33 protein-coding genes and 4 pseudogenes are annotated in these 40,673 nt (G+C 60.7%); 23 read left to right on the top strand and 14 right to left on the bottom strand.

All coding sequences use genetic code 11. The features are described from left to right. The 4 genes and pseudogenes from FEV16_RS16985 to FEV16_RS14605 all read left to right on the top strand — a co-directional run. Positions 1-823 (top strand): annotated as a pseudogene (locus FEV16_RS16985) (DNA-binding protein); the annotation flags it as partial. Positions 824-904: 81 nt separating this feature from the next. Continuing rightward, positions 905-1,249 (top strand): hypothetical protein, encoded by a 345-nt coding sequence (locus FEV16_RS14615; RefSeq protein WP_210234900.1) that lies wholly within the window; start codon positions 905-907, stop codon positions 1,247-1,249. Between the two features lie 254 nt (positions 1,250-1,503). After that, positions 1,504-5,868, top strand: coding sequence for a strawberry notch-like NTP hydrolase domain-containing protein (locus FEV16_RS14610; RefSeq protein ID WP_246657355.1), 4,365 nt, complete (start codon positions 1,504-1,506; stop codon positions 5,866-5,868). Positions 5,869-5,882: 14 nt separating this feature from the next. Further along, positions 5,883-6,881 carry a toprim domain-containing protein gene (locus tag FEV16_RS14605; protein ID WP_171015245.1) on the top strand — a complete coding sequence of 333 codons (999 nt, stop codon included), beginning with the start codon at positions 5,883-5,885 and terminating at the stop codon, positions 6,879-6,881. A gap of 169 nt (positions 6,882-7,050) precedes the next feature. Here FEV16_RS14605 and FEV16_RS14600 read toward each other — a convergent pair whose 3' ends face one another. From FEV16_RS14600 to merT, 4 genes are all read right to left on the bottom strand, one after another. Then, a complete protein-coding gene (locus FEV16_RS14600) occupies positions 7,051-7,296 on the bottom strand; it encodes a hypothetical protein (RefSeq protein WP_138168348.1) in 246 nt (81 codons plus the stop codon). Beyond that, on the bottom strand, positions 7,297-8,973 hold the full coding sequence (gene merA, locus FEV16_RS14595; RefSeq protein WP_281404862.1) for a mercury(II) reductase: 1,677 nt from the start codon (positions 8,971-8,973) through the stop codon (positions 7,297-7,299). Positions 8,974-9,135: 162 nt separating this feature from the next. Next, positions 9,136-9,414 (bottom strand): mercury resistance system periplasmic binding protein MerP, encoded by a 279-nt coding sequence (gene merP, locus FEV16_RS14590; RefSeq protein WP_138168346.1) that lies wholly within the window; start codon positions 9,412-9,414, stop codon positions 9,136-9,138. A gap of 16 nt (positions 9,415-9,430) precedes the next feature. After that, positions 9,431-9,781 carry a mercuric ion transporter MerT gene (gene merT, locus FEV16_RS14585; protein WP_138168345.1) on the bottom strand — a complete coding sequence of 117 codons (351 nt, stop codon included), beginning with the start codon at positions 9,779-9,781 and terminating at the stop codon, positions 9,431-9,433. Between the two features lie 276 nt (positions 9,782-10,057). Here merT and FEV16_RS14580 point away from each other — a divergent pair, with 276 nt between their 5' ends. Continuing rightward, positions 10,058-10,531 (top strand): helix-turn-helix domain-containing protein, encoded by a 474-nt coding sequence (locus FEV16_RS14580; RefSeq protein ID WP_138168344.1) that lies wholly within the window; start codon positions 10,058-10,060, stop codon positions 10,529-10,531. Between the two features lie 70 nt (positions 10,532-10,601). On the opposite strand, the pseudogene FEV16_RS14575 reads toward FEV16_RS14580, so the two are convergent. Beyond that, positions 10,602-11,328 (bottom strand): annotated as a pseudogene (locus FEV16_RS14575) (sulfite exporter TauE/SafE family protein). A 606-nt stretch (positions 11,329-11,934) separates the two neighbouring features. Here FEV16_RS14575 and FEV16_RS14570 point away from each other — a divergent pair. From FEV16_RS14570 to FEV16_RS14550, 5 genes are all read left to right on the top strand, one after another. Continuing rightward, positions 11,935-12,870 (top strand): DUF2493 domain-containing protein, encoded by a 936-nt coding sequence (locus FEV16_RS14570; RefSeq protein ID WP_138168343.1) that lies wholly within the window; start codon positions 11,935-11,937, stop codon positions 12,868-12,870. A gap of 152 nt (positions 12,871-13,022) precedes the next feature. Next, positions 13,023-14,240 carry a plasmid partitioning protein RepA gene (gene repA / locus FEV16_RS14565; protein WP_138168342.1) on the top strand — a complete coding sequence of 406 codons (1,218 nt, stop codon included), beginning with the start codon at positions 13,023-13,025 and terminating at the stop codon, positions 14,238-14,240. Continuing rightward, a complete protein-coding gene (gene repB, locus FEV16_RS14560; RefSeq protein WP_171015244.1) occupies positions 14,237-15,253 on the top strand; it encodes a plasmid partitioning protein RepB in 1,017 nt (338 codons plus the stop codon). Before repA ends, repB begins: the two co-directional genes overlap by 4 nt. Positions 15,254-15,423: 170 nt before the next feature. Beyond that, a complete protein-coding gene (gene repC / locus FEV16_RS14555; RefSeq protein ID WP_138168340.1) occupies positions 15,424-16,794 on the top strand; it encodes a plasmid replication protein RepC in 1,371 nt (456 codons plus the stop codon). 74 nt (positions 16,795-16,868) lie between these two features. Continuing rightward, a complete protein-coding gene (locus FEV16_RS14550; protein WP_138168339.1) occupies positions 16,869-17,093 on the top strand; it encodes a hypothetical protein in 225 nt (74 codons plus the stop codon). A gap of 108 nt (positions 17,094-17,201) precedes the next feature. Here FEV16_RS14550 and FEV16_RS16980 read toward each other — a convergent pair whose 3' ends face one another. From FEV16_RS16980 to FEV16_RS14530, 4 genes are all read right to left on the bottom strand, one after another. Then, a complete protein-coding gene (locus FEV16_RS16980; protein WP_171015243.1) occupies positions 17,202-17,408 on the bottom strand; it encodes a DUF433 domain-containing protein in 207 nt (68 codons plus the stop codon). A 65-nt stretch (positions 17,409-17,473) separates the two neighbouring features. Beyond that, positions 17,474-17,821 carry a helix-turn-helix domain-containing protein gene (locus FEV16_RS14540; protein WP_138168337.1) on the bottom strand — a complete coding sequence of 116 codons (348 nt, stop codon included), beginning with the start codon at positions 17,819-17,821 and terminating at the stop codon, positions 17,474-17,476. A 4-nt stretch (positions 17,822-17,825) separates the two neighbouring features. Beyond that, the gene (locus FEV16_RS14535; RefSeq protein ID WP_138168336.1) at positions 17,826-18,173 is read right to left on the bottom strand and encodes a type II toxin-antitoxin system RelE/ParE family toxin; all 348 of its coding nucleotides are present in this window, start codon (positions 18,171-18,173) and stop codon (positions 17,826-17,828) included. Between the two features lie 98 nt (positions 18,174-18,271). After that, entirely contained in the window at positions 18,272-19,405 is a 1,134-nt protein-coding gene (locus FEV16_RS14530; RefSeq protein WP_138168335.1) for a tyrosine-type recombinase/integrase, read from the bottom strand. Between the two features lie 254 nt (positions 19,406-19,659). Here FEV16_RS14530 and FEV16_RS14525 point away from each other — a divergent pair, with 254 nt between their 5' ends. From FEV16_RS14525 to FEV16_RS14495, 7 genes and pseudogenes are all read left to right on the top strand, one after another. Continuing rightward, entirely contained in the window at positions 19,660-20,805 is a 1,146-nt protein-coding gene (locus FEV16_RS14525) for a DUF1403 family protein (RefSeq protein WP_138168334.1), read from the top strand. Positions 20,806-20,821: 16 nt separating this feature from the next. Continuing rightward, on the top strand, positions 20,822-21,553 hold the full coding sequence (locus FEV16_RS14520; RefSeq protein ID WP_138168333.1) for an SMC-Scp complex subunit ScpB: 732 nt from the start codon (positions 20,822-20,824) through the stop codon (positions 21,551-21,553). Between the two features lie 496 nt (positions 21,554-22,049). Next, the gene (locus FEV16_RS14515; RefSeq protein ID WP_138168332.1) at positions 22,050-26,216 is read left to right on the top strand and encodes a chemotaxis protein CheB; all 4,167 of its coding nucleotides are present in this window, start codon (positions 22,050-22,052) and stop codon (positions 26,214-26,216) included. Positions 26,217-26,223: 7 nt separating this feature from the next. Then, on the top strand, positions 26,224-26,562 hold the full coding sequence (locus tag FEV16_RS14510; RefSeq protein ID WP_138168331.1) for a response regulator: 339 nt from the start codon (positions 26,224-26,226) through the stop codon (positions 26,560-26,562). A gap of 124 nt (positions 26,563-26,686) precedes the next feature. Continuing rightward, positions 26,687-27,727 (top strand): IS110 family transposase, encoded by a 1,041-nt coding sequence (locus FEV16_RS14505; RefSeq protein WP_138168330.1) that lies wholly within the window; start codon positions 26,687-26,689, stop codon positions 27,725-27,727. Between the two features lie 265 nt (positions 27,728-27,992). Continuing rightward, positions 27,993-28,124, top strand: a pseudogene (locus FEV16_RS17315) (IS6 family transposase); the annotation flags it as partial. A 104-nt stretch (positions 28,125-28,228) separates the two neighbouring features. After that, entirely contained in the window at positions 28,229-29,419 is a 1,191-nt protein-coding gene (locus FEV16_RS14495; RefSeq protein WP_138168329.1) for a catalase family protein, read from the top strand. Between the two features lie 354 nt (positions 29,420-29,773). Here FEV16_RS14495 and FEV16_RS17480 read toward each other — a convergent pair. After that, positions 29,774-30,763, bottom strand: a pseudogene (locus FEV16_RS17480) (IS110 family transposase); the annotation flags it as partial. Positions 30,764-31,547: 784 nt separating this feature from the next. On the opposite strand from FEV16_RS17480, the gene FEV16_RS14485 reads away from it, so the two are divergent. The 3 genes from FEV16_RS14485 (at position 31,548) to FEV16_RS16975 (ending at position 33,727) form a co-directional block, all read left to right on the top strand. Further along, positions 31,548-31,799, top strand: coding sequence for a hypothetical protein (locus FEV16_RS14485; RefSeq protein WP_246657353.1), 252 nt, complete (start codon positions 31,548-31,550; stop codon positions 31,797-31,799). 315 nt (positions 31,800-32,114) lie between these two features. Continuing rightward, positions 32,115-32,510 (top strand): cupin domain-containing protein, encoded by a 396-nt coding sequence (locus FEV16_RS14480; RefSeq protein ID WP_138168326.1) that lies wholly within the window; start codon positions 32,115-32,117, stop codon positions 32,508-32,510. A gap of 563 nt (positions 32,511-33,073) precedes the next feature. Next, a complete protein-coding gene (locus FEV16_RS16975) occupies positions 33,074-33,727 on the top strand; it encodes a hypothetical protein (protein ID WP_171015242.1) in 654 nt (217 codons plus the stop codon). An 85-nt stretch (positions 33,728-33,812) separates the two neighbouring features. Here the strand turns inward: FEV16_RS16975 and FEV16_RS14470 are convergent, their stop codons facing one another. After that, positions 33,813-34,712: a transglutaminase family protein gene (locus tag FEV16_RS14470; protein ID WP_138168325.1), complete on the bottom strand. Its 900-nt coding sequence runs from the start codon at positions 34,710-34,712 to the stop codon at positions 33,813-33,815. A 277-nt stretch (positions 34,713-34,989) separates the two neighbouring features. Here FEV16_RS14470 and FEV16_RS14465 point away from each other — a divergent pair, with 277 nt between their 5' ends. Next, the gene (locus FEV16_RS14465) at positions 34,990-35,181 is read left to right on the top strand and encodes a CsbD family protein (protein WP_138168324.1); all 192 of its coding nucleotides are present in this window, start codon (positions 34,990-34,992) and stop codon (positions 35,179-35,181) included. Between the two features lie 372 nt (positions 35,182-35,553). Beyond that, a complete protein-coding gene (locus FEV16_RS14460) occupies positions 35,554-35,853 on the top strand; it encodes a hypothetical protein (RefSeq protein ID WP_138168323.1) in 300 nt (99 codons plus the stop codon). Between the two features lie 69 nt (positions 35,854-35,922). On the opposite strand, the gene FEV16_RS14455 is transcribed toward FEV16_RS14460, so the two are convergent. The 3 genes from FEV16_RS14455 to FEV16_RS14445 form a co-directional block, all read right to left on the bottom strand. Then, the gene (locus FEV16_RS14455; protein ID WP_138168322.1) at positions 35,923-36,624 is read right to left on the bottom strand and encodes a VIT family protein; all 702 of its coding nucleotides are present in this window, start codon (positions 36,622-36,624) and stop codon (positions 35,923-35,925) included. 20 nt (positions 36,625-36,644) lie between these two features. After that, positions 36,645-36,809 (bottom strand): DUF3309 family protein, encoded by a 165-nt coding sequence (locus FEV16_RS14450; protein ID WP_083909734.1) that lies wholly within the window; start codon positions 36,807-36,809, stop codon positions 36,645-36,647. Positions 36,810-36,960: 151 nt separating this feature from the next. After that, a complete protein-coding gene (locus FEV16_RS14445; protein ID WP_138168321.1) occupies positions 36,961-38,673 on the bottom strand; it encodes an ABC transporter ATP-binding protein/permease in 1,713 nt (570 codons plus the stop codon). A 226-nt stretch (positions 38,674-38,899) separates the two neighbouring features. Between FEV16_RS14445 and FEV16_RS14440 the strand changes: the two genes are divergently transcribed. Next, on the top strand, positions 38,900-40,673 hold a 1,774-nt coding region (locus tag FEV16_RS14440), incomplete at its 3' end, for an HAD-IC family P-type ATPase (RefSeq protein WP_246657352.1).

Here is a 40,673-nt window from a genome sequence, read left to right as displayed (position 1 = left end):
GTCGACAGAGGGCGTTTCGCCCGGCGACGGGGACATTGAGGGAGAAGCCTCTCCCAAACTGTCCGATCGTCTGCGTACGGAACTCTCCGCGTATCGGACGATGGCGCTACGATTGAGGCTGTCGGCTGATCCGGAAGCGGCGTTTCTGGCGGCGACCCACGCGCTGGCGCTCAATATCTTCTACGGATCGGCGCATCATTCCTGCCTCGACATCGCGTTTCGTAGCGCGCCGATTGGGTCTCACGCGCCTGGCGTCGGCGACGCGCCAGTGGCGAGCGCCCTTCAGGAAAGTTTCGGGCAATGGCAATTGCGTCTGCCACAAAATCCCGCCGAGCTCTGGGGTTGGTTCATTGCGCAAAGCGCGGAGAGTTGCGCCGAGCTCTTCGCCTTCTGCGTCGGCTTCGGCGTCAACGCGCTCTATCTTCCACATGAGCGGCGCGCCGCCGCATTCGATCATGCCGATCAGCTCGCCGAGCATCTTGCGCTCGACATGCGCGACCATTGGAGGGCGACGGTCGAGAACTATTTCGGGAAGGTGACGAAGACGCAGATTCTCACCGCCGTTCGCGAAGCGAAAGGCGAGGCGACGGCGCAAATGATCGACCACCTGAAGAAAGCCGACATGGCGGCGGAAGCCGAGCGCCTGCTCGAAGGCAGCGGCTGGCTGCCCGAAGTCTTGCGAACGCAAAACTTCGACTCCCCGGCGATTGACGCGACGCCCGCACAAATCGGTGACGAAGCGCCGGCGGGAAGTGAAGACGGCCTTCCCGCCTTTCTTTCCGAGGGCGAGGCGGAACCGATGGTCCCGGAGGCCGCCGAATAGTCCGGCGCCTGTTCGAAACATTCCGCGCTCACCAAGAGCCCGCCCTACCTGGCGGGCTCTTCTCGTTTTTAGGAGATGAAGATGTTCGATTGGCGCCAGCATTGCGCCTATGACGGCGCGCAGAAGAAACTGTTTCATGCGAAAGGACGCGCCGCCTTGCGGGCGCTCGCAAAGGAGCTGTGGCTGCCGCCAAATTCTTTCGACGTCCGCAATTGCCATGGCGGCGTCGCCGCCTCCGGCGAAATCATTTTGCATGGCGAGAGCATCTACATCCAGATCTCCCAGCCCGCGACCGGCGCCGACAGCGGCGTGCCGATCCGCAGCTGCAACGGCAGGTGCGACTATGAGGGCGGCAGAAATCATTTCGCGCACCGCTGTCGGTGCTCGATGAGCCGGCGGCGCTTGCCGGCGATGTTCGAGCGGTGATGAGCGGAGATATGTCGCGGATCAGCGCGATGTTTGGGCCGCTCGCCGTCAAACGGCAGGCGCGCGGGAGAGGCTGAGGGAGAGAATAGGAAGAGAGCTTTTCGGGGAGGGCGAGCCCGGGAAGCGCAAAGAGAGAGCGTCCCGGGCCGTTACCCCGGAGACAATCGATGAGCCCGATCCTTGCCGTCGCTGAAACACCCCGCGACCAATCCGAACTTTCCTTCATTTCGACCGATAAGCCCCATGCGCTGGTCATGGCGGCGCAGACGCTCGTCGCTCATCTCGCCAAGGGGCGTGTGATCGACTCCCCTGCCCTGCGATCCGCCATGGAAAGCGCCTTCGGCGCGAGCGACGCGCAGGGGGCCTGGAGCTGGAAGGACGCCTATGAAGCGGTGGAGGCGGCGCAGGTGTTATTTTTGCGCCGTTATGGGCCGGCGATGTTCGCGCTCGCTGAAAATAATCCGGCGCGTGTTCTCGCTATGCTTTCAAAAATCGGGGCGCTGCTGCCGAGCGAGACGCGGCGCTCGGAAGAAAGCCATGCGCTGCAGCAGTTCTCAACGCCGCTGGAATTCGCCTATGTCGCGAGTCTCGCGGCGGGAATTGCTCCTAGTGACGTCGTGCTCGAACCCTCGGCCGGCACGGGCATGCTGGCGATCTTCGCCGAGCTCTCGGGCGCGAAGCTCATCCTGAATGAATGGGCGGAGACGCGCCAGCGGCTTCTCGGGCGACTGTTCCCGGCGGCGGCGCTCTCGCATTACGACGGCGCGCAGACCAACGACCGGCTCGACGGAAATCTCGCGCCGAGCGTCGTGCTGATGAACCCTCCTTTCTCGGCTTCGCCCTTGATCGAAGGGCGTCACGCGCCGGCGACCTTCGAACATATCCGTTCCGCGCTTTTGCGTCTTCGCGCTGGCGGCCGGCTCGTCGCCATTACCGGCGAAAGTTTTGCGCCGACGTCGAACGCTTGGCGCGGAAGTTTCGAGCGTTTGCAGGAGCATGGCAGGCTTATCTTCACCGCCTCGCTGGCGCGCGGATTTTTTGCGCGGCATGGAACGACCGTCGAAAGCCGGCTGACGATTTTCGACCGGACGCCAGCAAAGAATCCGAAAGTCTTCCCCGCGGGTTTCGGACCCGTTGAATCGCTCGAAGAGCTGCTCGCGCTTGTTCTGCGAGAGGTTCCGCCGCGCGCGGCGCTCAGTGCTTCGTCGGCGCAGTCGACGGCGTTCACTGCGTCATCGACAAGCCCCCTCCCCTTCTCGGCAGTCAAACGTCCGGCGTCTTTGCAAATCAAGGCGTCAGAGTCGGGCGTGGCGCGCGCAGCGGCGCCAACGTCAGCTCCTGCAGGCAATATTCCAGCGGCGGCGGTCGTCGAAGTCGCTTATGAAGCTCGCGACTGGAAGGCGCCCGAGGGCGGCGCGCTCAGCGCTGGGCTCTATGAGCGTTATTCGGTCCAATCGATTGCGATCAACGGCGCCCGCCCGCATCCGACGACGCTCGTCCAATCCGCCGCCATGGCGTCGGTCGCGCCCCCAAAACCCTCCTATCGGCCGCATCTTCCAAAAAGCGTCATCGAGCCCGGGCTTCTCTCCGACGCGCAGCTCGAGAGCGTCATCTATGCCGGCGAAGCCCACAGCGATCACCTCGCCGGCGCTTTCCTTGTCAATGAAAGCTTCGATACGGTCGCCGCCGCGCCGGATGACGCTGAGAAGGCGGTGCGGTTTCGCCGCGGCTATTATCTCGGCGACGGAACAGGCGCCGGTAAAGGTCGTCAGGTCGCTGGCGTCCTTCTCGACAATTGGCTGAAAGGTCGCCGCAAGGCGCTCTGGATCTCGAAATCCGACAAGCTCATCGAGGACGCGCAGCGCGACTGGGCGGCGTTGGCGCAGGAAAAGCTCCAGACTGTTCCGCTGTCGCGCTTCAAGCAGGGAACGCCGATCCGTCTTGCCGAAGGCATTCTCTTTACGACCTACGCCATGCTGCGTTCCGACGAACGTCAGGGCCGCGACGGCGCGCTCAAAGCCTCGCGTCTGACGCAAATTATCGACTGGCTGGGATCGGAATTTGATGGCGTGATCGTCTTCGACGAGGCGCACGCCCTCGCCAACGCCGTCGGCGACAAGGGCGAACGCGGCGAAAAAACCGCCTCGCAGCAGGGCCGTGCAGGATTGAGATTACAGAACGCCCTGCCCGATGCGCGTGTCCTCTATGTCTCGGCGACCGGGGCGACGACAGTCGCCAATCTTGCCTATGCCACGCGTCTCGGGCTTTGGGGCTCGACCGACATGCCCTTCGCGACGCGTCAGGACTTTGTCGCGGCGATGGAGGCGGGCGGCATCGCGGCGATGGAAGTGCTGGCGCGCGATCTCAAGGCCCTCGGCCTCTATGCGTCGCGCGCCCTGTCCTACGCCGGGGTCGAGGTCGAGATGCTGGAGCACCAGCTCTCCCCGGAGCAAATCCGCATCTATGACGCCTATGCCGGCGCCTTCGAGATCATCCACAATAATCTGACCGCTGCCTTGGAGGCTGCCAACATCAATGGCCAAGGCGGCAAGGCCTATAATCGCAACGCCAAGAGCGCCGCGCGCTCGGCCTTCGAATCGAACAAGCAGCGCTTCTTCAATCATTTGATCACGGCGATGAAGGTTCCGAGCCTGATCGCCTCGATCGAACGCGATCTCGAGGCCGGCCACGCCGCCGTCATTCAAATCGTCTCGACGAGCGAAGCGCTGATGGAGCGCCGCCTTTCAGAAATCCCGACGAGTGAATGGGCGGACCTCTCGCTCGACATCACCCCGCGCGAATATGTCCTCGACTATCTCGCCCATTCATTCCCGACGCAGCTCTACGAAGTCTATTCCGACGAGAATGGCGATCTGCACTCGCGCCCCGTGATCGACGACAATGGCAATCCCGTTCAATCGCGCGAGGCGACGGAGCGGCGTGACCGGTTGATCGAACATCTCGCCGCCCTTCCCGCCGTTCAGGGCGCGCTCGATCAGATCGTGCAGCGTTTTAGAACCGACATGGTCGCCGAGGTCACGGGCCGTTCGCGTCGGATCGTCCGCAAGACCAACGCCGACGGAACGGATCACCTTTGCGTCGAAAACCGGCCGGCTTCCGCCAATCTTGGCGAGACGCAGGCCTTCATGGATGATGAGAAGCGCATTCTCGTCTTTTCCGACGCCGGCGGCACGGGCCGCTCCTATCACGCCGAACGCAGCGCCATGAATCAGCGGCTGCGTGTCCATTATCTCCTGGAGCCCGGCTGGAAGGCGGATAACGCCATACAGGGCCTTGGCCGCACCAATCGCACCAATCAGGCGCAGCCGCCGCTCTTCCGCCCTGTCGCGACCAATGTGAAGGGCGAGAAGCGCTTTCTCTCGACGATCGCGCGCCGTCTGGACACGCTCGGCGCGATCACACGCGGGCAGCGTCAGACTGGCGGTCAGGGCCTGTTCCGGCCCGAGGACAATCTCGAATCCCCATACGGGCGCAGCGCGTTGCGCCAGCTCTATCAGCTCGTCTTCGCCGGCAAGGTCGAGGGCTGTTCGCTGACGCGCTTCGAGGAGGCGACCGGTCTCGATCTCACCGACCAGGACGGCACTTTCAAAGAGGAGCTGCCGCCGATCTCGACCTTCCTCAACCGCATCCTCGCTTTGCCGATCGCCTTGCAAAACCGCCTGTTCGAGGTTTTCGAGGGGCTGATGGAGGCGCAGATTGAAGCCGCCGTACAAGCCGGGATTTTCGATGTCGGCGTCGAGACGGTCACGGCCGAAAGTCTCGTCGTGACCAATTGCCAGACGATTTCCTCTCACGCCAAGAGTGGCGCGCAAACGCAATTGCTGACGATTGCCCGCAAGGACAGGACGCGGATCACGACGCTGGCCGAGGCGCTCGACCTTGCAGCCGCCTCCTTCAAATCCCGCCTCATGATCAACGAACAGTCGGGCCGCGCCGCGGTCAAACTGCCAGCGACGGGCCTCATGCTGGACGACGGTTCGGTTCAGCCGCGCGCGCGTCTGCTGCGTCCGGCGCATCGCGACGTGATTTCCGTTGAGGCCCTGGAGCGTTCGCATTGGCGGGAAGTTGGCGCGAGCGAGTTTCAGGCGGCCTGGGAGGCGGAGGTCACCGATATTCCAGAATTCTACGAGAGCACGTTTCATATGGTCGCTGGCTTGCTGCTGCCGGTCTGGAATCGGCTCCCCGATGAAACAGCGCGGGTCTATCGGCTGCAAACAGATGAGGGCGAGCGTATTATCGGCCGGCTCGTCTCCCCCGCGAGTACCGCGGCGCTGGTCGAATCCTCCGGCGCCGACGCCCCTGCCCTCTCGCCAGCGACGGCCATCGCCGCCGTCATTCAAGACGGCGCAAGCCTCATCCTCGCCGACGGTCTCGTTCTGAAGCGGTCTCTGGTCATGAACCGCCAGCGGCTCGAGCTTACCGGCTTTGCTGATACAGGCGTCGATCGGTTGAAGGCGTTGGGCCTCATGTCAGAAATCATCGCTTGGAAACTGCGGCTCTTCGTGCCGCTCGGCGACACTGCGGCGTCGATCGCTGAGAAGCTCCTCGAGCTGCATCCGTTGCTGCGCGTCGCGCCGGCAACGCGCGCCGCCATTTGAGAAAGGAGGCGACGATGCAGAGCCCAGCACGGGAATTGTCGCGCGGACTTGCCGAAAATGTCGAGGCTGTGTGCAAGCACTATCTCTCCAATGGCCGACGAACTGGAAACTACTGGATCGTCGGCGACGTCAACAATCATGCGGGCCGCAGCCTATTCGTTCGCCTCAAGGGTCCGCTCTCTGGCAAAGGCGCGCGCGGGAAATGGATGGACGCCGCAAGCGGCGAGCGCGGCGATCTTCTTGACCTAATCGCGGCGCGCGAGGGTTATGACTCGATCGGGCGCGCGCTCGACGAGGCGCGGCGCTTTTTGCGGGCGCCGCGCGCGACGCCGACAGAGCGTCGTAATGAGAATTCGAGGGAATGCAACACGATCGCGCTCGCGCGCAAAATCTGGGCGGCGTCGGCGCCGATCGCAGGCACAAAGGCCGAGGCCTATCTGCGTGCGCGAAAAATCTCAGCCGATCTTCATGACACGCGGCTACGCCATCATCCGGCGCTGATCTATCGCGAAAGTCCCAATTCGCCGCCGCGTAAGCTCCCGGCGCTCGTCGCCGCCGTCACCAATCATCGCGGCGAGATCACAGGCATCCATCGCACGTTTCTGGATCCGACGCGCAACGCCAAAGCGAGTGTCGCTTCGCCTCGTCGCGCGCTTGGCGTAATTCTCGGTAACGGCGTGCGCTTCGGCGTCATCGACGATTTCGCGATCATCGGCGAAGGGATCGAAACCGTTCTCTCGCTTAAAAGCGTCGCGCCGCATTTGTCGATGGTCGCGGCGCTCTCGGCGGCCCATCTCGCGGCGTGGCGCCCGCCGTTGAATTTGCGACGGCTTATCATCGCCGCTGACAACGATCGCACTGGTCGAAACGCCGCGCGCAAACTCGCGGACCGCGCCGAGGCGACGGGCATTGATGTTGAAACGATTGTCTCGCGAGGCGAGGATTTTAATTGCGATCTGCGAGACAGCTCGCTTGAACGCCTTCGGCGTCAGCTTGCTTCCTCAATCCCTTGAGCGCTTACCGCTGAAGACGCCGTTCGTGCCATGTTCCAGGATCGGTACGGCGAAAGCCGATCAGAGATGTTCTGCTTCCGCAGCTCATTGTTCCATTGTAAGGCCCAACTTCGCATCCAACCACCGCCACGGCGTGCAGCCGACCTTGACCCAGCGACCAAGCAGAAGACTAGGGCACCACCCCAAGTTCCGGGCAGCCGGGATAGGCCATTGCGGCGGCGAGAACATGGGTCGCGCCGAACCAGGCTATGACAATGGCGAGCGTGATCCATCCGGCGGACGTCGATGGAAGCGCGAACGCTAGCAACAATAGAGCGGCACCTGCGATCAGCCTCGCTCGACGCTGGCCGCCATTAAGCGGACGCCAGTTGGCGGGATCGTCATTACAGCAGGGCGTCATGCGTTCTTTCATCATTTAGCCCGCGCAACACGAAAGTTGCTTCACGTCCTTGGAGAATGTCTGCGCCGCGAGCTTTAGCCCTTCTACCATTGTCAGATAAGGGAATAACTGGTCCGCCAGTTCTTGCGTCGTCATTCGTGCTCGAATGGCGAGCGCCGCCGTTTGGATCAGTTCGCCCGCATCCGGCGCGACAGCCTGCACGCCAATGAGTCGGCCGGAGCCGGCTTCTGTGACAAGCTTGATGAACCCGCGCGTGTCGAAATTTGCGAGCGCACGCGGCACATTGTCGAGCGAAAGGGTGCGACTGTCCGTCTCTATGCCTTCGTGGTGCGCTTCCGCTTCGCTGTAGCCTACAGTCGCGACTTGCGGATCAGTGAACACCACGGTCGGCATCGCCGTAAGATCCAGGACGGCGGTCCCGCCAGTCATGTTGATCGCCGCGCGTGTGCCGGCCGCCGCCGCGACGTAAACGAATTGCGGCTGGTTGGTGCAGTCGCCGGCGGCGTAAATGTTGGGTGCGCTGGCGTGCATGCCCGTGTCAACAATGATTGCGCCCTGTGGACTGACAGCGACGCCGGCGGCTTCGAGCGCCAGCCCGCGCGTGTTCGGCGTGCGGCCGGTGGCGACCAGTAACTTGTCGGCGCGTAATTCCATGCTACCGATCGCGAGCACGAATTCACCATCCGTGAACGCCACGCGGCTTGCTTGCGTGTGTTCCAGCACCTCAACGCCCTCAGCGCGAAACGCCGCCGTGACCGCCTCGCCGATCGCAGGGTCTTCGCGGAAGAACAGCGTGCTGCGTGCGAGGATTGTCACCTTGCTGCCGAGCCGGGCGAAGGCTTGCGCCAGTTCAACAGCCACGACTGACGAACCGATTACAGCCAGGCGCTGAGGGATCGTGTCGCTTTCAAGCGACTCGGTCGACGTCCAATAAGGCGTCTCTTTCAATCCGGGGATGGGCGGAACGGCCGGACTCGCTCCCGTGGCGATCAGGCAGCGGTCGAATCTGACTTCGCTTTCGCCGCCTTCGTTCAACTGAACAATCAACCCGCGATCGTCTTTGAACCTTGCTGCGCCGCGCAGGACGGTGATGGCGGTATTGCCTTCTAGAATACTCTCGTATTTGGCGTGGCGCAGCTCATCGACGCGCGCCTGTTGTTGGGCGAGCAGCTTCTCCCGCTTAATCGCCGGCTTGCTCGCGCCAATGCCTTCGTCAAACGGGCTCTTGCGGCGCAGATGCGCGATATGGGCGGCGCGGATCATGATCTTGGAAGGCACGCAGCCGACATTGACGCAAGTGCCGCCGATGACTCCGCGCTCGATCAGCGTAACTCGCGCGCCGTCTTCGGCGACGCGCAACGCCGCCGCCATGGCCGCTCCGCCGCTGCCGATGATCGCCACCTGTAAGGGCGCACCCCGGCGTTCCGGCTTGGCTCCTCTGCCGGGTAATTTACCAGAGGGCCCCTCTGGAGGGGTGGCGGCGCGGGCGCGTTTTGCGACCACAGCTTGATAGCCTGCCGCTTGCACAGCGGCGGAAAGCGCCGCCGGATCGAGCGTCGCACCGCCGCTGACCCGCGCCGTCCCTTCGGCGTAGGATACGGTCACTTCATCGACGCCGGGAGCTTTCAGCAACGCCTTTTCGACGTGACCCGCACAGCTGCCGCAGGTCATGCCGACGATTTGCAAGACCACATTGTTTTCGCGTTTCGGCTCATGTGCGGCGCGGGTTGCGCCAGCGCCAAGTAGCTGCCCAATGGCGCTACGGACGCGCGCGAAAAACGGCGTGGCATGGCTTGCAGCAACGGCAATCGAGTCGGCGAACGCCGTCTTGAACGAGGGTCGTTGATCCATGACTCAGTTCTTCAGTGCGGAAGGGTAGCCGGCTCCCTCGGTCGCCTTGGTGAGCGCTTCGACGTTTGTTTTCGTGTCGTCGTAAGTCACGACGGCTTCTTTGTTCTCGTAGCTCACCTCGGCCTTTTCTACGCCATCGACCTTGGAGAGCGCTTTCTTGACCGTAATCGGGCAGGCGGCGCAGGTCATGTTCGACACCGACAAAGTGACGGTCTTCGTTGAGGCATAGGCCGGCGCGCTGAAGGCGACCGCCAAGGTAACGACTGCGGCGAGTTTTTTCATGATCGGGAGCCCTCTTTCAGTAGAACAGCGGCAGCACGTAAGGGAAAATCGTCGCCCCGCCGACGAGCGCGGATACGCCCCAGAAGATTACTTTGTGGATCGACCTCACTTCCGGCATGGCGCAGACCTCTCCCGGCTTGCAGGCCGTAGCCGGGCGGTAGATTCGCCGCCAAGCGAAGAACAGCGCAACGAATCCGGCGCTGAGGAACAGCGGCCGGAACGGCTCGAACGCTTTGAAATTGCCGAGCCATGCGCCGCTAAATCCGAGGCTCACCAACAGCAGCGGCCCAAGGCAGCAAGCCGAGGCGAGGATCGCGGCGACACCGCCGGCGACCAGAGCCTTACGGCCGTGTGATTGTTCAGACATGGGCTCCTCTTCGTTGTTCAATCGGCCATGACCCAGCGCGCAAAAAGAAATAGCGCGCCGGCAACCGCAACCGTCACCGCAAGTCCGATCGGCGTCATCGCCATCTGGATGAGGCCAAGCCCTTCGCCGTCACACATTGCAGTGTCCTCCTCATAAGACCGGAAAGCCGTTCCGACGCGCCGTTGTCTGTCTTTTGGAGTTGTCCTATTGTAATCGTAGGGCCTGTAGCCGCTACAGGGTCAAGAGGGTTTTTTTCCGAAAGGAGGGCCGGCGGCGATGAAAGCGACAGGCTTCTCGATCGGCGAATTGTCAAAGCAAAGCGACGTGAATATTGAGACGATCCGCTACTATGAGAAAATCGGCGTCATGCCCGCGCCCGCTCGCAGCGCCAGCGGCTATCGCATCTATGGCGCTGACCACCTCAAGCGGCTGAGCTTCGTACGACGAAGCCGGCAACTTGGTTTCAGCCTCGATGAAATCCGTGACCTTCTCCGCCTCGTGGATGGGCACGCCTTTACCTGCACGCAAGTTCGTGAGTTGACCTTGGATCACGTGGCTGAGATTCGCCGCAAGATCGAAGATTTGAAGCGGCTCAAACGAGTGATGGAAGAAATGGCCGCGCAGTGCAGCGGAGAACGAGTCCCAGAATGCGCAATCATCGATGCACTTTTTGATGCACTGCCGCCATCCGGTGAGACCCACACGAGTCAATCGCCGCCCAAGAAAGCGCTTCGCCGAAGACTGCATTGATTAGGTTTCGACATGGGCCAAAGGGGAACGTCTTTGAGGGGCGTTGCGTTAGCGATATAAATTCTAAATGCTATTCATGCCGCCAGACTTTGACGCCGGAGGCCATAAGGATCGCAGCGAGTAGTGGGAGCAAAATTACGCTCGGCACAATGCCGAGCAGCCGGCTGCCGATGAACGTCCCGACAATGGAGCCGAACGCCATAACGAGGACGAAGAAGAAGTTTTGTGCCAACACCGCGAAGCTGCGGTCGCGGCTGTAACGGGTGAAGCCAAACGATCATCGTCGGCAGACTGACCGCGAGCGAGAGGCTTCCCGCAAGTTTGATATCCACGCCGAACAGCAGGACAAGGGTCGGGATAAGAAGCTCACCGCCCGCAACGCCGAGAAGCGAGGCGACGACCCCGATGACGAAGCCCGCCGCTACTCCCGCGACGAGTTGGAGATTGCCGCTTGCGAGCGCTTGCCCGCCCGCGTGCTGGTCGTGGCCGAACAGCAGCAGGGCAGCAATGCTCATGAGCAGGAGGGCAATCACGCGATAGAGCGTTCCGGATTTCAGGCGGGTCGCCCACGCGGCCCCAAACCATGCGCCGAAAAGGCTTCCCGCCAGCAGGTTGAGGACAATCGACCAATGCGCGGAGACCTCGCCAAACGGCACGGCGGCAGCCCGAAAAGGCAACGCCGAAGCGACGACCACAAGACTTGACGCCTTATTGACGATGACCGCTTCGAGTGCCGGGAACTGGAAAGCCCCAATGAGCAGCGGCAGGCGAAATTCGGCGCCTCCCAGCCCTATCAAGCCGCCAAGCGTTCCGATAATTGCCCCGCCGCCGAACGCCGCCGCTTTATTGTCTCTCACGTCCGCCCCCTTTTTCGCAGCGTCGCACGGAACGTGCCGCTACGGCGACCACGAGCAACGGGATGCAGAAAAATTTGCGTGACGCGAGGCTCCCGCCGGACTTCGCGCGCCGACGAGTTCAAGCCGGAAAGAGCCTTTGACCACCGCGTTCGTGTCGCGGATTTCGATCACGAGTCCAGCGCGCCGTTCGGCGCCGAACGTTTCGAGTTCGTGCCGAGAGCTTTGAAAAATTCGATGCGCTCGCGAAGGTCGTTCCGTGGTGGGAACTGGCTTCTTCGACCAGGCGGATTCTTCGCAGAGAGGGCCCGCGCGCCGGCCTGAGAGAGCAGCGATGCCGCCACAAGCGGCTCGCTTGCCGCAACGCTGCCCGCCGACTTCTTTCCCCTGCCCGACGCTCAAGCGCCGGGCATTCCTCGCGCTTCAAAGAAGCCGTCGAGAAATGTCCTCCGCTGCGCTTTGGCCCTTCGGGTGCGGCGCGATCCGCCCGTGGCTCATGATCGCTGTCAGGCCGCAATCGGCGCGGCCACAAGCGAAAGAGCAACGGCCATGGATCTCGACATCAGGTCTATCCCCTGCGACGCTCCTTGCGAACCGTCGTCATCATATCTCCTCGACGAACTCGCGCTTCACGGTTATCGCCCCTTTGACGACGAACCGGACCCACGTCCCCTGCCCTCCTCCGACCTTGGGGCAATGGCGCTCGAATCCGCTGTCGAGTCGCTTTCGAATCTCTTTCTCAATACGCGGCTCGAAGCCGACCTGACCGATCTACTCTGGTCTTTCGTCAACCTGTTTCATCGCAAGGCGGGGCGAATCGATCGCGATCTCGACGACAACGAAACCACGCAGCGGCGGTCGCAGGCCGAACAGGACGGCTCAGAAATCCGCTCCGTCGAATTGGAGCGACTGATCGCGCAAGGGCTGACGCTTACCGAGCGGCGCAACGCTTTCGAATTCTTCCGCGACCATCTCGCCGAACTCTATGCGGCCGAGACGGGCTCGGTCTGGCGTCCCCGCTCCGGTTCAAAGGTCAATCACCGCACGCTGACGGCGGCGATGATCGACAGCCGCGATTTTCTGAACGCCAAGAAGCTTGCTGAGACGCAAGTGCTCTTGCCGCGTGGACCGCGGATAGCGTTCGCCGGCGGAGCGGAATGCAACGATCATCGGCGGATTTGGGACGCGCTCGACAAGGTCTGCGCGAAGCATCCCGACATGGTCCTTCTCCATGGCGGCGCCTCGAAAGGCGCAGAACGAATCGCTTCGTGCTGGGCGGACAATCGCAAGATTCTCCAGGTCGCCTTCAAGCCGGACTGGAGCCGTCACAAGAACGCCGCGCCCTTCAAGCGCAATGACGTGATGCTCGAGACATTGCCGATCGGCGTGATCGTGTTCCCCGGTTCAGGCATCGTCGAAAATCTCGCCGACAAGGCACGCAAGATGGGAATTCCGGTGTGGCGATTCGATAAAGGCGGCGTGTGAACAACGCGCCTGGGAAATGCGCGATTGGCTTTCTCGCGATCGCGCATAAAGCCCATTAAGTTGTCATTAACTCTTTATTTCTTGCAAAGATCCGAGAATCGCCGTCTAGTTGGAGACGGAATTATACCGTTTAACGATCGAGAACCGTTTTGATGGCGACCCTCTTGAACGCCGTGCCTTCTTTGGTGCCTGAGAATGCGCTTGCGCGGATGACTCGTCACGCCAAAATTCTTTCGGGACAGATGCAGACGTTGAGCGCGACGCTGTTTCCTCCGGCGTCGAAAAAGACGCTTCGGTCGTTTTCGTCCGGTGAGGTCGCGCGATTTCTCGGCGTGTCCGACGGTTATCTCCGCCAATTGTCGCTCGATGGTCTTGGTCCTTCCCCGGCACTATCCGCTGGTGGCCGCCGCTCGTATACGCCGGAGCAGATAGGCCAACTGCGGGAATATCTGGCCGGCGCACGACCGAAGGAAGCGCTCGAATTCCTGCCTACCCGCCGGCTAGGCGAAAAGCTGCAGATCGTCGCCGTCGCCAATTTCAAGGGCGGCTCCGCCAAGACGACGACGGCGCTCTACCTCACCCAATTTCTTGCCTTGGAAGGCTATCGGGTGCTGGCGATCGATTTGGACCCGCAAGCGTCCTTATCCGCCATGTTCGGCTATCAGCCGGAATTCGATATCGGCGAAGGAGAGACCCTTTACGGCGCGATTCGATATGACGATGCGCGCCGACCGATGCGCGACGTGGTGCGGCCAACATATTTCACCGGTGTGTCGCTTGTGCCGGGGAATCTGGAATTGATGGAGTTCGAGCACCACACGCCTCGCGCTATGGTCGAGCGGTCGTTGCGGGGCGGTGACCTCTTCTTTCGCCGCGTTGGAAGCGCCATCGCGGAGGTCGAAAACGATTTTGACATTGTCGTGATCGATTGTCCGCCGCAGTTGGGCTACCTCACCATGGGGGCGCTGAACGCGGCGACCGCCATGCTGGTGACCATTCACCCGCAGATGGTGGATGTGGCCTCCATGAGCCAGTTCCTGCTGATGACGTCAGACGTAATGGCGGTCATCGAGGAGGCCGGCGGCAATCTCGTTTATGACTTCATCCGCTATGTAGTGACCCGCCACGATCCCAACGACGTGCCCGAAACGCAGATTGTCGCTCTACTTCGTAATCTTTTTAGCGATGACGTTTTGGGGGCGACGGTGTGGAAATCAACTGCCATCGCCAATGCGGGGCTCACCAAGCAATCGCTCTACGAGCTCGAGAAAGGCTCCGTCGGCCGCGCCGCCTATGAGCGGGCGCTTGAATCGGTAAATGGCGCGAATTTGGAAATCCTCGGACTCCTGAAGAAGGTGTGGCGGCGATGAGCAAACGCACCGATACGATTCGCCACTTGTTCGCCCAGCCCCCCTCCCCCGTGTTGTCTGCTGACAACAGTCCTGAGTCGCGGCGGGTGGCGTCCGGAGCTGTGCGATCAATGAAAGACAGCTTTTCGGAAATCGAGCGTGAGAACGAAGTTTTGCGCGCCCGCGTCGCAGGCAGCGAGCAGGTGATCGAGATCGACCCGGCGCTTATAGACCCATCGCCCTTCGCCGACCGCTTTGCCCAGGAAGACGACTCGGCGTTCGAGGCGTTGAAGCAGTCGATTGCCGACCGTGGGCAGGAAATTCCCGTTCTGCTACGTGCTCACAGTGTTCTGATGGGTCGCTATCAGACCGCTTTCGGCCATCGCCGCATTCGCGCCGCAAGGTTATTGGAGCGACCGGTCAAAGCGATTGTCCGAGCGCTCAGCGACGACGAACTTGTCGTCGCTCAAGGACTCGAAAATTCGGCGCGTGAGGATTTGAGCTTTATCGAGCGAGCAGTCTTTGCCCTCCGCTTGGAGGCGGCGGGGCGCAGCCGCGCTGTTATTCAACAAGCGCTTGCTATCGACCGCGCGGAAGCGTCCAAGCTGATCGCCGTCGCCAAAGCCGTTCCAGATGATTTGATTCAGGCCATTGGAAAGGCGCCGAAGATCGGGCGAGGCCGCTGGCTGGAGCTCGCCGAGCTGTTGCGTGAAAAGGCGGCGACCAAGCGCGCACACGCTATAGCCATTCTGCCGGCGTTCATCAAAGCCGATAGCGACGAGCGTTTCGCTCGCGTCTTAGGAGCCGCCAAACGGCATGAAACTGCGAATGCCCCTGCCCACCAAATTATCGAGATCAGAGATTCGGCCGGGCAATCCATTGCCGACATCCGCGCTTCCGAGCGTGATGTGAAAGTAAGGCTGGCGAAACCGGTTGGAAGCGCGTTCGCGCACTTCCTGACCACGCGCTTGCCTGAGTTGTTCGAGGAGTTTCGCGCTTTCGAAGCCGGAGACGGCAAGTCGAAAGATTATTGAGGTCAGGCGAAAGGAGTATCGCCAGCAAAAGAAAAAGGCCCCCGAAACGTCTCCGCCCGGAAGCCCTTCTCAGATTTAGCACTCAGAGAATCACACTTCCGCGAATCGCTGTCAAGAGTCGGCGCCGTTTCGGCGAGCAGATTTCTTTTGCCTGAACGAGGCAAAGGATCATGCGCACATATCCAACGACGCCCTTCGGGCGGCGGCCGCTGTCGCTCGCCATGGTGGCGACGCAGGCGGCGACGCGAGATTTCGCGGCGAAACCCGATGCGTCCGAGACGGTCGTCCATAAGTGGCGGCTGTTTCGCGCGCTCACGGAAGCCAAAGGGCCGCTTGGCGTCGCCGATCGGGCGCTGTCGGTCTTGCACGCCTTGCTCAGTTTCCACCAGGAAACGGCGCTGACGCTTCCAGAGGCCGATGCCGGGGAGGGAGAGGGCGATTCACCGGCTCCCGGGATCGTGGTGTTCCCGTCAAACAGGGAACTCTCGATCCGCGCCCATGGCATGGCGCCGGCGACGCTGCGCCGTCATCTCGCTTCGCTCGTCGAGACCGGGCTGATCATCCGGCGCGACTCGCCGAACGGCAAACGCTTCGCCAGGAGAGGGCAGGGCGGCGAAATAGCGGAAGCCTTCGGCTTCGATCTTACGCCTTTAATCGCGCGCGCGGCCGAGATCGAAAATCTCGCCGAGGAAGTGCGCGCCGAGAACCGCGCCATCGCGTTGCTGCGCGAGAAGATCACGATCGTGCGGCGCGACATCGTCAAGATGGTCGAGACCGGCATGGAGGAGGGCGTTCGCTTCGCGCCGTTCTCGATAGACGGGCAGGATATCTGCGACTGGGAAGGCCTCTATGGGCGCTACCAGGTCCTCGCGGGGCGGTATACTCGCAGCCTCGGGAGGTCCGACCTGGACGCTTTAGCCGGCGAATTGGCGGCCTTCGCAACCGAGATCCAGAAGTTGCTCGAAACACACGTAAAAGGCCAAAAAAATAGCGCCAGTGAGTCTCAAACTGAGCGCCATATACAGAATCAAATCACAAACATTCCTGATTTTGAACCTGACCTTCAAGAAGGCAGGGGCGAAACCTCCGGGCCAATGCCGGAAAAGCCGAATGCCGATAGGACAGGGACTTCAGAAGTCGAAGCTCTCAGTTCAGGAATCGGCAAACGACAGACATCGCCGCCACGAACCTATCCGCTCGGCATGGTGCTGCAAGCCTGTCCCGATATTGTCGATTACGCAAAGGGCGGCGAGATTTCCTGCTGGCGCGATCTGATTGACGCAGCGGCGATCGTGCGCTCGGCGCTGGGCGTGTCGCCCGACGCCTGGAAGCAGGCGTTCGACGTTCTCGGCGAACATGACGCCTCGATCATCATCGCCGCCATTCTGCAGCGGGGTGAGGAAATAAAATCGCCCGGCGGCTATTTGCGGGTTCTGACCGCCAAGGCGCGGGAAGGGGAATTCTCACTCGGCCCAGTGCTAATGGCGCTGCTGCGCGGCAAGGCTGCAAAAGCGGCTCGCGAGCGGAGACAGGCGGGTTGAGCGAAGATTTTGCCGCGGCTTTCCATGCCATGGATTTGGCGATTATCGTTGCGGGTTGAGGGAGCGCGGACGCGATGAACGACACGAGGACCCAACTCGCCATCCTTTCCGACGCGCTGGTCAAGATCATCGACCTTGGTCCGCTGGCGGCGGAGGGTCAGGCGGCGCCAGCCGATCTCTTGATCCGGGCAGGCGACATCGCCGCGCAGGCGCTGACCGCCGCCGCCACATATGGTCAGTTGCCGTCATTCTTGGATTCGGAACACTTGGATATTCAGTCGGGCGCTGACAGCGAATGAAGCGTCGGGCAGCCATGTGCGTCAAATTCGAGATAGGGGTTGACCGTCGCGTTCCATCGGAACGGCTGCCTGCGCCTTCAGGAAGGAGAGCGCCGCCGCAACGAGGGCTCAGCCGGAGAGGGGATGCGCTTTGGCGAAGAGGACGGCCGCCTCGAAAGCTTCACGCGGTAAATCAGGGTTCTCGGCGGGGATCTCGTCGAGACTGTCGCCGGGCGACAACCGCGCTTCAACGGCGTGCGCCGTGATGCGCGTGCCCTTGATAACCGGCGCGCCGCCCTTGATTCCTGGGACGCTTTCGATCCAGGCGTCACCCACGTAGACATCGTCCGACGCCCGATTTTCTGAGCGAACCAGACCCGTAGTTCCCTTCGTGCGTTGTGTTATGCGGCTTTGTCGGACCGGCCCGAACGCCGGCGGGTCACTGTCCTCGCGAGACCCGCCTCCTTGATCACCAACGCCGGATCGCGCGCAAGAATTCGCACCAACATGCCGGCGGCGCCCGACGGGGATCGTTCTCCGCGTTCCCATTTGCGCACTGTCCCGAGAGATGCGCCGGTGACCTTTGCAAATTCTTCCTGCGTCAGACCCGCCTTAAGACGGGTTTCCGCGATAAATGAGCGATCGACCTTGACGCGATGCGCGCGCGCGCCAGGGCTTTTACGTCCTTTCGCATAGGCCAGAGCATCTTCGAGGCCCGCGATCAGCTTACCGAAATCCTTGCCGTCCATATCGCTACCTCCCGAACTGAGCGCGAATTGCCGTGGTGAGCGCCGTCGCCGCCTTGCGTTGCCTGGAGTCGAGATCGCCTTGCACATTCTTGGCGTAGACCGCGATGAGAAACACCGGCATGTCTGCGTCGTGAAAGAAGGTGATGAGCCGCGCTCCGCCTCTCTTTCCCCGGCCTTTCAGCGGAATGCGAACTTTTCGCAACCCGCCGGTGCCTGGGACCACGTCTCCAGCTTGAGGATCGGCAGCGATCGTGTTGACCACGTCGATCCTTTCGGCTTCGTCCATCAATTGCACCGCGTCGGCCAGATAGGGCGCCGTCTCGACCACGGTGATCAGCGACGCGCTTTTCATCGGTCGCAATATACCCCAAAGGGGTATTTAGACAAGTGGTCGTCGCGGCGATCTTATCGCGGGCGCCCCGCAGCGAAGGACGATGCGAACGCCCTCGGTTACAACCCGGCGGCCTTGGTGAGATTGACCCGGAACCGGTCGCGTTTTCGCTGGTAGCGGCGGGTCATCTCGGCGGAGGCGTGGCCAAGATGCTTTTGGAGATGCGCCTCATCGATTTGCGCAGACGAGGCAAGCCCGGCGCGCAGCGAATGGCCAGAAAAGGCGCGTTTGCGTTCGCCCTCCGAAAGATCGCCGCGAATACCGGCGGCGAGGGCGGTTTTCTGCACCAGTCGGGCGACGTGCTTGTCGGAGAGGCGCTCGGGCGAGACGCCGCCGTTCTTGCGCGCGACGCGGCGGAAGAGGGGGCCATGGCTGATGCGGCCGAGCTGCAACCAGGTCTCGAGCAGCGCGACGGGGCAGGTCTCGGGACGCGAGCCGCGGCCGATTTCGACCTCGCGCCAACCGGTCTTGCCAGAGATTTGCAGCACCGCGCCGCCGTCGTTATTGCTGGCCCTGGATATATCCGCAAAGTCTTTTCTGGCGCTCGAAACATCGGCGCCAGAGGGAAAAATCTCGACCCAGCCGGCGCCGTCTTCGCTCTGGTCGGGGCCGCAATCGAGCCCGACGATTTCCGAACGCCGTAACCCGCCGGCGAAGCCGATTGCGAGAATGGCGCGATCACGCAACCCGCGCAGATCCATATCGAGCGTCGCCAGCATCGCCAGCAGTTCATCGGCGAAGATCGCTTCTTTTTGGAGAGGGGGGCGGCCATGGGCGCGGCGAATGCCGGCGAGCACCGTCGAAATATGCCGGTCGGCAGTGTCGAGCGGTTCGCCGCGCTGGCGGTAATGCCAACAAATGCCGGCGAGCCGTCGCTCCAAAGTGGCGACTGAAACCGGCTCGCGACTTCCGGCGCCGATGTTTCGCGCGCCGGCAGAGACTCCGCCCTCCATGCAGGCGGCGAGATAGAGGCCGATGGTTTGCGGGTCCGGGGGCAGGGGATCGAGGCCCTGCCGACGCAGCCAGGCGCAAAACTGCCGCCAATCGGCGTCATAGGCGCGTCTTGTGTTGTCGGAGCGGGCGTTGCGGGCGTAATCGCGGGCTTTTTCTGAGAGGGCGGCGAGATGGGGAGGGGAGGGGGCGCGCGCGGCGAGCGCCTGGCCGCGCGCATTATCGTCTTCGGGATGGGCCATCTCGTCCTCGTTTTGGCGTCTCTCTGGGCGCTCACTCGATCTCGGGATCAAAAAATCCGACGCCTCGGCAGGCTCTTGGCGGCCGATTTCGGATCCGATCGCCCGGAAGTCCGCAGGTTCCGAATCATGTCCGATAAGCCCACATTATCGGACATAGAGGCGAGACGACAAGCGCGGCGGATCGATAGCGAATTTTAACAATAAAGCGCCGCCGCAACTTGTCGCCGGACTCGTTGCGAGCTTACGATTCTTACATGTTGGAAGATGATTCGGACGCCTTGTTTGACCCGCCAGCGCCGTCGACCGCGATGGCGAAACGCCGCAGGCGCATCCGCGACGATTCAACGGCAGCCGTACAAAAATCCCTTGAAATCCAGCCGTTTCCGTCCTGGGCACGGCTGCGAACGAACCCCGTCGACAACGCAGACGCCGCGGCCGACGCCGTCTTCGCCGCCGGCGCCAGTCTCGCGCGGCTCGACCAGATTATGCGTTCCGGCGCCGATATTTCGCGCGCCGGAATCGGCTCCGCCGATGTTTCGAGCGCCGGCAAAAACTTCGGCACAGACGGCGCTGAACCCGTCTTCGTCGGCGCGCTGCGACAGCGTCTCGCTTTGCGCGCCGCTGTCGCCTGCGCAACGATCGCGCGCTTACGCGAAGACGAAGGCGCGTTACGCGACGCCGAACATCTCGCCGGCTTTAACGCGGCGCTGACGCCGGGCGGGCGCCTGCATCGCCTCTGGCGACTCTTCGCGATGAGCCAGGGCCAGAACAATGCGCGGCTCGACGCCGCGTTCATGCGAACCGCCGCCGATTGCCTCGAGTTGCCGCCGCACATCAACGTCACAGCGCTTGTCGACCTCGCAGAGGAAGCTTCGACGGTTGGGAATCCGCTCAATGCAGCGGCGCGCGTGAGCGCGGCGTCGCTGCAGAGCATGAGCGACGCGCCGCAAATTGACGCGGAAATTTTCGCGTTGTGGCTCGCCGATCTTGTGCTGGCGCGACGCCTCGCGTGGGCGGCGCCGCTGCCGCTGTTGGCGACGGTAGTAACACACCCTTCGTTACGCACGGCGTCCAATCGACGACCGCGGCCGAGCGATCCCGATTGGTCTGTGAGCGTCGCACGCGCTGCTGCGCGCGCCGCACAGGACGCTTATGCGCTTGCCAGTGAGCTGGCGCGCCGGTCAGACAAGTTGCTGAGCGTCACGCCAAAACTGCGCGCCAAGCGAGCGGAACGCGTGGTCACCTTGTTGCTCGACGACGATTGCGTGTCGCCGGCGCGGGCGGCGAAAGCGGGGGGGCTTTCCGAACGCGCTTCGCGGCGTCTGTTCGATCGACTGGTCGCGCTTGGCGCCGTTCGGGAACTTACCGGCCGGGCAAATTTTCGACTCTACGGATTGTAAAGAGAGGGACGTCGACATGCGGTCGATGAAGGCGGTTCGACGAGAAGCAACGTCGGCGCAAGAAGCGCGCGCGCCGACAAGTCGTCGTGCGGCGCCGCGCGACCCGGAGCCATTATTCGACGCCGATCTCTTCGATCTGCCGCAGGCGATGCGCTGGCGCGAATGGATGGGTCGCGTCGAGGCGGCGATCTTCGCCTCGCCCGCGCCGGTGACGCGCGAGGCGCTGGCCAAACTGGTCGGGCGCGACTGCAATTTTGATGATCTGATTTCGGACATCCGCGACGACTTGCGCGCCAGGCCCTATGACCTCGTTCATGTCGCCGGCGGCTATCAATTGCGCACCAAACCGCGCTACGCCGACGCTATTCGCGTCTTGAACAACGGCGCCCGCGCCGCCGGACCGCCAGCGCTGACGCCGACCGAACTCCTCGCCGTGACGGCGATCGCCTATCTGCAGCCAGCGACGCGCGCGGAACTGTCGCAGTTTGCAGGGCGAGAAATCAGCCGCGACGTCATCGGCAGCTTGAAAGCGCTTGGCCTCATCGCCGCTGGACCGCGCGCGCCAATGCCCGGCGCGCCTTACGCCTACGTAACGACGAAGCGATTCCTCGAGGTATTCGGCCTCGCGAGCCTGCGCGATTTGCCCGATATCGAAAAGCTTGAAGACGCTGGACTGTTGACGCCTTCTTCCGCGGAACGCGATTTGAATGGCGTATTGGGCCTGACTGAACAACGAGGAGAAGGCTGACGAAGCGGCGGGTATGGAATGAGTCGGAGGGCGCCGCAGTTTGGCCGCGCTATTCGAGCGATCGCGGCGTCGGCCGCGGTCTCCGATCCTTTAATGATCAAGCTCCAGTGCGCGATTTGCGAATGAACCGGATCACGCGCCGACAAATCGGAATTCACCTCAACGCTTGTTGATCTCGGTTTCAAATTTGAAACCGATGTTTTGAGCTCGCAGCGCTAGTTTGGCTACGGCCGCAATGACGAGCGACCGGGACGCTGATGCGCCGCCCCAGCGCGTGCGGGGTTGCCGGAGGTAAGTCAAGCCTCTAGTTTTCCCTGGGGGTCGAATTCAGTATGGTCACGCCGCGGGCAAGGCTGAAGCGCGGCCATTGCTCCGACCAAGGCAGCTCGGCAGTGGAACTCCGCACAAAACGCCCGCCGGAGTGTAACAGCTATCCGCCCGCGAAGCTGGCGGCGGGACGCGGAGATCCTTGAAGGTAAGGAAAAGGGCGTTTTCGGTGGCCGCAAAAAAACAAGCGGGGAGATCGGGCGGCCTCCCCAAGAAGCCGGTACGAAGGACGCCCGCAGGAGCGCAGGGCCACGCGTCCAAGCCGGCTGATGTCGACCACAGGGCGCCACATCTTATCGTTGGCGTTGGCGCTTCGGCCGGCGGATTGGAGGCGTTTACCAAGCTCCTTCAGCATTTGCCGACGCACGCCAACATGGCCTTCGTGCTGGTGCAGCATCTCGACCCGCATCACGAAAGCGCACTCACGAATCTTCTGGCGCGGGCGACCTCGATGTCGGTCAAGGAAGTCACGAACGGTCTGCGCGTGGAGCGCGACTGCGTTTACGTCATTCCTCCCAACGCAAACATGGTCATCGCGCACGGGGTCTTGAACCTTCAGCCGCGCCAGGAAATGCGCGGCGCCCATCATTCGATTGATTTCTTTTTCCAGTCACTGGCGCAGGATCTGCAGGAACGCGCGATCGGCGTCGTTTTATCCGGAACGGCAAGCGACGGCACTTTGGGGTTGGAGGCGATCAAGGCTGAAGGCGGAATCACCTTCGCGCAGGATGACTCGGCCCGATACGATTCGATGCCGCGCAGCGCGATCGCCGCGGGATGCGTGGATTTCGTTCTCAAGCCGGAGGACATCGCCAAGGAACTCGCGCGTATTGCCGATCATCCCTTTGTCGCGGAGCGACCCCTCGCGTCTCCAGAAGACGATCGGGCTTTCGCCGTTGCGCATGAGGACGATGAGACGCCTCTCCCTTCCGGAGGGCATGGAGCGCCGGCCACGGACATAGAACAGGCGCGCGGCGAAGGCCGAGCCGTGCGCGGCAAGGCAAGAGACAACGGCTTCAGGAAGATCCTTCTCCTGCTCCGAAATCATAGCGGCGTGGATTTCTCGCTTTACAAATCCACCACCATCCAGCGCCGCATCAGCCGGCGCATGGTCTTGAACAGGAAAGACGCGCTCGAAGATTACGCTGACTTCCTGCGTGGAAACGCCAAGGAGCTCGACGCCTTATATTCCGACGTTCTCATCAGAGTGACCAGTTTTTTCCGCAATCCGGAAGCCTTTGACGTCCTCAAGCGCCAAGTCTTTCCCAGATTCCTTCAAAACAGCGCGGGAGAGCCCTTCCGGGCCTGGGTGCTTGGCTGTTCGACGGGCCAGGAAGCCTATTCCATCGCCATGGCGTTCGTTGAAGCGGCGGAGGAAGCGCATTCCGCACATAAAATCCAGATATTCGCTACCGACGTCAACGATGCGCTGCTCGACAAGGCGCGCCAGGGTCTTTACGCCAAGTCTCTCACACAGGACGTCTCTCCCGAACGACTGCGACGGTTTTTTATCGAGGAGGCAGACGGATACCGAGTCGACAAACGTTTGCGCGAAATGATCGTCTTCGCAAGACAAAATTTCATCAGCGACCCGCCGTTCTCGCGCATGGATCTGGTGAGCTGCCGCAATTTGCTGATCTATCTTGAGCCCAATTTGCAGCATAAGCTGCTCCCCACATTCCACTATGCGTTGAAGCCCGAAGGCTTTCTGTTCCTCGGCGCATCGGAGTCGATCAGCGGCTTTGCGGATTTGTTTGAGCCGCTGGATAGAAAGCACAAGATCTATTCCAGAAAAGGCTCGCCGACTCCGAGAGTCCATCCGCCGGCTAAAAAAGATCGCGACGAACACAAGCCGCGCCCTCAGCGCCCAGGGATTGGCGTGCCTCTTCCGACCCACGAAGCGCAAGAAGAGCCGGACGGTTTTCGCGCCGAACTTAACTCTCTGCGGGAGGCCGATCGCGTCACTGTCAGCAAATACGCGCCTCCCGGCGTGCTCGTGAACGCGGACTTGCAAATCATTCAATTCCGCGGTCCGACCGGCACATATCTTGAGCCCCCGACCGGCAACGCGAGCTTTGGCGTGCTGAAAATGGCGCGCGACGGCTTGATGCTGCCATTGCGCGCCGCGATCGACAAAGCGAAAAAGAGCAACGGCGTCGCGCGTAAGGAGAACATACGTTTAGAACAGAATGGCGAGACGCGGGTGGTGAATGTCGAGGTCATTCCGCTCAAGAATTTGCGCGAGCGCCATTTCTTGATCCTGTTTGACGAGTCGCAAAAGAGAAGCGTCGCCGACTCTCGCAAGAAGTCCAGCGGAGAGAGGCCGTCGCAACGGAGCAGCAAGAAGGAAGAATCGAGGCGCGTTGCCGATCTGGAGAGAGAGCTGGCCGAGACTCGCGATTATCTCCAGTTCATCCAGGAACAGAACGAAGCAGCCAACGAAGAGCTTCAGGCGTCCAACGAGGAGGTGCAGTCAGCCAATGAGGAGCTCCAAAGCATCAATGAAGAGCTTGAAACGTCCAAGGAGGAGTTGGAGTCGGCGAATGAAGAGCTGACCACGATCAATGAGGAAATGGCCAGCCGCAACGCCGAACTCAGCCGCCTCAACAGCGACCTCGTCAACTTCCAGATCGCAACCCATCTCGCCGTAGTGGTGGTGGCGCGCGATCTGACCATCCGCCGTTTCAGCGCGCAGGCCGCAAAACAATTCAACCTCCTGGCTGAAGACGTCGGACGGCCGCTCGCCGCCATACGGCACACTCTCGACCTGACCGATTTGGCGGCCTTTGTCGGCGACGTTATCGCCAGCGTGCGCGAGCGAGAGCAGGAAGTGCGCGATGAAGGAGGCTGCTGGCATTCCCTACGCGTGCGACCGTACCTCACTCTCGACAATAAGGTGGACGGCGCGGTGCTGGTCCTGGTGGACATCGACGCGCTCAAGCAAACGCAGCAGGACATCGCCGAAGCGCGCGAGCGCGCCGAGGCCATCATTAAAACCGTCCCCGATCCGTTGATCCTTTTGCACGGCGATCTGCGCGTCCACTCGGCGAACGTCGCCTTTTATCGGGCCTTCGGTCTTTCGCCGGCGGAAACGGCGGGGCGGTCGATTTTCGAGATCGATGGCGGCGCGTGGGCGAACTCCAAGCTTCGACAGCTGTTGGAAGACATCATTCCCCGCGACAATGTCTTCAACGACTTCGAACTCGCCCCCGAATTTGGACGGATCGGGCGGCGTGTCCTATTGCTTAATGCGCGGGCGCTGCGCCAGACCGACGGCAACCCTAAGCTGATTTTGCTAGGCATGCGCGACGTCACCGAGCTCGTGCGGTTGCAGGCGGAGATGCAACAGCTAGCCGCCATCGTGAAGTTCTCGGCCGACGCGATCATCAGCAAGGACATGAACGGCGCCATCACCAGTTGGAACGAGGGTGCCGAAAGGCTCTTCGGCTTCACCGCGCAGGAAGCCGTCGGTCAATCCGTGGAGCTGGTCGTTCCTCCGGAAGGCATCAACGAAGAGGCTTCTCTCATGGAGCGCGTCCGGCAGGGAGAGTCCGTCGAAAACCAAGAGACCGTGCGCCGCCGCAAGGACGGCGCGCTAGTCGAGATTTCGCTGAGCGCCTCTCCTATCAGGAATGTCCAGGGTCAGGTTACTGGCGTCGCGATGGTTTCCCGCGATATCACGGAGCGAAAGCAGGCGGAAGAGCACGTCAAGCTCCTGCTGAAGGAGGTCAACCACCGCGCCAAGAACATGCTCGGCGTCGTGCAAGTGATCGCGCGCCAAACCGCCGTCGCCAACCCAAAGGACTTCATAGAGCGTTTCTCAGAACGCGTCAGCGCGCTCGCGGCGAACCATGACCTCCTCGTAAAAAACGAATGGCGCGGTATTGAGCTCGCCGATCTTGTGCACGCGCAGCTTGCCCATTTCGCCGATCTCATTGGCGACCGCATTCTGCTGACAGGCTCATCCTTTCGCGTCTCGACCGCCGCCGCGCAGGCGCTCGGCATGGTGCTGTATGAGCTCGCCACCAACGCCAGCAAATACGGCGCCCTCTCGGATGGCGAGGGGCGCGTTGCAATCGATTGGCGCTTGGACGCCGACGTCTTTGCGATGAGTTGGACGGAGCGAGGAGGGCCGCCCGTCGCCCCGCCGGAACGCAAAGGCTATGGCTACAATGTGATCGTGACCTTGGCGAAGATGGCCTTGAAAGGCGAGGTCGCTTTGGACTATGACGCGGCCGGCATCGTTTGGCGCGTGCGCTGCCCAAGCGAGCGAGTCGTTGACCCCGGGACTTTCAAGGCCAACGCAGTAGGTAAGACTCAGCCGGTAGGGGGGTAGGGCGGCCATGGCGCGCATTCTGATAGTCGAAGACGAGGCTGTGCTTGCACTTGATCTGAGCTTGCAGCTTGCGGACGCCGGCTTTGACGTCGTCGGGCCTGCGTCTTCGAGTGAGGAGGCGCTAAAGCTCCTTCACAGCGTAGGCTGCGACGCAGCCTTGCTTGACATAAATCTCGATGGCGAGACCTCCGAGCCCGTCGCGGCCGCGCTGTTAGCGCTCGGCGTTCCCTTCGTCTCGCTCACGGGCTATAGCGCAGCGGAGCGGCCGGCAATTTTCCGTCACGCGCCTATGCTCGAAAAGCCTGTTCGCACCCCCGCCTTACTCGCCGCGCTAGGGACGTTGTGAATGCGTCTCGCTAGAGCGCTCGACGTTGAAAGAAGGCGTCGTTTGGGACCGTTAAATTATGGAATGGCCCGCCCCTCCTACCGGCGTTGTAGTTTCGCCGGAGGCTCAACCGGAGGGAAGGATCATGAAGACGAAGATTTCCGTGCTCGGCATCGATATCGGCAAGAACCTTTGCAGCCTGGTGGGGCTCGACACATCCGGCGCCGTGGTTTTACGCCGTCGCGCGAAGAGGGAAACGCTCGTTGGTTTGGCGGCGCAGTTGTCGCCCTGTGTTGTCGCGATGGAAGCGTGTTGCGGCGCGCATCATCTTGGCCGGCTATTCGCGACGCATGGTCACGAGGTCCGACTGATGTCTCCCGAATATGTTCGCCCGTATGTCAAGGCGCAAAAGAACGATGATCGCGACGCGGAGGCTATCGCAGAAGCGGCGACGCGGCCGACGATGCGCTTTGTCGAGTTGAAGACGCAGGATCAGCTCGACATACAAACGCTACACCGTTCGCGCGACCGCTTGATCGGCGAACGGACGGCGCTGATCAATCAGGCGCGTGCGATTCTTCTCGAGCGCGGGATTGTTGTTCCCAAGGGCAAGCGTCATCTCGAAGAAAGACTCGGCGTTCTGCTGGACGAACCGGACGAGCGAGGGCTCAGCGGGAGAATGCGCAGGCTCATCGCCGACGTTCGCGTGCAGTGGCGAGAATTGGACAAGCGGATCGCCGTATTCGATGCGGAGTTTGCGGCCTTTGCGAAAGAGAATGAGGACGCGCGCCGATTGGCGACGATTCCAGGCGTCGGCGCATTGATCGCTTCGGCTCTGCTCGCGGCGATTGGCAAAGCAGAGACATTCAAACATGGGCGCGATCTCGCAGCGTGGCTGGGCCTTGTTCCAAGGCAAGCGACAACCGGCGGAAAGCCCAAATTGCTCGGGATCAGCAAACGTGGGAACGCCTATTTACGTAAACAACTGATCCACGGGGCGCGCGCCGCGTTGCCTCATGTCGCCGAACGCGATACGAGGCTCGGCCGATGGCTGAAGGGATTGATCGCCCGCGTTCATCATAATGTCGCGGTCGTCGCGCTCGCCAACAAGCTGGCCCGGATTGCCTGGGCCGTGTTGCGGCGAGGAGAAAAATTTGCGGCTGGAAATTTGTCTGCCGCGGCGTAAGGTTAGACCCGTTACGCTGATCGAAGCGTTGATGGGCCGATGATGTTTGCGAGTGGTGGAAGCGAGATGGCCTAACAGTCGAACGGCAGCTTGGACGCCTGACCCAGTTAATGGCCCTTGGAGGTCGATTAAATTATGAGGAACGGGCTGCGCGGATCTCCATCTTGGCTCGGAGCTTTGCTCCAAAGCCGGATACGTTGAAGCAGACTGAAGAAGGCAGGACGCAAAAACTCTCGCAGACGGGGCAGGCCATACGTTAGCTGGGGCGCATCAACCGACACGACGACGAGAGCGGATCATGAAGCGGTTCAAATCCGCTCCTCGCCCCCAAGATCAGCTCGCCGACCTTCGCCGTGCGCGCCGCGCCCGGGCTTTCGCCGCATGGACGGAAATCACCGGCGCCTCGCTCGCTGCGTGATATATGCCGCCTCTGACAGGTCGAGATGACCGGCGCCAGTTAACGTGACGGTGCCACTTATGCTATAATTTAGGAGTAATGTCGTGTGCTCAATTAATCCTCGCCGACCGCCGCGCGGCATGTTCTTGCGATGGCTGCGGCGAAGCAGCGTCGTAAGGGCGGTTGGAGCGGCGGGAGTTGCGCTCACGTCGCTCTCTGCGATTGCGCAGGTTTCCTATCTGGAGAAAGTCCCGCCGGGCGAGAATGAGGACATTAAGGAAATCGTGCAGCGTGTTATAGATGCGCTATCTCGACATTATCCAAAAGAACAGGTGCTGGTCCGTCGAGACGCCCACGCGAAAGCCCATGGCTGCGTAAAGGCCTCCTTCCAAGTCGACAATGACATACCAGACGATTTGCGAGTGGGGATTTTTAAAACGCCGGGTAGGTCATACCGCGCATGGATTCGATTTTCGAACGGAGCTTTCGAACCGAGTCCAGATCCTAGAATGGATGGACGCGGTATGGCGATCAAGCTGTTGGATGTTTCTCAATCTATCGACCAACTGGGCGGTAAGTTTCGTACACAAGATATGTTAATGATAAATTATCCTGTCTTTTTTTCACCTGATGCAAATGACTATAAGGCTTTCAGTGAAGCAGGCGCGCTTACGGGTGATTCTGCAGGATTGCGGAGATATTTTTTTCCTTCGTACAACCCATTTAAGTGGAGAATACGGCAAGCTTGGATTGCGTATAAAATCGCCAGCCAAACAGTGATGTCGCCGTTGTCTGCGCAGTACTATTCGATGGTTCCATATAGATTTGGGTTCAATGAGTCTGGGCTGGAGCGCGCCGTTAAATACTCAGCAAAGCCATGTGATAGACAAGGTGGCAATAATTTGGGAGCGTCCGATGCGACAGGGCCGGACTATTTGAGAGAGGCGATGGTTGCTGAGTTAAACGAGAAATCTGTTTGTTACTCGTTCTTTGTTCAAGAAAAACAAGCTGGAATGTCAATTGAGGATGCGACAGCTGACTGGGACGAATCCAAATCTCCATGGAAAAAAATAGCTACGATAATGATTCCCAAGCAAACATTTGATACCCCTGAACGTAAGGGTATGTGTGAAAGCATGTCGTTCAATCCATACAATACCACCACTGAGCATATAGGACTTGGTGGCATTAATCGCATTCGCGCGCAGCTCTATGGCGTCATTTCCGATTACAGACACCGCCGGAATAGAGTGGAAAATGTTGACCCAAGCAAGGCTTGGGATGAAAGTAAATGATAGGCGTGACTTTGCGTGGATTGAGCACCTCGCTTTGGGCGTGACTTGCATCCAAGCGGGGCTCTGACGCAATTTTGGCCGCTGTCGTTTTCTGCCCATCTCAAATCCTCCTCAAAGGCCCAAAAGCCATACTTCACGGAGGATCACTTTTCAGGGGGCAGACCAATTTCTGTCATCCACAGAGGCAATCTTGCGACGGTTTCGGCGTTGTTGAGCCACGCCGACAGGAAGACGACAAATATTCGCGGCGCGAACCGCGCAATCTTTCGATACAGCGCGCCTCGTACGTTTGCGGGAAAGAAGAAGTCAAAGGAGGCAAACGCGCGCATATGGCACAAGAAACTCGGTCGGTATTTACATCCCGATGCCAATTCCGCGAGTTCGCGTAAAGTCCCATGAGATTCCTGAGCCGCGCACGACGCCACTGATCTCGCGGCTAAGGCGCTCATCGATGACAGGCCGCCACGGGACGAGCGTGAACTCGTAGGCGTTCTCGATGATCGCGTATTTACCGGAGACGAGATTCGTCGTGCCGGTGAAGACGCCGGAGACGCGCTCGCCTTCGTCATTCATTTTGAAGGGCGCGTGTTTGTCCGCGGCCATCGATTTCCCGACGCGCTCGATCTCGCTCCGCTCCAGTCGTTTGACTAAGTCTCCCGGCGCGCGGATGACGTTATCCGGCGTGCGCCGCGCGTGACCCATTGCGACGAGCGCCTCTCTGCGTTGTTTCATCGCCCGATCGACCTCGGCGCCGAATCCGACGCGCACGATGGGCGCGCGATTGGACGACGCCATCTCCCGGTCGAGCCAGGTGGCGCCCTTATCAAGCTCCCGAAGCTCGAGCATCAGGTCACCCACCAGCTTCTGCATACGGGGGCTCAGGCCGCGCGCGTTTGGCAGTTCTTCCCGCAACCATCGATCCAGCTTTGTTCGGCGCCTTTGGAAATGACCAACCCGCGCTCGAAAAGAACTGCCCGCAGCTGATTGATGAGAGCGGTTCGTCCGCCGACGAGACGCTCTCTCGTGCGGTGGAGTGACTGGAGATCGAGCTGTTCTCGCTCCTAAGTGTGACGAACCGCATCGCCGGCCTGGTCGCGGCTTCCGCGATTCCTTCGGCGTCCCGGTCATCGTTCTTCTGCGTCTTAACGTAGCACTTGACGTATTCAGGCGGCATCAATCTGACCGTGTGCCCTAGAGCGCAAATTGACGTCCGAGGTGATGGGTTCCGCAGCATGCCTCCATGCCGATGGTGCACGGCGCAAGCTTCTCGGCCAACTGCGCCAATGAAATTCTTCGGACGCGGCGGCGAAGAACGACTTCGCCTTTTTTGTCGAGTCCAACGAGACGGCCGCGAGCTTGCGGGCGACGGCGACGGCCGCTTGCGTCGGCAACCGCGTTTCGCCAACATCAATCCTCAGGCTTTGAGCTTGTCCTTGAATCGCATCGGCGACTTCAATTCAGCGACGCGTCGAATAGCAAACGTATGATCTCTGCGCGCACTCTTTGGAGGTGAAATTTCTCGACACATCGGTTCCATCGGACATGGGAGGATCTCCGGTGGGTTCGAAACGATCCCAGAACACGGCACGGCGCGCGTATTGGTCGAGCATGTTGGAGTGTGCGCCGAGGCGCTTCGTCACCCCGACCGCTCCGCGCGCCCTAATGCGTCGACTCGCCATGCGATTTAGGGGCATGCTCAAAAGCAAGAGCGTTGGCAAGCTCGGCGTCTGGCTGAAAGACGCCCAGAAGTCGGGCCTCTAATGCGATGCAACGTTTTGCTTGCACGCTGCAGAGACACATCGACGCGCTGAGAAGTTGCGATCACTGAGCCTTGGAGCAACGGCCAGACGGAAGGACAGATCAATCGGCTGAAGGCGCTCAAGCTTACGGTGTTGCCCAGCCTTCACCTATCCAGAATAGGATCGACAGGGCGCTGACAGAAATTATCCGGGGCACATGTCACGAGGTTCCTGATCGAGGCAGAGCACTCCGGAGGAGGCGATGAGCCTCAAGTCGCCGGCCAACGGATCATTTGCAAAGCTCGGCCTTGTCTGAAACGCCAGATGGGCACATATTTTCGCAAGGTCGGCCGCCATTTGGGCAGTGTCGGTTTGGTGGAGACATGACAATGATCGAAACATTGATAGGACTGATCTTTCTCGTCATCATCATCGGCGTTTTTTGGTGGGCCGCGACGACCTTGCTCCGTGTCATTCCTCTCGCGGAGCCATTTCGGACTGTTGTTAACGTGCTCGTCGTTTTGGTCGGGGTGTTCATTGTTCTTTATGTGGCGCAGATGTTCCTGACGGCAGCCGGCATTAAAGTGCCATGGCCTAAGTTTGGCGAAGCGAAGTCAATACACTCGATTATTCGTGCCTGAGCGATTTGTTCATCTGCATGGACCTCGCAGCTAGAACCGCTCGAGGTGCTGTCTGACCAGTCTCCTAACCGCGGTTGCCGCGGTTAGAGGCTGCATGAGATTCTTCCGGGCGCCCCACTTCCTAAGATCGTCTCGTCATCAATGCTTTGCTTCGTCATCGACTTGAGCATTGGATGCGGATCGCGCCGGTGACGTGTGAGTCTCGTCACCCGCCATGGCCATTAAGCGAATTGAATCCGCATGACGCTGGCTTTGTCATATTCAGCAGTTAATCTTGATGCTGTTTAGCTGCCCATGACCAGTGAGGATATCGCCATGAAGGGCTTTGTGGAAGACATTGAGGAACTAACCGAGGAGAACAAAGACTTCCGGCGCATTCTCTATACGGGCAAGCACCTTCAGTTGGTGCTGATGGCTCTAAAAGCCGGGGAGGAAATAGGAGAAGAAGTCCACTCGGACCACGACCAGTTCTTCCGGGTCGAAAAAGGCAAGGGCGAAGTGCTGATTGACGAAGTCCGTACGAAGATTAAGAGCGACGACGCGATCATCGTGCCCGCAGGCGCCCGTCATAACGTCATAAATAGGGGGGAAAAACCTTTGAAACTCTATACGATCTATGGCCCGCCGGATCATCGGGACGGCATCGTGCGCGCCACTAAGGCTGAGGCCGAAGCTGGTGACGAGCACTTCGATGGCAAGACGACTGAGTAGTTAGGCAGACGGGCAATTCAACCAGCCTGTCGACGACGGCAGACAAATTCTCTGCTGAGCGATATGAAGTGGAGCGAGACCAAGCGACGATTCAAAACGCAGCTCTTCCCGGGAATTAGTTTCGCGCGCTTGCAAGGTCGAGAAGTCGAGAAAGATGAGGACGTAGGAGGCGCCAACGCACAAAGCGAAAACGCGTCGCGGTTGCCGACGGAGCAATATTGCCTAGAGTATAATTGGCCGCGCCAAAGCCTTTGATCTGTCTGCTAAAGCAGCCTCTATGATGGCCTTCACTTCGGGCCGGATCGCCTTGCTGTCTCTCTCAAAGAGACCCTCAATGGCACCGGACCGAATTTGAGCCCTTCTTGCTTGGCTTTTCATTCTCGCGAGATAGGCGGCGGGGTCTTCGTTCATTCTCTTGCGCATTTACCTTAACTAGGGCGTGCGCGTCTTTTTGCGAGCTCAAAGCGAAGGCCGTGCATCACGGATGCACGCGGTTGAGAAGCGACCTCGCGGGGATTTATCCCGCCGGCCGAGCCGGCGTGCACCGCGCAAGTGGGCCGAGGATGACGGCAGCGATCTTTGTCGCGCCCTACTGGCCATTTTTCAAGACGGTCGAGCGCCGCCGCTTCGACCATTCTTCTGCTGATGGATCCTTACCGCCGATCTCGTCCGTTTTCTCCTATGACGCCATCACCGACTCGATGGCCTATGACAACTTCGACGAGCACGGAACCTGGAAGAATCGTTGGCTATATCGATATCGACCTGGCTTTGGCGTCGCCGAATGGCGTGACGACTCTCCGCTCGACGGCTTGCTCGCAAATATCTTCCAAGAGCACAAGAAAGTTGTGTTCTCGGAGCCGATCGGCTGGGGCGAGTTCGCGCGCATCGGCGAGACCTTTGTGAACTATCCGCGCAAAGACCCGTTTGGTTCGACGCCGCCGATGATTGGGAACGGCAAGCAGGTCGTGCTCTTCGAAGAATTGCGCGAGACCTTTAGCACGCGCCATGGCGATCTTTATCGCCAGGTGCTTGTCTTCAAATACATGCAGACATTCGGCGGGAAGACAGTCTGCGGACGCTATTTCTGCGCGCTCGGGATCGGCCCAATCGCTATCGAATGGATCGGCGCGTTGCCGTCTGGCGCGATCATCACTACCTCGCGCGCTTCACGCAACATCTTTCATGGGAAGGACTTCACCGGCTCGCCGATTTGATCGGCCAACCGCGTAATCTCGCACCGTGTTACAACATCGCACCGACAACGCAGATTGAGGTCATTCGCCCTGCGGCGTGCGGCACTCACGGCGACGGCGGCTTCTTTTCCGATTGGCGGAACGTCGAGCCGACGCAAACCTCCACCGACATCCCCTCGAAGGCATCGCTCATCCCAACGAAGGTCCCAGCTACGGGCATCACCTGTCGGATGTCCCGTCCGACCGCGACAGGAATCAGATTGGCGCCGCCCACGCTGCGGTTCGTGGGATCGAAGGTGATCCAACCCGCGCCCGACACATAGACTTCCGCCCAGGCATGGGTTGTTCCTGCGCCCTCCGAACCCGCTATGTCCCCGTCTGGATTGTGAAGATAGCCCGACACGATCCTCGCCCCGAATCCAAGCGTGCGGACCGCCTCGACGAAGAGCACTGCCATGTCGCGGCAGGAACCCCATCCACGCTCCAATGTGTGTGCAGGCGATTGCGTTCCCTCCGCGTCGCGTTGTCGATAGAGAACCCAGGCCAATACACCTGCATTGACGTCCTTCAGGAGCGAAAGAGTGTCGGTCGGGTTACTGCGGACAAAGCCTTGTACCCATTCCCGCAATCGCGCCGTCGAATCGGGGTATTGCGGAGCGGTCAGAGCTCCGAGGTCTGTCCATTCGTCCTCACTGTATCGAAAGGGATAGAAGATCGCAGAGGCGGCGATTTCGAAGACTGGCCATGCAGCGGCATCTAGCTCAAGTTCGGCGACGCTATCGATAATCAGATTGTTGGTCATGGTTTGGAAAGTCGCGGTCGCCACCATGTTGCCCGCAACATCCTGCGCCCAGGTCACGACCGCATGCGGCTCCACGTGCAGCTCCATTGACAGCAGACGGAGATCGCGGCTCTTCCGCGGCCGAAGAATAAGGCGATGCGGACGCGGGGCGACGGGTTTGCCGTAGCGATAAGTCGTCCTGTGGCGGATTCTCAACGTGACCATGGCACTCTCCAGTGCGGCACAGCGCTAAGGGCTTCAGATCTGGTTTCAGCGATGCTGATCTGGCGACGATCGAGCCTGTGCCGTTTTCTGCCGATCTCGAATCCTCCTCAAAGGCCCAAAAGCCACACTTCACGCTCATTGCTCGAGAGAGTGTGGGAGCTTCGAAGTCATGCGTCGCCAATAGGCCTTTTAGTCGTCATGGAACACGAACGAGAGCTGTGCGTTTACCAATGTAGCGCGTAACGTCGCGCGTCGCTCAATCGTTTAGGAGTCAATCATGGGCAGCACTACCGATAAGATCAAAGGTGCGGCAAATCAGACGGCGGGAGCAGTCAAGCAAGGGGTTGGCCAAGCAGTAGGCAACCCGAACCTAGAGCTCAAAGGCGCCGTGCAGCAACTCAAGGGCCAGGGGCAGGAAGCCGTCGGCAAGGCCAAAGACGCTGTCAAGAAGCTCGTCGACAAGGCTTAACTGGACCTCATCCTGAGCGCGAAATAGCGGCCCTAAGGGCCGCTATTTCATATTGCCATCATTTGAACCGTCGGGGGCCGAGATCCCCTTGGGGGTTAAGAAAAAGATCGCCTCAATGTAATTGAGCAAATGCGAGATGGTCAGGATGAAGGCGCAGCGAGAATGAGAGACGATTGGTGTGCGAGGCCAATGTTCTTCCGAGATTAGCGACTTCGCTGACCGCACGAGCAAAGAGTAGAACTTCGAGAAGAGGGGGTCGCAGCAAGGCATAGCCAATCAGCTTGGAATTGAGTGTGCGCAAGGTGTTGAAAGCGACGAAACGGCGGCATAATCCGCGGCTACGGGCGTTGATATCGTTCAGGGTGATGCGTGATGGCCAATGAACCAAAAACTTCGACTAAAGATAACCCGCTGGTCCGCGCCCTATCCAGATGGGAGAACGAGGGCGGTCGAACCGATGCGGATCGGGAAAAGCGGGCTGCTCTGGCCAAGGAAGAAGAAGCGCTCATTTTGCAGTGCTTGGGAGCGGCGGTCATCAGCCGCTGGAATAATCTTCCCACGGAAGTCCAGCGGGATCTATTCGCACGCGCCGTTTCTGTCGGCGAGCCGCTCCCCACAGCGGACCTGAAAGAGCAACTCGCTCGCTTTCTTCACAGCCACAAAGATTTGTGACTGCGGTGATAGGACCTACTGCGTTTCGCGAATGACCGAGCGCTTTTTTTTCTTCTACCGTCAGAATGCTCAAACAGCCGCGCCGAATATTTCCCCTATACCGGCCGTTAGGGCCATCGCCAAGGCGCCCCAGAATGTCACTCGTGCTGTGGCGCGCAAAACATTCGCCCCGCCTGCTCTTGCGCCAATGGCGCCCAGAAGAGCGAGAAAACACAAAGACGCGCCGGAAACGATGGGAACAAGATCGCCAGCAGGCGATACCAGAATCATGAGTAAGGGCATGGCGGCGCCGATAGAAAATGCTGCAGCCGATGCCAGTGCGGCTTGGACAGGACGTGCCGTGGTGATTTTCGAAATCCCCAGTTCATCGCGCGCGTGAGCGGTTAAGGCGTCTTTCGCCATCAACTGTTGGGCAACCTGCCGCGCAAGAGCGGTATCGACACCGCGCTGGACGTAAATTTCGGCAAGCTCGTCAAGTTCGGCCTTGGCGCTCTCGGTCAGTTCGCTGCGTTCCCGAGCGAGATCCGCCCTTTCGGTATCGGATTGCGAGCTAACTGAGACATATTCGCCAGCGGCCATCGACATGGCGCCAGCCACTAGTCCCGCGACGCCAGCGATCAAGACGCCGCCCTCAGCCGTATTGGCTGCCGCAACGCCGACGATCAAGCTCGCAGTTGAAACGATGCCGTCATTGGCGCCGAGCACCGCGGCTCTTAACCACCCGATACGCCCGACCAGATGGTATTCGGGGTGCAGTCGCAGACGACTCATCCGACGTTCCAATTCTCAGATTAAATCCGCCCAAGCAGCATGAGAACGACAAGAACGATCAGGATGAGGCCGATCACGCCGACGCCGCCATGCCCGTACCCATAGCCGTAGCCGCCAAAACGTCCACTGAAACCGCCGAGCAAAACGATGATGAGGAGGATGATGAGCAATGTTGAGAGTGACATTAAGCAATCTCCGTCGCAGGGAATTTCACTTTTGAGCTTATCACGGCCGCTTCGCCGGTCCACACCCGTATCTTTTCAAGACATTCAAATTGAAAGGCGGCAACGCGTCGAATAATAACGCCCCTCGAAAATCAGCTACTCGTCGGGTTCACTATGATCTCGCATGGAGCTGGATCTCGCGGTCGTAGAAGCGCTTGTCAACATTGCGGCGTGCCGCGTGGATGATGGTCGAGCCCGGCGCTTCCTCGCAGAGCAGCTCCATCAGCCGCATCTGACTGAGGTCGTCGAGCGCCGAGGTCGGTTCGTCCATGATGATGATGTCTGGTGGCCTCAGCAGCACGCGCGCGAAGCCGAGCTGTTGCTGTTCGCCGTCGGATAGCACATCGGCCCAGCTCTGCTCCTCGTCCAGGCGCGATACGAGATGAGCCAAGCCGCAAGCGGCGAGGATCCTTTTGGTGCGCGCGGGGTCGGGCGGCGTGTCGCCGCATGGATAGTCGAGCGCATCGCGCAGCGTGCCCCGCGGCATATACGGCTGCTGCGGCATGAACGCGATGCGCGCATCCTTCGGACGTAGAATGCGGCCGCTGCCCCACGGCCACAACCCCGCCATGGCGCGGATCAGCGTGCTCTTGCCGGTGCCAGGATCTCCCTTAACGAGAACCTTCTCGCCGCGTCCGATCGTCGCATCGGTGTCCGCGAGCATCAACGCGCCGTCATGCTGGGCGATGGAGAGCCCGCAAAGATGCAATGCGTCGTCGTCGCTGAAGGCGAGATCGATCATCTTCTCCTCGGCTCCGATCGCAAGCTCGTCGAGGTCATCGAAGAAGAGGTCAAGGGCGGCGACGCGCCGAGCCGAGGCAAACCAGTCCGCGAGGCGCAGCGAATTGTCGGCGAGCCAGTTGAGCGCCAATTGCACCTGTACGAAGGCGGCCGCCGCTTGCATGAGATCGCCGAGCGACATTTCGCCGGCGAGATATTTCGGTGCGCCCAGCATGAGCGGGATGGCGGGCGCGAGCACGTTATTGCCGCTCGACAGGAAGAGCATGCGCGCCTGTCGGCCAATCACCGCAACCCAGCGCAGCGCAACCTGACTGAATCTCGCATAATGCCGCTCCCGCTCGGCGTCGTCGGCGCCGATAAGCGCGATTGTTTCGGCGTTTTCGCGAGTGTGCGAAAGTTCAAAGCGAAAGTCCGCCTCTGCGGCCGCCTTCGCTTCGACGCGCGCGACGAGCGGACGGCCCAAAAGCAGCATGCCGAAGGACGTCGAGGCGGAATAGATGACGACTGCGATTACGAGATAGCCGGGGATCGTCACGCCCCCAATCGTCAGCGAGCCGCCGATGAACCACAACACGCTGACGAACGAGACCGCCATGAGCAGAGCATTCGTGACGCCCGTCGCAAAGTCGACGAAGAGCTCGATCGCGATCCGACCATCCTCGGCGATGCGCGCTTCTGGATTGTCGACGAGCCGAAGGACGCTGAGCTGATAAAAGCGGCGGCGCTCCATCCAGCGCCGCACGAGCGTCTGAGTCAGCCATTCCCGCCAGCGCAACTGAAAGCGCATACGCATTTGCAGCAGCGCGACGCTCGTCAACGCAGAGGCGAAGGCCAGCGCCAGCATCAGGCCGATGCTGAGAAAGATCAGCTGCTGGTCCTTATTCTGCAGGGCGTCGAAGAAAAACTTGTTCCACCGGTTGACCGCGATGGCCGGGGCGAGATTGAGCAGCAGGCAGGCAAAGAGCCCGACCACGAACAGTTTCGCTTTGCGGCGCGTCGGCCCGGTCCAGAAGCCAAAGGAGAGGTTTGCAAAGTGGCGCAGGAGCCGCGCATCGACCGCGGTTGGAACAATGACGTTAGTCATATTCGTTCTTAAAGCTCAACTTGGGATGACCGGCAAGGCGGCATAGATGGCGCTGCATCTTGGTGCGAACGGCCTCTTCATGTGAGACTATCGCTGTCTAGCTGCGAACTCCTATGTGATCGTCTTTCTCATGTCCTTTTGATGGACGCCGTCTGGCTCCGCGTGAAGCCAGGCCGAGAGGCAGACTAGACGTTCGCCAACACGAGATTGTAGACAGGAACCCTAAGTGACCTGGGACGCGAACGAAACTCCCTACTGGAGCCATGATTCTTCCGAGCTGGCCGCAGCTTTGGAGTCGGGTCCCAACGGACTATCGTCCGATCGCGCTGCTGCGCGCCTTTTAAGCGTCGGTCCCAACAGCGTCGAGGATGCGCCGCGCCTGAGCGCGCTTCGCCTCCTTCTGCGCCAGTTCCAAAGCCCGCTCGTCCTCATCCTGGCGTTCGCCGCCGCAATCTCGCTGGCGCTTCAGCAATGGGTGGACGCCGTCATCATCCTGGCGATCGTCCTGGGCAGTTCGCTCCTCAGCTTCTTTCAGGAATATCGGGCGTCCACCGCGGTCGAGGAACTCAAGAAGCGCCTGGCGCTGACGTGCCGCGTGGTGCGGGATGGGGTGGAGCAGACGACGCCGGTCAGCGCGATCGTGCCCGGCGACCACATCCTCCTCTCGGCGGGCAATCTAATCCCGGCGGATGGGCTCGTGATCGTGGCGCAGGACTTCCTCGTCAGCGAAGCGAGCATGACCGGCGAGTCGTTTCCGGTCGAGAAGCGGGCCGGGATAGTTCGTCCCGACGCGCCTATCACTGAACGGACCAATGCCGTCTTTCTCGGCGCTTCGGTGCGCAGCGGCACGGCGAAAGTCCTTGCCGTGAGCACCGGCCGCCGGACCGAGTTCGGCGCTATTGCGGCGCGGCTGGGGGCGCGCCAACCAGAGACCGACTTTGCCCGCGGCGTGCGGCAGTTCGGTTATCTCCTCGTCCGCGTGATGATTGTTATCGTTCTCTTCGTGCTGACTGTGAACCTGTTGCTCGACCGCCCGGTGATCGAGTCCCTGCTGTTCGCCGTGGCGCTCGCGGTCGGCCTGTCGCCTGAACTCTTGCCGGCGATCATCAGCGTGACCCTTTCGGCCGGCGCGCGGGCCATGAGCAAGCGGGGCGTCATCGTCCGCCGGCTCGACGCCATCGAGAACCTCGGCAGCATGGATATCCTGTGCACCGACAAGACGGGCACATTGACCGAAGGCGCCATTGTTCTGCGCGACGTCCTCGACGCCGGAAGCCAACCTTCAGATGAGGTGCGACGGCTTGCCTTTCTCAACGCCGCCTTCGAGACCGGCATCGAAAACCCGCTCGATGAAGCGATTGTGACTGCGGGCAAGAACATTGGGCTAACGACCCGCGGCGCGGCCAAGATCGATGAAATCCCCTACGACTTCATGCGTCGCAGGCTCACCATCGTCGTGGTGGAGGACGGAGCGCCGTCGCAGCGCCTGTTCATCACCAAGGGGGCGTTTTCGAACGTGATCGACATTTGCACATCGTTGGACCGCGATGGCGTCGAGGTTCTGGTGAACGCCGAGCGGCGCGCGGAACTCGAGAAGGTCTTCAAGGCCAAGAGCGCTGAAGGCTTCCGTGTTCTGGCCGTCGCGACCCGCAAGGTTCCAGCGAAGGCGGACTACGACCGCGACGACGAACGGGAGATGACTTTTCGTGGCTTTCTTGTCTTCTACGACCCGCCCAAGGCGGACGCGCGGCGCACGATCGACGACCTCAATCGGCTAGGCATCCGCATTAAGGTGATCAGCGGCGACAACCGCTATGTGACGGCGCCTCGGCGCGAAAGAGTCGCCGGGCATCATCTCACGAGAGAGAAATTTGCAAATTACTGGTCGCGCTATGACAAAAGAGCAAAGCGCGCCGCTCGTGATTACGACCTGCCCGTCGACGAGGAGGAGGGCAGGGGAATCATCGAACTTCTCGCCAGTACGGATGGCTGGCGATATG

It is taken from the genome of Methylocystis sp. B8, assembly GCF_005771425.1.
Classification (GTDB): domain Bacteria; phylum Pseudomonadota; class Alphaproteobacteria; order Rhizobiales; family Beijerinckiaceae; genus Methylocystis.
Note: the sequence above shows the minus strand (reverse complement) of the source record. Positions and strands in the feature narration are given on the sequence as shown.

Coding starts and splice junctions, on each gene's coding strand:
- FEV16_RS14460 (WP_138168323.1), top strand. CDS start 35,554: ATGGCCAATGAACCAAAAACTTCGACTAAAGATAACCCGCTGGTCCGC.
- FEV16_RS14450 (WP_083909734.1), bottom strand. CDS start 36,809: ATGTCACTCTCAACATTGCTCATCATCCTCCTCATCATCGTTTTGCTC.
- FEV16_RS14570 (WP_138168343.1), top strand. CDS start 11,935: ATGGATCTCGACATCAGGTCTATCCCCTGCGACGCTCCTTGCGAACCG.
- FEV16_RS14485 (WP_246657353.1), top strand. CDS start 31,548: ATGATCGAAACATTGATAGGACTGATCTTTCTCGTCATCATCATCGGC.
- FEV16_RS14610 (WP_246657355.1), top strand. CDS start 1,504: ATGGCGGCGCAGACGCTCGTCGCTCATCTCGCCAAGGGGCGTGTGATC.
- FEV16_RS14480 (WP_138168326.1), top strand. CDS start 32,115: ATGAAGGGCTTTGTGGAAGACATTGAGGAACTAACCGAGGAGAACAAA.
- FEV16_RS14470 (WP_138168325.1), bottom strand. CDS start 34,712: ATGGTCACGTTGAGAATCCGCCACAGGACGACTTATCGCTACGGCAAA.
- FEV16_RS14505 (WP_138168330.1), top strand. CDS start 26,687: ATGAAGACGAAGATTTCCGTGCTCGGCATCGATATCGGCAAGAACCTT.
- repA (WP_138168342.1), top strand. CDS start 13,023: ATGGCGACCCTCTTGAACGCCGTGCCTTCTTTGGTGCCTGAGAATGCG.
- merP (WP_138168346.1), bottom strand. CDS start 9,414: ATGAAAAAACTCGCCGCAGTCGTTACCTTGGCGGTCGCCTTCAGCGCG.
- FEV16_RS14465 (WP_138168324.1), top strand. CDS start 34,990: ATGGGCAGCACTACCGATAAGATCAAAGGTGCGGCAAATCAGACGGCG.
- FEV16_RS14445 (WP_138168321.1), bottom strand. CDS start 38,673: ATGACTAACGTCATTGTTCCAACCGCGGTCGATGCGCGGCTCCTGCGC.
- FEV16_RS14530 (WP_138168335.1), bottom strand. CDS start 19,405: ATGGCCCATCCCGAAGACGATAATGCGCGCGGCCAGGCGCTCGCCGCG.
- FEV16_RS14525 (WP_138168334.1), top strand. CDS start 19,660: ATGTTGGAAGATGATTCGGACGCCTTGTTTGACCCGCCAGCGCCGTCG.
- FEV16_RS16975 (WP_171015242.1), top strand. CDS start 33,074: ATGACGGCAGCGATCTTTGTCGCGCCCTACTGGCCATTTTTCAAGACG.
- FEV16_RS14510 (WP_138168331.1), top strand. CDS start 26,224: ATGGCGCGCATTCTGATAGTCGAAGACGAGGCTGTGCTTGCACTTGAT.
- repB (WP_171015244.1), top strand. CDS start 14,237: ATGAGCAAACGCACCGATACGATTCGCCACTTGTTCGCCCAGCCCCCC.
- FEV16_RS14540 (WP_138168337.1), bottom strand. CDS start 17,821: ATGGACGGCAAGGATTTCGGTAAGCTGATCGCGGGCCTCGAAGATGCT.
- FEV16_RS14600 (WP_138168348.1), bottom strand. CDS start 7,296: ATGATGAAAGAACGCATGACGCCCTGCTGTAATGACGATCCCGCCAAC.
- FEV16_RS14455 (WP_138168322.1), bottom strand. CDS start 36,624: ATGAGTCGTCTGCGACTGCACCCCGAATACCATCTGGTCGGGCGTATC.
- FEV16_RS14535 (WP_138168336.1), bottom strand. CDS start 18,173: ATGAAAAGCGCGTCGCTGATCACCGTGGTCGAGACGGCGCCCTATCTG.
- merT (WP_138168345.1), bottom strand. CDS start 9,781: ATGTCTGAACAATCACACGGCCGTAAGGCTCTGGTCGCCGGCGGTGTC.
- FEV16_RS14580 (WP_138168344.1), top strand. CDS start 10,058: ATGAAAGCGACAGGCTTCTCGATCGGCGAATTGTCAAAGCAAAGCGAC.
- FEV16_RS14520 (WP_138168333.1), top strand. CDS start 20,822: ATGCGGTCGATGAAGGCGGTTCGACGAGAAGCAACGTCGGCGCAAGAA.
- repC (WP_138168340.1), top strand. CDS start 15,424: ATGCGCACATATCCAACGACGCCCTTCGGGCGGCGGCCGCTGTCGCTC.
- FEV16_RS14615 (WP_210234900.1), top strand. CDS start 905: ATGTTCGATTGGCGCCAGCATTGCGCCTATGACGGCGCGCAGAAGAAA.
- FEV16_RS14605 (WP_171015245.1), top strand. CDS start 5,883: ATGCAGAGCCCAGCACGGGAATTGTCGCGCGGACTTGCCGAAAATGTC.
- FEV16_RS14550 (WP_138168339.1), top strand. CDS start 16,869: ATGAACGACACGAGGACCCAACTCGCCATCCTTTCCGACGCGCTGGTC.